Genomic DNA, 49,729 nt, shown 5'->3' on the forward strand with positions numbered 1-49,729 from the left:
CCAGAATGCTGCGGGTTCGAGGCTTGATCCACCCGACTTCGGCCGTTTGCGCGACGACAGACACCGCTCGGGGCGAAGAACGCTTGCCCAGCGAGCAAAATCAGGCGATCTTGAAGTCAAGCGGCAGGCCACTTGGGGAATGTCGGTGAAAGAGGGGCGAGATTTACCGGATGCAGCTGAAAGGGCTTTGACATGACCACCGCGCCACAGGCCGTCTTGCGTTGGCGGATACTGGCAATCATCTGCACCGGTGTTGTCGGCGTGCTTGCAACATGGTTTTCGGCAACCGCGATCATGCCCGCATTGATCGTAGAATGGAATCTGTCAGCGTCACAGGCGGCATGGATGACCAATGCTGTGCAGGTCGGTTTCGTCGTGGGGGCAATCGGCGCATCGCTTGTCAACCTGCCCGACATTATCTCCATGCACCGGCTGATGACTGCATCAGCGGTGCTGGCTGCACTGGCCAATGCAGCACTGCCCTTTTTGGGGCCAGAGGGTGCGATTGCCCTACGCTTTCTGACCGGCATGGCTCTGGCGGGGGTTTACCCGTTAACCTCAAATGGCTGGAACTGTTTCAGATCTGCGCGCAGAAGGGATCGCTTCAGGCCGCAGCAGAGGAGTCGGGCCTGACGATCAGCACTGTCTCGTATCATTTGCGCAGTCTGGAGGATCATCTGGGCGTCGAGCTGTTCAATCATGCCCGGCGTCCCATGGTGCTGACGCCAAAGGGCATGGCTTTTCTGCGCAACATAGAAGAGGCGCTTCATGCAATCCGCAGGGCCAAGGCCGAGGCCTCGGCCGGCAGCATATCCGAGGCAAGTTTCCTCAGGATCGGCACGATCGAGGATTTTGACAGCGATATCACGCCCGACCTGGCTGTATTCCTGTCGGCCAAAATGCCCGTCTGCGATTTTCTGTATCATACCGACTCCAGCCATTCGGTCATCCGCATGTTGCGCGACCGGCAACTTGACCTGGGCGTCACGACCACGCCAAGCGAAACCATACGCGACCTTGTGGACCGCCCCCTGCTACGCGATCCGTTTGTTCTGGTCCTTCCCCTGGTTGACGACCGATCCCTGACCGAGATCATGGAGGGGCGCACGAAGCTGCCGTTCCTGCGCTTTTCCAGTAACCTGATGATCGCGCAGCAGATCGAATCGCAACTGCGCCGCATCGGCGTGTCGGCGCCCCACAGGTTTGAATGCAGCAGCCACCAGACGCTGATGGCGATGGTCGCGGCCGGCGCCGGATGGACCATTACCACGCCCCTGCACTTCTCGCGGGCCAAGAGATTTCATGCAAAGCTGCGCATGCACCGTTTTCCCGGCAAGACGTTTTCCCGCACGCTGGCGATTGTCAGCACCCCGGACTGCTCGCGCTCGCTGGTTGATCTTGTCGACAGCAAGCTGCGCAGCCTGATCCTTGAACATGCCCTGGCGCCACTTCACAAAAGCAACCCCTGGCTGACGGACAGCTTCAGGCTGGTTTCCTGACAGCGCGACTTCCCGCGACAACGATAGTGGCAGGACGTGAGATCCGCGCAGGTCCGCGGAGGGGCGCAAACCATTCCACGTTCTTATCACTACATCACAAATCTGTTCCGATATTTTGATAAACCCCACACTGACCGTTGCGGCGCAGCTGAGTTGCCTTCCTTAGTTTGTGCAATTGCATCGGAGGCGTCTCATGAAATCCCGTACCAAAGTAGTTGTCATCGGCGGCGGCATCGCCGGTTGCTCGACGCTTTATCATCTCACCCAGGAGGGATGGACCGACGTCGTTCTGATCGAGAGGGATGAGCTGACCTCGGGCACGACATGGCATTCCGCCGCGCAGGTGACGAACTTTGGCGCGAACCAGACGATGGTGGGCCTGAAAAGCCACTCTATCGCGCTATACAAGAAATTGCGCGACGATCCGGAGTATCCGGTGGTAAACCGCTGCGCCTCGCTAAACCGCACCCGCGCCGTGATCTGCCGACACTGCCCAAGGTTCCGCCAGATCACCCGCCCCGCGTAGTTGCCCACAGGGCCAATCTGGCGCGTTTTCGGAGGCGTCCATGTCAAGCCGCCATCCCGGCTTATCTCAAGTTCCAGCGTGGCCGATTGAAAGCCCTGCCGGGGGAAGAGTTCGATCTGCCCCACGTTGAACCGCTGCCCGTCCTGATACAGCGTCTTGCTTGTCGCCTCTCGGATCAGGGGCTGGTTGTCATCCGTGCCGATCTTGGCAAACCGGAACAACTGCGCATCGGATCGCCCGCAATACCACTCCCCGCGAAACTTGGCCGAACACGTCGCGGACCAAGCCTCCAGCGTCACCCCTTCCGCCCGCTCGTGCCATTCGCCCGTCGCCAGATCATACACCCAGGCCGGGCAATCCCGGAACGTGATGACGCAGAAGGTATGCCCCTCGTCCTCATAGGTGAAACATGCCTGCGGCTGGCAGTCCTTGATGGCCGTCTCTACGGGGGGAATGCTGATCGGCTGCAATGCCCCGGCCACGATATGCGCGCGGTTGTCATCTCCGACGAAAAAAGCCGCCCCCGGCAGTCGGGTAATCAGGTTGTGTGACTTCAAGCCAACATCAACCACGCCGCCCGCTTGCCGCTCGAATGCAGCCGCCCCTGCCCCGCCCGTCAGATACCAAACCTCGTGCGATGTTTCCTTGAACAGATACAACACGCCATTGATCGCGAAAGGCCGGATCAGGTTGTCATCGCGCCCATCTGCCGTGGAGAAGTTCAGCCCCGGCAGATCGCTTGCGTCGGCAATGTCGCTCCACTGGAACCGCCGCCCGTTCAACTCGGTGAGAACCGTGTAATTCCCGATGTAATCATGGCTGCCGAAGTCGCTGAAAGCCCCCGGCGTCGGGTTTGTCAGGCTCACTCCATCCCACAGGTAATAGTCGCCGTTCGCCACCACGGTTACATCGCCGTTGTTCCCGGCAATCGTGGTGTTTTCGTCGTCCGCTATGGCCCCATGGCTGAGGTATCCGCCATCCGCTGCGATTTCCTGCAATACCTCGCCAGCCACGGCAAACAGCTTTCCGTCCACCTCTGACAGCGCCCGCGTAAACACGCCCGGAAGGGCGGAAAACGGCTGCAAGCCCAAGACAGACTTGATCGCGTATTGCGCCCTGCCCCCGGCAACAATTGGTTCGGGATAGCAATTCACCAGCCGCGACGGGTTGGCCGCGATGTTATCGCTATCACGCGCGGCAGGGGCGAAGAATTGCAGTTGCATCAGTAATACAGGCTCCGCGCCCCGGCGTCGGCTTCCTCGTCGGAAATCGCGCCGTCATCGTCCAGATCCCGCACGTCCTCGCGGTTGTCGCTGCGGATCGTCGCCATCAGCCTGCGCCAAGCCAGCCCGCGCGTTGTCGGGCGCGGAACGCTGTATTCCCCGGCCAGTTCCACCGCCAAGAGCATGCCAAGCGGCTGAAACGACATGGTGGGCGTCGTGTCCAGCGTCCACGAAATCGTGGCTTCATTGCCCAACTCGGCAAACAGGCTATCCAGCACGTCGCCGCCGTTGGCATATTGATCAGCCGTCAGCCCTTCATCCTCGGCTTTCACGCCAAGGATGCGAAAGGCCCGCTCGATCACTTCAAGCCGCGTCGCCATCTTGCACCTTGCGCGGACGGCCCCGCTTGGGCTTTTCCTCTGAAAGTTCTGCGGGCTTTTCTTCCGTCAGAACCTCGAAATTCGGGTTTGCCGCCACAACGGCGCGCAGGTGTTCCGGCACGTCAAACTCGCAGAACGGCGAGAGAGCAATGCCCTTCCAATCTCCGGCTGCGTTGTTGAGAAACTTGGCGCGCATGGCGTCCCTCCATGGTGGAAGGGGGCAAGGTTTCCCCTGCCCCCGTCGCTATCAGTCAACCGAATAGGCCAGCGTCAGGGTCAGCGTCCCGCCAGCGGCGGTAACGGCATCCTTCGTGGTGGCGATCAGATCGAAGAAACCGCCCGGATCGGACGTCTGGCCGGAAACGAATTCCCAAGCCATCTTGCCCGAGTTGGCGTGATCCTTGATCAGGCGCACATCGAAAGCAGATCCCGACAGGTCGATCCCGTCGTTCAGCGCGTCATCATCGGTGGTGATGTTCGAGGAAACCGCCTTGAACCCCAGATCAAGCGTCGGGGTGTTCGCGGTGGCGTCCAGGACGTCGCCAGCAATGCGCGACAGGCCGTGAATGCGCGCATTTGAGGGAATGCGAACAAACACGTATTCAGTCCCGGCGGCGACCGAAGTCCCCACCTCAACCGTGCTGTCGATGATCGTGGCCGCGCGCTCTGCCTTCACTTGCAGAGTGTCCAGCTTCACGATGGAACGGAGAGTTGCGTTAGGCATCTGATCCTCCTTAGACCGCAGCCGGGGCGCTATACCAGACGGACACCATGCCGTGCTGGACGCCGTTGTAGATCAGCTTGGAAACGCCACGGCACTCCTCGATGGCAACGCCATATTCGAAGTCGTAGTCGGTTTCCTTCTTGACCCGCGAAGTCGGTTCTTGGCCCCAAGCCACGCCCAAAGCCTGAGCGCCGCAGAGAGCCGCCATCGACACATCCGAAGTCGAAGCGCCGACACCCGTAACGACGGGAATTTCCGGCACTTCGCGGATGATCACGCCGTCCCAGATCAGGTCGCCGTCCTGGAAGATCGGGTTGGATCCGACTTCACGCGGGCGGGCTTCCCGGTTGGCTGCGAGGATGGACGAGTCCCGCTTGAGATCGCGGAACCCACGCGAACCGACGAACATCACGAACCATTCACGGCCTTCCGCGTCATCCGTCTTGAACGGGCGAATGTGCGGATCGGCTTCCTGCGCGCGCATCTTGGCAAGCGACACGATGCCAGCAGACATTTTGTCCGCCGAAGTGTCGATGTTCAGAAGCGAGTTGGCGTGGTTGTTCGAACTGTTGTTCGACACAGCCGCGCCGAACAGATAGCGGTCAGCGTTGGCAGCAAGGAACGAGTTCTTGTTGCCTTCCGTCTGCGCCAGATAGGCGGCAAGCGGCGTCAGCGTCGGCCCGCCCGCATCGGCAGATTTGCCTTGCAGGAACGACGTGCCGTCGACAGCCATGAAGCCGCAGATCAGGTCGTCGCGCAGGCTTTCGCCCGCCCAGGTTTTCAGCTGCATCCGTGCCGCGCGACGCAGGTCCATTTCGGTCCAATGCTCGTCGGGCTTCACGATCACCACGCCGTTACGGTTCCAGTTCACCGTGATCGACTTGTTGAAGTTGCCAAGGGCTTCCTCGTTGCCGGACAGGCGCGAGGTGCCTTGCACACCGCCCGACTTGAGCCGGGTGATGAGGGGGATGTTGATGGTCTTGCCGCCCGCCGAAAGCTCGTATTTCGTCACGATAGGCATCATGGCATTGCCATCGCTCCGGCCCATGTAGGGGCGGAAGCGGTTGTCGCGGACGTATTCCGCGAAGAACTGCGCATCCCACTTTGCGACGCGGGAGGCAGTATTGAGAGAGGTTTGTGCCATCTCTTACACTCCGTAGGGGTTGATGCGGTTACGAACCGAAGGCAGCGTCAAACGCTGAACCTTTGGCGCGCGGTTCACCTGCCTTGCCAGCCGCAGGCGCGGACGCCAGCGAACCGGGAAGGCGGGGTTTCGGCTGAGCGGTTCCGCCAAGTTCAGCCATGATCTCTGCGCGGAGTTGTTCCTTGATGGCTTCCATTTGAGAAGCCTTCCACGCCTCGGGATCAGCGCCGATTTCCTCGGCCACCCGTTGGCGCTTGTAGAACTCCACCGCCGCGTGGAACGGCGACGGATGCTCCAGAAGTTGCTGCGAAAGATGCGGATGCTGGTCAAAGTAGGCATAAGCCGCCTTCACCTCTTCCGCGCCGAAATCTCGTTCGGCGAGGAACCGCGACTGTTGCAGCTTCAAGGCGGTGAATTGCGCCTGAAACTGGTTTCGCTCGTATTGCAGCCGCTGATCGGGATCCGTGAAGAAATCCGGGGCGGGCTGCGCCTTCTGTTTCGCTTCGATCTGTGCGCGCCATTGACGGAGTTCTTCCGCCTCGCGCTCGGCCTTCTGGCGGCGTTCCCGCTCGTCCAGCAACGCACTGATGGGGATTGCGCCCGGCTTTTCCGCTTCGACAGCCGCAGGCGGCGCGGCCTCTGGTTCGCCCTGGCCTTCGCCTTCCGCCTCGATCTCTTCCGCTTCGACAGCTTCGGAAACTTCGGCCTCGGGTTCGGGTTGTTCGTCGTCAAGGAATGCGAGTTTATCGCTCATCGTGTCGTCTCCCATGTCGTGGTGAGTTACGCATCGCCCTTGCCCCGGCGGCGGGGTTTGGTTGTCCGTCCAAACTGCGGTGATCGCCCGTTAGAACCCGGCGGCGGTATTCATCGGACGCACGACTTCCATCCGCGCGTCAAATTGCATTTTGCCGATGGACGCCATGTCCTTGGCCGCAGCCGCTCTTGCGCGTTCTGCCTCGGCTTCCGTCTTGTCGATCTCGGCCACAGCCCCACGCTGCGCGATTTGTGCCTGCGCCTGCGCCATCTGCGCTTGCATGGCCTGCGCCTCGGGCGGCGGTTGCATCTTTTCCATGATCTTCCGCTTGTCGCGAATGTCGGCCACGTCGATCAGCACGTCAGGCGGGATTTGCACACCCTTCGCCGCCAGATCGGCCAGCTTGTCAAACTGTTCCGCCCGCAGAGAGGCATAATCCGGGGCCTGATCCACGAGGATATCCACGTCAATCTCGGCAATCGGGTTCATCATCTGCGGCCCATAAGGCCCCATCACCATCTGGTTGACGCCGACGAACTGCGCCGCCGCCTCGTCATCCGTGACGCGGATCCAGCGCGGTTCTTGCCAGAATTGCTTGATGCGGTGCCAGATGGCCCGATAGACCCGTTCCGTCCAGTCGCGCAGGCTGTCGTAAATCGGCGCAAGTTCGGCCAATCCGGCCTGTTGCTGCGCCATGATTGCCCGCCCGGATTGCTGCCCGGACAACTGGCCGAGAAGCGACGCATTCGGCCCCAACATGTCGATTTCCTGCTTGGCCTCTTGCAGCAGGTTGAACTGCCCCATCGTCATGTCAGTTGTGGGGATGATCTCGAAAGGCTTCATGCCCGTTTCTGGATCGAATGCAGCCGGATCGACTTCCACATGCCCGTCCGGCATCGCCAGTTGCCGCTTTACCTCAGCGACGTTCACCGCGCCTTTCATGCCCATAGTCTGACGATTGTTCAGCGCGTTCAACAGCTTGGAACGGCGCTTGTTGATCTCGTCCTGCATGGAGATCATATCGCGCACCACGCCATAGCGGCGGTTTTCACGATCCACATAGCCCGACATGAGGATAATCGGGCAGGCTGGCTTGCCGTCCTCGATATACGGCGACACGTCGTTGTAGAGTTCGCCCTTCCCGGTGAAGATCGCCAGATGCCATTGCCCGCCGCGCTTGTAATACATCTGCGCCACGCGGACACGGCGAAGCCGCTTGTCGGCCCATGCCATGCCTTCACGCTGCGGCCTGTCCTCGTATGTCTCGCCAGCCGTGCCATCGGCCCCGGTGTCAAGAATGGCTTCCAGATCGTCGCCCTGATAGAACTGGCTGGCGTATTCCATCGCCGCGTCCAAGCTCATCCATTTCAGGACGCCAAGATAGGCCGCATCCGAGAAATCCTTTTCCCGGCTGTGGGGATCGAAAAAGATTTCCTCCCACCGCAGGCGCTTCACGCAAACATCGAGTTGCCCGTTGTATTCCTCGGCGATGACTTCAACGCCGCCGTAGCCTTCCACAATCAGGTTCTCGAAGGCGTTGGATCGCTTCACGTCCACGCGCTGGGTTTCCTCGACAAACCGCAGCGCCTTGGTTGCCAGATCGGCGGCTTCTTCGTCCTGCGGATTGCGCGGATAGGCGACGGGATCGACACGGCCACGCTGCTCAATGCCGATCATCGCGTCGATCTTCCGCTTGATGCGGTTGACTGTGATGATGGGCTGTTTGCGCTTTTTCAGGATTGCCTCTTCCTCGGCAGTCCATTGGAACCCGTCGTAGTAATCCCGATCACGCTCCGAAGCCTCGCGCGCGTCGCTGGTCAGATCGGTTGCCCGTTCCGCCATGCTTTTGAGTTGGGCGAGTTCAAGCATCAAACAACCTTCCAGTCGTCAGGTTCTCGGGCTTCGGCGCGGTAATCCGGCGGGCGCTGCAAGAGGTCATCGTCCAGCACAACGTCCATCGGGATCAGCTTGCCCTTGCGGTGCAGGCGCTCCACGGCATAACGCAGGGCGTCGATCCCGTGGTTATTGGCGTCCTCGGGGACGGGCAGGATGGCCCCGGTGCGCTTGTCGATCTCATAGGCGTATGATCCGAGTTCCCGGATCAGGTTAATGCAGCGCGGGTTCACCACGATATCCAGGCCCTGCAAGAAGCTGATGCCGTCCTCTATCGAACCTTTGCCCTTGCGCGCGCCCCTCATGCGGGGGAAGCCGTGGCGTTGCAGATAGTCTATCGTCTCAGGCCGGGCGCTGTCAGCGTTGCACGGCCACTTGTGCAACTCAGGAATGCGGGCGAGGAACACAGGCAGGGCGTCGGTAGGAACACCCACCTCGAAAGCCTCGTGATCAACATACAGCGTCTTATTCTCGATCAGGCAGCACCGCAAAGCCGCTGTGGGATCGTTGGCAAAGCCGAAGTCAACGCCGCCATACCAGATCACGCGGGCGGGCGGCTCAACCTCGCCCACGCGCCAGTTGCGGAAGATGCGGGCTTCCGAAAGCGACTGATACTTGCCTTCCCAAACATGGGCATACTTGTCCGGGTTGCGTTCCCTGTCGCGGTTCATGTCCTCGCGCAGGGCTTCGGGAAAATACGGGTTGTCGCTCCAGTTCGCCAGCACCACAACGGCGTTGTCCCGTTCGTCGCCGCGCAGCATGGCGTCAATCGGATCCGTCTCGCTAACCGGGTTCCAGCTTGCCCAAATTTCGCTGCCGTCCTTGCGGATTGTCGGGGTGAGCAGATCCAGGCTCATCTGGCTGATCGTCTGCGCTTCCTCAATCCATGCCACATCAAAGCCCTCCAGAGACTTGATGCTTGCGGCTGTGTGGTTTTGCAGGCCACGAAAGATGCAGAGCGAACCGTTGCGGCCCCGGATTTCCTGATCGGTGATAGTGAAGAAGGCAGACAGCCCGAGTTGGGCAATCTTGTCCTCGATCAGTTGCTTGACGCTGTCCTTGATGCTGTTCTGGATTTCGCGGACGCAGACCACGCGGAAATTCGGCTTTGTCGCCATGAGTGCGACGGCATAGCCCGCGAAGAAATGCGACTTGCCAGAACCCCGGCCACCATATGCACCCTTGTATCGCGCAGGCTGTAGAAGGGGCGCGAATACAGCTGGTATATCAAGCTGCGCCATCCGGCTTTACGATGTTGAGCGTGATGACGCCGGGAAGCGGGTTGTCGGGATCGCTGCCGTGCATCGTCTGGATGGGCAGCACCTTGCCCAGCAGGGCCATGAACGGGCCGGGGTTGTCCTCTGCCTGCTGCGTCAGATAGGCCACCATGCCTCCCTCGCCGCCTGCCTTTTCCGCCGCTTGCAGGATTGCGTCCTTGAGAAGCGCGGTTGTCTTGTTCGGCATACCCTTGGGCCGTCCGGGGCCGGGGATACCAGCACAACCCCGCAGCATTTTTTTGGATTTTTTTTCCTCAGACATCAATCACGCGCAGGGTTTCGCCTGCGACCATGCCGATATAGGTGGGAATGCCAGCCGGGACGTAAAGGCCGGTTGCGGGGGTGACGGTTGCACCGCTGCGGACATAGACGGCTGAGGCGCAGAACACTTGCGCGACTTCGCCCTCGAATGCGGGGAGACCGCCAGCGGCAGAGGTGCCGGACGATGTGATAACCTCGCTGCGGGTTTGGCCGTAATAGGCGAGAGATTGCCCGTTTGCGGCGGGGCCTGTGCGGCCCAACGTGACATAGACAGATGCCATGACGGCCTCGCGATGTGTTTGGAAAAGCTTAGGACTTTGCGCCCGACGCTATTTCAGCCGGGGCCGCGCACCTGACCGCCGCCTAGGGCTGGTGCAGGCAATGGGCGCAGTATACCGATGGTTGCGGGATAATCAAGGGGCGGTGGGCAATTCAGACACCAAGTCCAATTCATGATCTTCGGTATCAGGCCAATGCCGCCACCTACCATCAGCACGGACAGCCAATCTCGTCTTCGAACACATGAACGGGTAGCGCTCCAAAACCCACGCATCAGCGCTTGCCACTTTCATCATGGGGCCAGCGTGAAACTTCCCGTCCCGCGTCACATAAACCTTGCCCTCTTCGATCTGCATCACGCCACCGCCTTTCTTGCCGCCAGCGGATCCAGCTTGATCGTCACCACCTGGCCCATGAGTTCCGTTTCCGCCACCACTTCGGGGAACATAGCACCTTCGGCAATGCGCTTGAAGCGGGCTAGCTGGCCCGCGAACGGCCCTAAGACAATTTCAAGCAATTCGCCGGGGCGATACTCGGAAAGCCTCTCGCCTGCGTCTATCTGCGCCATGCGCTTGTTGAATTCCGCCTCAACGCTTTCGATAAGCGCGCGGACCATCTTCGCCTCCTTTTCCCCTATGCCCATCATCGTCTTGATGTGCTTGCTGGCCTTGAAATAGTGCCATTCTTCGGAGCTTGCCTCAATGAACACATACCCCGGCCAGGCAGGCCCAATGACGGCCTCTGCCCGTCGTTTCTTTCCGCTGCGGCGCACGTCTACGCGCCTAGGTGCATAGCAGGTGATGCCCAAGGCTTCGCATTCCTCTTGGGCGTCGAATTCGCGGCGGGTGTATGCGGCCCAGAGTGTCATCAGAACCTCTTCTCCCACTTCACGCGGACTTTTGTTTTTCCCGGCCTGACTTTCAGGGTTGCGGGCGGTGCTGGCTTGCTGCCTTTGGATGCGCCTGTGGTGGGGCCTAGGCGGCGTTCCTGCTTGGCGAGATCGGCCTTCTGGCGATCAGTGAGTTTCATGGTTGCTGCTCCTTTTGCCTGTCGGAACGGATGCGGGCGATTTCTCGGTTGGCGATTTCAAGCTGATCGCGGAAATACGTGATCCACCCATATAAGGCCGCCGCATCGGAACGCCTTTGATCATCGGCCTGCATCACCCGCGAAATCGCCTCATCGCGCTGTGCGGCGATCTTTTCGGCCTCTGCGCGCAATCTGTCGGCTTTGGCCTCCGCTGCAAGCTGCGCCTCATATGCCTCTTGTGCCTGTCCAGATGCGGCAAGCACGTCTAGCGCCATTTCCCGCAACTGCACCCGCAGCGCTTCGTTTTCGGCGATCAGTTCTTCCTCGCGGTTCATATCGCTTCCCCTCTGCGCATTTCAGCCGCGCGTTGCAGCCTGTGTTGGATCAATTCGCGCTCGGCAGTCTCGCGGGCGCGGTATCCGTCGATTTCGTCTGCGGCGGCTTCCAGCAGCAGCGGAAGAAGCACCTGATCGTATGGCTGGCGCTCTCTGGCCGCGAACTGGCGCAGGAGTTGCGTGTCCACGGGGGTAAGCCGCTTGCGGGCTTCTGCGGTGATATCGCCCCAGTGTGTCATCATTTCACCCCTTGCATATCATACAAGTAAGTTGTATATTCGTGGAATAGCAAATGGAGACCGCCATGAACGCTCTTGATCTGATCGCCGCTGCTCAAGCCCGCCGTGCCGCCGCTGGCCTTGTGTCTGTTGATGGCATTGCCTGCCCAAACGCAGCATGGCTGGCTTACTACAACGCCCGTGCCGCTCTGCCCCGCGATGCCGAGGGGCGTATCCGCACCACTACGGAATTGCGCGCGCTGAAAGCTGCTGCTGTAGCGTCCACCACCGCATGACAGCCCAACGCTTCTGTCAATGGCTTGCCGATATGCAAGCCCAAGGCCGGGCGCGCTCTGATGCAGAGTGCGGGCGGCTTCTTGGCGTTTCGGCCAATTCCATCGTGCAAATGAAGCGGCGCGGTGCCGATGATCGCACGGCGCTCGCTTGTGCTGCGTTGCTTGCTGGCTTGCCTGCATACTAAGCGGCCTCCGTCAGAAGATCGGTGTAATTGCCCCACTGGCTTGCGATGGCTTGGGCGATGCCGGGGTATGTTCTGGAACGCTCTTTCCAGCGATCCGGGCCGGGGCTGGCGGTGTGAACCTCTGCAACGGCGGTTGAACCGTCCAGCGCCGATGTTGGCCGCAGCGCAGGAAGCCCGCGCGTCCAGAAGCATGTGCGCTTCTTCGCGTCGTCACCAAACTGCCAAGGCTGGACGCTGAAAGACGCAGGCCCAACCACGTCACGGGCATACTTGTGCATCACGGGGTTTTCCACGGCCACGCGCGGCGCGTTGGCGCGCTGGCAAGCCTGGAAGAATGCAATCGCCTGTTTCAGATCATCCCACAGGTTCCGCTCGTGCAGCCAGCGGACGCCCGAGTTGCAAAGCCTCGTGCATGGGGGGTGAGCGATGACACCAGCCCAGCGGCGTTGCAGTTGCTCCGTCACGTCGCCTTGAATATGCGGGCCGTCCACTTCGGTGGGCAGCAAGTCGCAGGATACCGCGTCGATCCCTATGGCAAGCATGGCATCCCGGACGCGGCCTGAATATTCGCAAGCTATGAGCCAGGTCATCACGCGCTCCTTGCGATGGCTTCGGAGCGGATGATCTGCTCGGCCTCTGCTTTGCCTGCGGGGGTGAGTTCCCATGTTGCCCTGTCGTATCGGTGGTTGGCCTTGTGTCCTGTTGCCCAGCCCTTGCGTGACAGGGTGCGCAGTTCGACATTCAGCCGCTCGAAGCAAAGCCCTGTCCGGCGTTCCAGTTCGGCGGTTGTCCAGGCGACGGCCATTCTGCGGCCACGATGCCAGAAAGCTTTCAGGACACGCTCAGTCATGCGCGGATCTACCAAGGGGCGGCGGGAAGGGTGACGGTGAACGCTTTCCCGTCTTCCCCGGCGATGCTGAACGGGCGGACAACAACGCGCTTCACAGGGATTGCATGGACGCGAACCGGGCGGGCCTCCAGAACGGCGTCCTTTTCTTTCGGGGCCGTTTCACCGATGTAATACCTGTTGGTGTTGCGGTTGTGCCTGGCCTTGCTGATGGCGTTCCGCTTGAACAGGCGTTGCAGCGAAGCGTTGATCAGGTTTTTCCTCACACCAGATGCGGCGATCAGATCGGCCATGATGCATGGGCTTTCGGAAATGCGGCCAAGGACTGCGGCGTCCAGTTCATCGCGCGTCATGCTGCCACCCGTTGCTTGCGGGCCGTCTTGGCATCCTCATGGCGCTGCTTTGCCTCGGCTTCCCAAGCCAATGCAGCTTCCTCGCCGTGAATGTCCTTGCGGCGAAAAAAAGCGGCGCTGCGATACTTCGTCATGGTTTCCTGATCAATCAGGCCACGCGCGATGATCTCGACAGCCTCGCGGCCATACAGATACCCCTCGCCCACAGCTTCCCCGGCCTTCATCCGGTTGGCGTTCAACTCGTGAACGTCCAGCACAAATGCGGCGGGCTTTTCGCTCGGCTTCATGGCCTTTCTGGCATTAGAACAGGCCGCGCCCAATTCCCCGACTGTCGGCCAAGCGCGGGTTTTCATCTGGTATGAGCATTGCTCAAGAACCGACGAAACCCATCCGTTGTAACCGTCCTGCGGCGCGAACTTGGTGAGGACGCTAAGAAGCCTTTCGCTCTCGCGCTGCAACGCCTCTGCATTGCCAGCCATGCTGCGGGGAGGCGTGTAGCTTTCCAGCCATTGGGCAAGCATCTTGGCGATTTCGGCTTGGCGAAGGTTCATTGGGTAACCCCGTATTTTGAAAAGTCAGGGACGAAACGCTGCGGCGGGATCAGGCGGGCCGTGATCCAAGGAATGGGATCAATCGCCCCGCTCTTGGCGCAGTCCATGAATGCGCTGATGATTTCAGCGTCCGGGTGATCCTTGCGCCACTTGCCGATGATGCTGCGGGCTTTCTGTTCTCCGATGCCGTGGCGGCTCAGAAACTTCACGCCACGTTCAAACAAATCCTTGGACAAATCCGCAGTCGCATCGAGGCAATCAGCCTCCGTAGCTTTAGCTACGGAATACTTATCTGTATCTGTATCTGTATGGTTGAACGCCTGTTGAACGGGCGTTGCGTCCTGCCGTTGATTTTGTTGCCTTTTTTCGGCGCTTGCTTTTCCCGCCTTGGATGCAATTTTCAAACCGTCCGCACGCTTTGCAATTTCACCCTCTGCGCGGCGGTTGGAAAGCATCCCGTCAACCAGTTGCAGCTTGTCCAGATCAACCAGCTTTTCTACCACCGACGCGAAGGTTGCTTCGCGCATTCCGCAGTATGTTGACAGGCGGCGCGGGTGATATTCGACAGGGCCGCTTTCTTCGTAGATGCGGCACAGGATCATGGTGTAGACGCCGACTTCCTGCGCCGTCAGGCCGCGCACACCGTTCATAAAATCGGCGGGGTAAAAGTTGAAATACGGAACGCGCGTCATGCGCCCCTCCGCTTCTTTTCAGCGCGGATGCCGTGCATGACGCTGGTATGATCACGGCCCAATGCGTCCCCGATCTGCATCAGGGAAAGCCCAGCTTGGCGGGCCTCATACATGACGATCTGGCGAGCGCGGCATGTGGCGGCATCGCGGCGCGGGCTGAGAATGCGCTTGGCGGGAATGCCCGTCTGTTCCGACACGGCATCCACGATCAGCAGAGCCGTGTTTTTGTGCTGCACGAATACAGACTGACACGCGGCGATGGCTTCGGGGCTGAGAACGTATGTCATGCCGCCCCCCGATTGAACCAGATGCCCCAATCGGCCAGGCGCTGCTTTACGTCATCCACAGAGCGGACGATGCCCACGCGATACCCCAGCCCGCGAAGCTGATCGTGAACGCGGCGCTGCGCGTCGGTGGGGTAATTGCCCTCGGCCTTCACCTCGAAGAAGATCGGCCCGACATGCGAAGGCGGCAGCACGATCAGATCCGGCCAGCCCGTTATTGCGCCGTTCTGCTTGGCCTCGGCCAGTTCGCGGGCAATGGCCTTGCCGCTCTTGTTGATTTCATTGCGGCAGTGGTGAACGATCCAAGCCGGATGCTGGGCGCGCAGCCATTGCACGATGGCGCGCTGGATGGGGGCCTCGCGTTTCATCCGGAGATCCTCCATGCGGCGAACCAAGCGCCAGCCGCGAAAGACACGCAGCAAAGCGCCAACATCGGCAAGCCGCCGAAAATTCCCGCCACTAACGCGCTTGCAAAGAAAGCCAAGAGAAACAGCCAAGCCATCACGCACCCCGCAGGATTTGCGCGACGATCTGGCGAAGCTGTTCGGCAACCTCTTTGGCCCCGGCCCGATCCCCGATCTTGACGAGGCGGAAATACCGCTTGGACAGATAATCCCGCTGTTGCTTGAGGGTCATCATGCGATGGCCTTCCCGCGCGGCCCCGCAGCCTTCAGGAGCGCATCCATGCGGCGTTGGAAATCCTTGGCCCTTTCACCGTGATCCTCAACCGCCCTGATGGCGGCATGCGCCTTTGTCAGAAGTTCACCGGAAGTTTCCTGCCACACCGAAATATCAGCGCGCAGGGCGTCCAGTTCTTCGTTCCGCCCGTCCGGGCCAAAAAGTTCCTCGCGGATCTCAGCAACCCACCCGAACATGCATCCGCCGCCGATGGCTTCCGCCACCGTCACATCGCTTTCAGCGCCCCGATACCGCTCAATGGTGGTGTCATAAACCTCACCGAGAAGTTCAATGATCTGGCGCTTCTGTTCCCGCGTCGGCTGGCGAAGCGGCGTCACATTCTCAGTCATTTCAGGTTTCTCCGCTTTGCGCTTTACGCTGCAAGCCATGCAGCGCAGCTTGCCCTTGATGTGCGTCCATCCGTTCTTGGTAAGCCGGTGGATCACCTGTCCCTCGTTCGGCTTCCAAGCGCCGCCTGATTGCCGCTCGTAATCGCAGTTTTGGTATTCGCTATGCCCGCAATCATCGCATCGACAGATGACGCGCGGCCTTTGCTCTGATCGGTCGGTTGGCTCGATCATCCGAAAGCCCTCCCAACGTATTCCTTGGCGGCTTCAACCGACTTGAACCCGATGGACACCAGTTCCTTGCCGGGGATACGCCACAGATCGACGCCGCGCGCCGGATGGCGGGTGATCAGGAACGTCTGGCCGCAGGTGGTGCCTACCCATGTGTCAGAGCCAGAAGCGTCTTTGCCGCGCTCTTGCCACATCATGATGCACCGAGAAGAAAAGCCCCCGGCATCGCTGCCATGGATGCCGGGGGAGTTGCCGCGCCACCAAGCAGGGAGGAGGCGATGCCATCGGGAGACGGCACGGGCGCGGGGGAAGGTGTGGAACGGAATGTTTGGCTCATGCGGCCACCCCATTCAAGGCGGCCTCGATTTCGCGCCCATCGCGCGGGGCAAAATCAGCATCCGTCAAGGTGATGCCCAAAGCGCCAACGTATGCGGTGATTTCGTCGCGCAGCGAGGCGTCAATGTGCTGAAACTGCTTTTCGTGCGTGATGCTGTAGCTAGGCCGATATCCGGGGAAGCTGTTACACCGTTTCTTGCGGAGTTCTTGCTGCACTTGCATCTTGATCGGCCACGCTACGCCGTCAGCAGGCAGGTTCCATGGAAGGAGTGTTTTGATTTCGTCGTCCGGGTCCGCGAACCACTCATTACGAATGCGGCGGTCCGCAAAGCGGTCCTTAAGCGCGCGCTCGTGCACCTCGTCCCCCCACCATGCCCAAAACGGGCGCATGTCACGCCATGTGTGGGTGCGGATCATCTGGAAGCGATTGACGATGCACTCCGACACGCCCAACTTGACGGGCTGGCCGGGGCCTTCGCCAAAACAGTATACGGCGGTTGAGTATGTCCAGCCGCTCATGCTGCCACCTCGCGCTTGTCTTTGTTGCGCAGGGAGTGCTTGCTTGCGTCGTAGCGTTCGCCAGTGGCGATGAACTCCATCACCCGCTTGATGGTCCGGCGGCGAGGCTCTCGGCCATCGCGCAACTGGTCCACAAAGCAAGGGTCGCCCATCGCTGCCATGCCAAACGAACTTTTTGACATACCAGATGAAGCGATGAACGCTTCCACGATAGCCAAAAGGTCAAGATGTTGTGGGTGTGTGTGCTGCATGAGGCCAAGTTAGGAAATTTCTTGACTACTTGCAACTGGAAATTTCCGCGTTGAAGGCTTAGGTTGGGAAAGGATAAATCCTATCCCATGGAGCGGACGCAGATCATGTCTATCGTGGCCCGGAACCTTAGCGCGCTGATGGAGGAGCGGGGGACTAACCCCTTCGAACTCGCCAAGCGCGCCGGGGTGAACCAAACGGCCATCTACGACATCATGAAGGGCAAGAGCCAAAACCCGCGCGTGGACACCCTCCACAAGATCGCCGTGGAAGGCTTGGGCGTTCCGCTTTCAGCCCTTGTTTCAGAACCAAGCGATATTGAACTTAATCGCCAGCTTGTTGAGGTTTTCGGGCTTTTGCCGGAAATTGATCGGGCGCGCATTCTGACAATGGCGCGCGCACTCTTGCCGAACTAAGCGCCGAAACGATCTCTGAAAACAAAGCCAACCTGTTCGCCCTGGACAGCCGTTGAATGATGGCTGCAAACTCATCCTTCTCAAATTTGATGTTCACGCTTCACCCCCTTCCAAGTTTGGAAGGTGACATAGGGCGCGCGGATCGTCACTAAAGAAGTTTCCAAAATTTCCGCTTGCGATTGGGAAATTTCCTAGTATTGTTCCTCTAACGAATGGAGGAACCGATGCCCCACCGCGACGACACCGACAGGTTCTGCACCGTCTGCAAAGGCAAGCGGCATCTGATCGACGCATCACGCGATGACTACGGATACAGCGCCCGCAGCTTCACGACGTGCTGGGCCTGCACCACGGCATCCGAGCCGGAAGCCACCCACAGCAAGGACGATCTGATTGACGCCGCTGTGGCTCGCATGGCCGCCGATGCTGGCATGACGATCCCCGCCTTTCGCCAACACCAATGGAACCTGATGCACGGAGAAGAAGCATGACGCCGGAAGATATCGCCGAAGGACTGCGCGATTTCCTGATGTTCGCCGTTGTGGCCGCTGTGGTGGTTTACGGCTTTCTCAGCATGTGGGGCATGTGATGACTGCCCGTGAATACCTTCGCAACACCGCGCTGGCCGACATGGTTTACGCGCGCGGCGAATACCATAGCTGCCGCCAGCGCGGCCTGCGGGTGATGACGGAGTATTACCGCCGCGAAATGGTGCGGGCATACATGGTTCTGCGGGGGCTGCGGAAATGAGCGACGCAATCAAAGCGCTGGTGAAGGCCCAGAAGGAAATGGGCGCTGTCATCAAGAACACGACGAACCCGCACCTGAAAAGCAAGTATGCCGATCTTGGCGCGGTTCTGGACGCTTGCCAATCGGCGCTGCATGGCAACGGCTTTGCCATCATGCAGCCGAGCGGCAAGGACGAGTTCGGCCAGTTCGTGGATACCATCTTGGCCCACGAAAGCGGCGAGAGGCTGTCCAGCCGCGTCTATCTGGTGATCGGCAAACAGGACATGCAGGGCGTTGGTTCTGCCATCACCTATGCGCGCCGCTACGGGCTGCTGGGCATGACTGGCCTTGCCCCTGAGGACGACGACGGGGAAGCGACAAAAGCGCCGAAGCGCCAGGCTGCCGCCGATCCCGAAGCCCTCGCCATCGCCTGCGAAAGCCTCGCCAACGCCGACAGCGTGGAAGCCCTCAACGCCATCTGGCTGGATCTTCCCCCGGCTGTGAAGGCCGACGCCTCAGCGCTGGAAACCGCCAAGAAACGCAAAACCCAACTGACTGCAAAGGAAGCGGCATGAAATCCCTGACAATCGCGGGCGGCATCGGGAAAGATGCTGTAACCCGCACCACGCAACAAGGCGACAAGGTTACGGGCTTCTCCGTGGGCGTTACCGAAGGCTTCGGAGACAGCAAGCGCACCCTTTGGTTCGATTGCAGCCTGTGGGGTTCGCGCGGCGAAAAGCTGGCGCAATACCTCACCAAGGGGGCGCGTGTCGTTGTCTCTGGCGACATGTCCACGCGCGAACATGATGGGAAAACATACCTCACCCTGCGCGCTGCCGAAGTCACCCTGATGGGCGGCAATGATCGCCGCGACGACGGGCAATCCAACACCGCCCGCGCTGCGGATCGCGCCCAACGGCCCACAGGCGGCGCACCTGCTGGTGCCTACATGGACGACGAGATCCCCTTCGCCCCGGAGTGGCGCTGATGGAATACCGCGCCCGCTATCAAGGTGGCGTCCTGCGCCTGCTGACAAACGCCAAGCCAGATCTGGACGATGGCGAGGTTGTGCTTGTCACCATTGAGCGCGGGCGCAGCACCAACAGCCACAAGCACCAATTCGCATGGATCAGTGACGCTTGGGCCAACCTGCCGGAAAGCCTCTGTGCCATGCCTTGGGCCGACACGCCTGAGACGATGCGCAAACACGCGCTGATCGCCACAGGCTTCCACCAGACATACACGCTCGATTGCGGGGCCATGGCAACCGCCCGCCGCGTCAAGGCTGCGCTGGTGGCCGCTGAGGCGGGGAAACACGGATACGCCATTGGCCGCGTTGTGGGGCCAGTGGTGACGATCTGGACGCCGGAAAGCCAATCCCTGCGGGCGATGGGCGGAAAGCGGTTTCAGGAGAGCAAGACAGCCATCCTGGACTGGATCGCGGCGCAGATTGGCGTTGAGCCGGAGAAGCTGGTGAGGGCCGCATGAACCTCGCTCAGAAACCACCGCTTGGCCTGAAAGAGCCGAAGCCAGTCAACGGCACCGCCGCCTGCAAGCGCCACATGGCGGCTGTAGCGGCCCTGCCCTGCCTTGTGTGCGGGGTTCATGGGGTGGAAGTTCACCACGAAGGCAATCCGCGTTCTGACATGCGCGTTCTGCCGCTCTGCCCGCGCCATCACCGCCGCGAATACGGCCCCGGCGCTTATCATTATTCTCCCCGCGCCTTCTACGAAGAACACGGCGACAGCAAGTTTTTGCTGGCGAAGGTGGCCGACATGCTGGCCGGGGAACTGACGAAATGGAGCCGCGCATGACCGTTGTCGAATACGACTTCACCGAGCCGCCCGCAGGCCGCAAGTGCTGCGATTTCTGCAATGAGTGGCACGTCGAGCTGCGGCTGATCGACCATCAGGGATGGACGGTTGACAGCATCACCTGCCGCGAATGCTTCGGCGTTCACGAGGCAGATTTCACCGATTTGGAACTTATTCAAGGAGCCATGAAATGATCAGCGCAAACATTCAGAACATCACCAAGGCCGAGGCGGAGGAACATGGCCCCGGCGAGTATCACGGCGCTTTCGGTGTCGTGACGGTCTTCTGCGAAAGCCGGAACGTCAACGAGACGGTGAATCTGTTCCTCCCCGCTGGCACCGCCGAAGCCGTCGCGGCCTGCATCAACGTGGCCGTGGCCGCTGGTGCGCAACAGGCCAAGGCCGACAAGATCGCCGCCCTCAAGCGCGAGTGGAACCGCGTCTGCGAGGCGATGAACGTCGGTAGCTGGCACGGTAGCGAAACCGATGCTCTGGCCGAGATCGAGCGCATCAAGGCGCGGATCGCAGAATTGGAGAGCGAAGATGCATGAACGCCATCTGATCCGCACCGCCGAGAGCATCGCCGACGAGTTGGACGCCAAGCTTGCGGCGATGCAGCCGCGCGGGCGGCTGTTGCTGGAGCCGTGGCAATTCGTGGCCGTGGGCTTTGTGTTCGGCGCGTGTTTCGTCGCGCTGATCGCGCTGGGGAGGATGGTGGGATGAGTGACAACCCCTTCGCCGCCCTGCTGGATGGGGTGCCGCGCCGTGTCATCGAGGACGGTGGCGATGCGCTGTATCACGGCAAGCGCACAACCTATCTGCCCGAAACCGACGTCCTCGCCGCCCTCGCCGCCGCCGTGCCTGCCGATCTGGCAGAAGCGTCGGGTGGCATTTTGCGCACACTCCGCGACGACCAGGACCTGTTGACCTCTGACGCAGCCGATCTGATCGCCACCTTGTTGGCCCGCATCGCCGCGCAGGAGGCGGTGAACAATGGGCTTAAGAGATACATCCAAGGATATCGTCAGGCGACGCGCGAAAGCGCGCGGCAATTTGAGGCAGAACTTGACCGCGCCGAAGCCACAGAAACCGCCCTCGCCGCAGAGCGGGCCAAGACGGCGCGGCTGGTGGAGGCGTTGAAGATCATCGCTGAGGCAAAAGACCTTGAGGCCCCCAGTGAATACAATCGTGGATGGAACAACTCTCGCAGTCGTTTGAGAGACGCCGCCCGCGCCGCCATCACGGAGGCAGGCCAATGAGCGATCCGTCTGAAAAATACTACGTCGTGGAATTTATGGCTTTTGCCTTTGAAACCAAAGAGCAAGCCGGAGAGTTCGCGGACAAGCTTACGGATGCATTCTGCTCCATGCCGGAAGCGGAAGGCTATGGGGCGTCATCTCGCGTCAAGGAGGTGCTTTCCGATGACTGACAGCGCATTTCCGTCACCCGAAACCGAACACATGCACTACGTCCCCGGCCTCACCAAGCGCGAATACGCGGCGATCCACATCGCGGCGGCGCTGGCTGGCCGTGGCGTGATGTTCGCGGGCGAAGACGTAGCAAAGCGCGCGGTGGAACTGGCCGACGCCGTGTTGAGGGAGGCGGGGGAATGAGTGAGCGCACAGCATATTACACACTGCACCAAGGCCGCTATAACCTGGGTAGCAATGAACAACAGTGGAGGCTTGGCCTCTATACTCCTTTTGGCAATGTCTCGGAAATCTTTGACGAAGAGCCGCGCTTCTGTGATAGCGTAGAGGACGTTCTTTGCGCCATTGAAGAGCGCGTTAAAAGCTGGTGGATTTCCACTAGCCGCGAAAAGAACCTTGCGACAATTGCAACCATAAGGGCGAATCTGCCTGAATGTGAGCTGCTTTATGCGCAGCGCAGGTTAGTAGTCCTTCGTGCACAAGCGGAACGCTTGGGGGCTGATATTGCGTTAGCCGAAAAACTGATTGCCGCGCTGCAATCAGAGATAGCCGACGCCATGCTGGAGGCCCGCGAATGACTGATCGCCGCCTCCCCCATGGCTGGGGGATAGCCACTGCCGCGATGCTTGGCGGGCTGATCATCGGCGGAACCGCCGCAGTAATGGCATTCGGCCAGGATACCCACCACTGGAACGCCGAAACCTACGTCACCATGCAGCCGTCATCGCGCCCCGGCGTGGAGGCCGAGGTGATGTTCGCCAATACCGGGATCCACCAACTCAGCATCTACAGCTTCACGCTGTCGATCGACGGGCTGGCCGTTGATGTGCGGGTGGAAATCAATGCATCCGGCGCGGACGATCTGATTACCGTCACGCCGCCTGCGGGGTTTATGTCCGTGCCGCCGTCGATTCTGGTGCCCGAAGATGGCGCGGGCCGGATTGATATCGTTGCTGAGGGGATGATGTGATGGACGCGCCGGAACGCATTTGGGCTTGCCGCGAACCTGATTGGCATAGCGGGGAAACAGGCAGCCCGCTTATCGGTGGCAATTGGGAAGATCATGATTTCACAGGCCACGGGGCAGAATACGTCCGCGCCGATCTGTGCGCCGATCCCGCGCTGCTGGCGGAGGCGGTGGAGGTGCTGCGGGAATGCCATGACGCTTTGCGCGACCACGGCAAGCAATACCCGCACATGGTCAAGGGCTACACCCTAGACGCTGAAAACCGCGCCCGCGCCTTCATCGCCAAGCTGGAGAACCGCCATGACCGCTAACCCCTTCGCCGCCATGCTGGATGGGGTGCAGCGCCGTGTCATCGAGGACGGTGGCGATGCGCTGTATCACGGCAAGCGCACAACCTACCTGCCAGAAACCGAAGTCCTCGCCTCCCTCGCCGCCGCCGTGCCTGCCGATCTGGCAGAGGCGGGGAAGGTGCTGGAAGGCGTGACGCCGGGGCGCGTGGTGCAGTTTCACCCGTCATTCTGCAAGGAGGCAGAAGGCGCTCCATTCAGTGAATGGGACTCAAGTCACGATCTTTCTGTCATCCAGCCAGACGGCAAGCGTTACCGAATTGGTTCGATGCGCCATGCCAATGATGCAACGTTCTTCCAATGGTGCCGCGAAGGCGTCCCGGCCCTCATCGCCCGCATCGCCGCGCAGGAGGCGCAGATCGATGATGCAAAAGACTACGCCGAGACATGCAACAGCCTTATGCGAAAAGCGCAAAGGGATCATGAAGCCGCAGAAACCGCCCTCGCCGCGTCTCAGGCCCGCGTGGCGAAGCTGGTGGCGGCGTTGAAGCGGTGGGAACACAGTGGATGCCCCGATTGCGGTGGAGACTGCGCCAGTGCAAATCCGCCCGTTTCTCTTTGCATCATGCGCGAAACCCGCGCCGCCATCACGGAGGCGACCCAATGACCCTGATCGACAAGGCCGAGGCGCTGGCAAAGTGCAAGGCAATTGCAGAAGAAGCACGGACCTACGGCATGCCGCAGATGGCAATGGGGGCATTTGCCTGCATGGAAGCCGTTGACGCCCTCGCCCCCACGTACGCCGCACATGTTAACGAAACGCCGAAAAGCGAACACGACGGCGCGGACGTGTTAACCGCCGCACAGGCGCGCTCACGCTGCCCCTATGGCGCGACAGGCGACGACTGCTGCGGCGGGTATTGCAGCATGGATGATGACCAGGAAGGAGGTGATGACCTTGACCGACGGTTACGGTCGCATGAGACAAGCCCCGGTGTAACAGCCGGGGCGGACGACGCACAGGCGCGGGAGGCGGCGGCCGAGGCCATGGCTGCACTGTCATGGGCCAAGGCGAACCTGCAAGCCCTGTCATGCCGCGCCGGGAACGAAGGCGCTGAATTCCCCATTGTTGACCGCGCGCTGGCGTCATTGCGCCTCGCCCTGATCGGGGAGACGAGCGAATGAATGACGTGTCCCTGCAAGCCGTGCTGAAACAAACCCGCGAAGATGCGCTGCGTGAGGCGGCTGCTGCTGTGCGCGCCAGATACATTGGCGACAACAACCGCGAGGATCAGGAAGTGTTGAGATGCGAAGCGGCAATCCTCGCCATGATCGGAGAACGCACATGAGCCACGATTGGGGATCCCTGCGCCGTGTTGCGGCCGATGAACGCAGCCCTGCCGCTCTCGGCCCCTTCACGCCCTGGCTATGCGAGTATCAGGGCCATGACGGCCTCTACTGCATCGTTCTGCACGGCACCGACCCGGAACAAGTTTGGCAGGCCAATGTGTGCAAGCTGCCGGGGCTGCGGATCATCGGTATTCATTGGGAGGCCCGCACATGAGCCTGAGCAAGCTGATAGAGGCGGTGGCGGTCCACAACAAGCGCGCGGGAACGGCCCCGGCTGGTGCGGTCTACATCGGTCGCGGATCGGCATGGGGCAACCCCTTCGTGATCGGCAAGGACGGAACGCGGGATGAAGTCTGCGACCGCTTCGAGCGGGAAGTTCTGCCGACGCTGGACCTTGAGCCGTTGCGCGGAAAGCATCTGGTCTGCTGGTGCAAGCCAGCCCGGTGCCATGGTGACGCCATCCTCCGCGCGCTGGAACAGGAGGGGCGGTGATGGGTGACGTGGCAATTATCGGCATCTTTGCGGCGGGCGTTGCATTTGGGGTCATTGCAACGCTGATTTACTGGCCGTGGGTGGAGCCGCGCATCCTGCCCGACAGCGAGGCCCGCGATGACTAGCCCCCTTGCCGTGAAGGCGCAGACAGCGGCGGCGATGCTTGACATGCCGCCGAAGGATTTCATGCGGCTGGTGGAATGTGGAGCCTTGCCGCCGCCTGTCAGGATCGGGAAGTTTGAACGGTGGCGGGTGGAACAACTTAACGCAATCATTCGCGGCGATGCTGCGAAGCCAGATGAGGGGTTTGAACTGTGAGTGACGGGAAAAGGCCACTTAACCTTGGCGACTTTGACCTACCAGGCCTTGATCTGCCCAAGGATGCTTTGCAGTTGATGTATATGATCCGCGACTATTTGCGGTCACAGGTTGATCATGGGTCAAGCATGGATACAGGCGGCGGCCTTGGATGTGCGGATCTTTGGGTAACGTTTGATGGAAAAGAATACACCGTCACCGTGAAAGGCGGCGGTTCCGAAAAGGCACATGCCGACCGCATGGAGGAACTGACGCTTATCCAAAACATTATGGCGCGCGGCGTAGAACAGGCCAAGTCAGAAACTGACAAGGCCCGCATCGCTGCTCTTCGAAATGTATTGAGAATGATATTGGAGGCGCAAAGCATTGAGGATGCCAAACGTTTCGCGGAAGAAGCTATTGAGGATATATGATGACCCCGCCCCGCCCCCGCATAACCAAGCCGCGCCTTGTCTGGCGGCTGCGCGGTGGCGTCTGGACACCGTGCCATCGCGTGGAGGACATATGACTAGCATCATTCGCCCCGATGCCTTGCGCCGTATGGTGGCCGAATGGGTCACGGCAGGCTGCACGGTTGAGATAGAGCCGGATGGCAAGATCCGCGTGACCCCGCCCGCCAATGTGCAGCGCGGGCCGGATCCTGACCTGATTGATTGGGGGCGCAAGTGAAGCGCAGTCTTCCGGCTTTCGTGTATCCCAAGGGCAAGCGGGGCTATCTATATTTCGTCAGGCCAGGAACGTGTCAGCGCATTCACGCCGCCCCCGGAACAGCAGAGTTTTACGCCGAATACACCCGACTGTTGCGGGGCCGCATCGTTACGCCAAAGCAGACTATTTCCAAGCTGATCGCCAGCTATCGCCAATCGCGCGGGTGGGCAAAGCTGGCATTCAACACTCGCAAATCATATGAGCGCAGCCTCGCCTATTTTGAGAAGTCAGCAGGCAATGTTGATCCGGCCACATTGCAGCGCGTCCACATCATTCAAATGCAGAAGGCACTTTCTGACAAGCCGACCGACGCTAACCGCAAGATCGGGGCGCTGTCTGTGCTACTGGAACACGCAATTGATATTGGCTGGATGAAGGATAACCCGGCAAAGGGCGTCAAGAGCCTGCCCGCGACGGGCAAGGTCCGCAAGCCGTGGCCTGCTGATCTGATCGCAGCCTTTCGCGCCACTGCAACGGGCCGCACGGCGCTTCTGTTCGAGTTGCTCCTAGGCACAGGGCAACGGATCAATGACGTGCTTGCGCTGCGCTGGTCCGACATGGACGGCGACGGCTTTACGATCAAGCAAGGCAAGACCAAGCGGGAATTGTTCATCCCCCTTACCGATCGGTTGCGCGCTGTGCTGGACGCCACGCCCAAGCGGTCGCTGTTCATCGTGTGCCAGGATAACGGCAGGCCCGTGGGCTATAACTTGGCGTGGAAAGACATTCGCGAGGTCAGGGAGAAGATCGGCGCGCAGGAATACGACATCCACGCGCTGCGCCATGCTGCGGCGTCAGAAATTGCCAGCATCCCCGGCCTAACCTCTGAGCATGTCATGGCGATAACCGGGCATAGCGCGGTGGAAATGGTGCGCCTGTATGCCGGGAAGGCGATGCAGAGGGCCAGAGCTAAAGAAGCACAGGAGAAACGGAAATGACTATGAAAGTTTTGTTGCGGTCAGAAATTTGCCAACAAGCGCCGGAACGTTGGGCGCAACAGTATCGGAACACTAGTGACGAACATAAGGCCCGAATAACTGAACGTCTCTTGGCGCTTTCTCCACAGGATCGGACGCCAGAGAAGATTGACCAAATTATCGGAAACACAAGTTGGACGAGGAACGTGTGCGACGAATGCGGAGAGAACCATGATCTTCTTATCATGATCGGCGAAGAGCCTGACTATGATGCCAGGTGGGTAGAACTGTGCGCGGGGTGCCTTCTGGCGGCTACAAAGGTTTTGGAACAAACGGCGGCTAAATAGAGAACTTTGAAACCGCGTTGAAACGGAAACATAGGCGCATTGATTTTGTTGGATTTTTTGCGCCTAGAAAGATGGTTCAGGAACATCTCCTTGGTCAGCGTCGTGCCCTTGCGCAGGCTGAGGAGTTCCAGGATCTGATACTCCTTGCCGGTCAGATGCACGCTCTTGCCATCCACATCGACGGATTTGGCATCAAGGTTCACATTCACCCGCCCCGTCCGGATCACCGATTGCGCATGCCCCTTGGACCGGCGGATGATCGCGTGGATCCGCGCGATCAGCTCTTCGCGGTGGAAGGGTTTGGTCAGGTAATCATCCGCGCCAAAGCCAAAGCCGCGGATCTTGTTGTCGGTATCGTCCGACCCTGACAGGATCAGGATCGGCGTCTCGATCCGGGCCAGCCGCAACTGGCGCAGAACCTCATGCCCGCTCATGTCGGGAAGGTTCAGGTCCAGCAGGATCAGGTCGTAATCGTAGAGTTTCGCCAGATCGATGCCGTCTTCGCCCAGATCGGTGCAATAGACGTTCAGATTGGCATGTGTCAGCATCAATTCGATGCTCCGCGACGTCGCGGGATCGTCTTCAACCAGAAGTACTCGCATTCTTTACACTCCGAAGGTCGCCTGTAACGACTTTGCAGATCACTCGTTAAACATTGATTACTATGCCAGCATTTGCACGAAACACAATTTAAAATTGACGATATCGCTGAATCTTCGTCACCCGCAGCGCAGCCTCTCCATGGCTGCGCACGGCGTTTTCCCAGTGGCTGAATTCCTCATCCGTCAGGGCATATCGCTCCAGCGCCTCGTCCCGCGCGATCAACCCGTGGGTAACGGCCTGCACCACCACCGCCTTGCGCCGCGCAACCCAGCGCCGCGTATCCAGGGGCGGCAGATCCGCCCGTGTCAGGATCGTTCCATCCGGCAGCGTCACATGGCGCGGGCCGGGTACACGCTTGATATACATGACCATGCTCCTTCCGATCTGTGCCGAGTATCGCCCCACAGTGTTAACTGATGCTGAATGCGCCCGGGGTCCGGGGTCTTGTGGTGGCAGGCGTTTTTCCTGTATGCCTGCGCCCTGCTCCGCCAAGGATCCGACCGATGCCGCTCGACCATCCGCTCAACTCGCTGGGCCTTGCCAAACCGCCGGCCGAAACCCGTGTCGTCGTCGCCATGTCGGGCGGCGTCGATTCCTCTGTCGTTGCGGCAATGCTGGCGGAAGAGGGCTATGATGTCGTGGGCGTCACCCTGCAACTCTACGATCACGGCGCGGCGCTGGCAAAGAAGGGCGCCTGCTGTGCGGGCCGCGATATCCACGATGCCCGCCGCGTGGCCGAAACCATGGGCTTTCCGCATTACGTCCTCGATTACGAAAACACCTTCCGCGAGGCGGTGATCGAGGAATTCGCAGATGCCTACCTGGCAGGCGCAACCCCTGTTCCCTGCATCCGCTGCAACGAAAGGGTCAAGTTCAAGGATCTGCTCGCCACCGCAAGGGATCTGGACGCCGATTGCATGGCCACGGGCCATTACATCCAGCGCAAGATGGGGGCGATGGGGCCAGAGCTGCACATGGCCACGGACCCGAACCGCGACCAGAGCTATTTTCTCTTCTCCACCACCGCGGAACAGCTGTCCTACCTGCGCTTCCCCTTGGGCCACCTTGCCTCCAAGGCGGAAACCCGCGCGCTCGCCGCGCGCTATGGCCTGCCTGTGGCCGACAAGCCCGATAGCCAGGATATCTGCTTCGTCCCGAACGGCAACTATGCCGCCGTGATCGAGAAACTCCGTCCCGGCGCCGCCGACCCGGGCGAGATCGTGGATATCTCCGGTACCGTCCTCGGCACCCACCGGGGCGTGATCCATTACACCATCGGCCAGCGCAAGGGTCTCGGCATCGGCGGCCTGGATGAGCCGCTTTATGTGGTGAAGCTCGACCCCGAGACCCGCCGCGTGATCGTCGGCCCCAAGGAGGCGCTGTCCACCCGCACCGTCCCGCTGCGCGAGATCAACTGGCTGGGTGACGCCCCCCTGACCAGCCGGCCTGAATGGCACCTGAACGTCAAGGTCCGCTCCACAAGGCCCCCGCGCCCCGCCGTGATCCGGCCCCTGTCCGAGACAGAGGCCGAGGTGGAACTGCTTTCGCCGGAAGACGGCGTCAGCCCGGGCCAGGCCTGCGTCTTCTACGCCCCCGAAGGCAGCCGCGTGCTGGGCGGCGGCTGGATCTGGAAGGGCCGCCCGGCCTGAGATTTTTCACTGAAAAATCTCAGGCAACCTCCACCAAAACTCTTCTGGAAGAGTTTTGGTGTCTCCCGCGCCAAGATTTTTGGTCAAAAATCTTGGCGCGTCGTGGCGAAATCACAGCACCGAAAGCACCGACTGTGCCGCCCGCAGGCCGGGCGGCGTGCCGCCTTTTCCCAGCCGCTCCATCACAAGGCTCATCGCACCTTCTTGTGGCGAAGGGTCCGCCAGCAACGCCTCCACCGCGGGCGCGATCAGGTCGGCCCGGCAGCGCTCTCCGATGAATTCCGGCACGACCCGCGTCTCCGACACGAGGTTCACCAAAGTTACCGTGTCGATCAGCGCCGCCCGCCGCATCAGCCACAGCGTCAGCGGGTGCATGTCGTAGGCGATCACCATCGGGCAGCCATTCGCCGCCAGTTCCAGCGACACGGTCCCCGACGCTGCCACCGCCACATCCGCCGCCGCGAAGGCCCCGCGCTTTGCGCCTGCCTCCTCCACGATCGTGGGCGTCACCGGCCAGCCCGCCGCCATCTCGCGCACCAGTCCCGCCACGCCCGGCACCGTGGGCAGCGCCACGCGCAGCCCCGGATACCGCGTGGCCAGCAATCCCACCACCTCGCCCAGCACCGGCATCAGCCGGGACACCTCGCCCCGCCGCGACCCCGGCAAGGCCAGCAGCAGCGGCCCCGTCCCCGCCCAGACCGCCCGCTCCTCCTCTGACGCCAAGGCCTCGGCCACCACCGGATGCCCCACGAAATCGCAACTCATCCCCGCCGCCTGCATATAGGGCGGCTCGAAGGGCAAGAGCGCCAGCACATGATCCACATGCCGCGCCATCTTTGCCGCCCGCCCCGGCCGCCAGGCCCAGACCGACGGCGCGACGTAATGGATCGTCCGCACCGCAGGCTTCATGGCCTTCACCAAGGCCGCCACCCGCAACCCGAAATCGGGCGAGTCGATCGTCACCAGCGCCACCGCATCGGATGCCACGACCGCCTCCGCCACCTCGCGGATACGCCGCTTCAGGTGGAAATACCTGGGCAGCACCTCGGCGATCCCCATCACCGAAAGCTCCTCCATCGGGAACAGCGACGCCATCCCCGCAGCCTGCATCAGCGGCCCCGCCACCCCCGCAAATTCCACATCCGGCCGCAGCACCCGCAGCCCCGCCATCAGCGCCGCCCCCAGACGGTCGCCCGACGGCTCGCCTGCCACAAGGAAGATCTTCACGGCTCCCGCGCCCAGAGGAAAAGCCCCGCCGCCTCGGCCTCGGCCACCATCGCGGGCAGGTCCAGACAGATTACCCCGCCCGCTTCCCACACGATCCCGCCAAGCCCCGCCGCCGCCACCCGCCGAACGGTTTCCACCCCCAGCGCGGGCAGGTCGATCCGCCGGTCCTGCGCGGGCTTCGGCGCCTTGTAGAAGACGCCCTTCGCCCCCGCAGGCCGCAGCCCCGCCGGGATCGCCGCGACGCCTGCCAGCATCGCATCCGTCCCCGGCAATGCCTCCACGGCAAGACACAGCCCCTGCTGCACCACCGCGCCCTGCCCCACATCCACGCGCCCCAGCGCCGCCACGATCACCGCAGCGCGGCCAGCATCCGCGCGGTCCCGCTCGCCCACGGTCCCGCACAGCACGCCCGCCCCCGGCACCAGCGCGGGCGCAAGCTCCGCCACGCCGGCAAGCGCAAATCCCGCCTCTTCGAAAATCGCCAACACCTCGCGCAGGGTCGCATCGTCGCCCTGCCCCATCGCGGCCAGCAGGCGTGGCACCATCGTCGCCGTATCCGGGTCGAACAGCGCCGGGTCCAGCCTCGGCCGCTGCACCGCACCCGCGAAACAGACGCGGCTCACCCCCGCCTCCTCCAGCGCGCGCAGGAAGGGCACCAGCCGTTCCACCCGGAACCGCAGGTCCGGCTCCACGCCCGCCGGATCGAACCCCTCCAGTGCCGCCACGAAGGGCCGCTCCACCGCCGCCGCCACTGCCGCAGGCAGGGCCCCCCGTCCCGCGATGATCGCCGTCCGCGTCATTTCGGCGTCAGGAAGGATCGGTCCGAGGCGGAAAGAATGAAATCCGTCACTTCCCGCACATGCGGGCTGTCCGTCTCTTCGCCCAAACGGCGCGCCCGGTCGAGGAAGGTCCCCTCCCCCTGCGCCAACATCTGATAGGCGGCCCGCAGCGCGGTGATCTCGCCCCGCTCCACCCCGCGCCGTTTCAGCCCGACAAGGTTCAGCCCGTCCAACTCGCCCCGCGGGGCCTGCACCAGGCCATAGGGGATCACGTCATTCGTCACCATGGTGACCGCCCCGATGATCGCGCCCTGCCCGATGCGCACGAACTGATGCACCCCCGACAGGCCACCCACGATCACGTCATCGCCCAGCACGCAATGGCCCGCGATGGCGACATGGTTCACCAGGATCACCCGGTTGCCGATCTGCGCGTCATGGCCCACATGCGCGCCCGTCATGATCAGCACGTCATCGCCCACCCGCGTGACCCCGCCGCCCCCCTCGGTGCCCAGGTTCAGCGTCGCCCCCTCGCGGATGCGGCAGCGGCGGCCCACCACAAGGCGCGACTTCTCGCCCTTGTATTTCAGGTCCTGCGGCACCTCGCCCACCGTGGCGAAGGGAAAGATCACCGTCTCGCAGCCGATCTCGGTCGCCCCGGTTACAACGGCATGGCTCTTCACCACCACCCGCTCGTGCAGCACGACATCCGGGCCGATCACGCAGAACGGCCCGACATCGCAGCCCGCCCCGATCACTGCCCCCGGTTCGACCACGGCAGAGGGATGGATGCGCGCCTCGGGATGAATGGCCATCGGATCAGGCCTTCGGAACGTCGAACATCGCCATGAAGGTGGCCTCGCAGGCAAGCTCCCCCTCCACCATGGCGCGGCCCTCGAACTTCCACACCCGGCCCCCGCCACGCAGCGCCTTCACATGCAATTCAAGCACATCACCCGGCACGACCTTCCGGCGGAACTTCACCCCATCGACCCCCATGAAGAAGACCTTCGCATTCTTGTCCACAAGGTCCATCGACAGCCCCACAAGGATGCCCGAAGTCTGCGCCATGGCCTCGATGATCAGCACGCCCGGAAAGACCGGCATCCCCGGGAAATGCCCGGTGAACTGCGGCTCGTTGATCGTCACGTTCTTGATCCCCACGCAGCTTTCGTTCACCACGATGTCGCGCACCTTGTCCACCAGCAGGAAAGGATAGCGATGCGGGATGATCCGCTGGATCAGGTCGAGATCCGCAAAGGTGACGGGGCTTTCGCTCATCTTCTTCTCCATCGGGCAATCAAGGCGGATGCCCCTTCGTGACTAGCAACTCGGGCAGGGTGAAACAAGCACCTGCCATCAGGGGGTGGCAGGGGCCTCGGGCATGGCGGGCGGCGCCGCCTCGCCGCCGGATCCCGGCGCCACGGCACCTTCCTCCGGCAGGGCGCTGCCATCCCCCAGCGCGGCGTCGATCCGCGCCACGGCTTCCTCGGTGATGTCCACCCCGCGCAGCGACAGGATCACCATCTCCTTGTCGAAGATCGCCACCGCCCCCGCATCGCGCATCAATTCGCCCAGAACCGGCACCGCCGCCTGCAGAAAACGCTGGCGGTCCTCTTCCCGCTTCAAGGTGATCGACCGCGACTTCGCATCCTGTGCCGCGCGGATCGCCTCGGTCTTGCTGTCGAACTCGGCGGCCAGCTTCTGAAAGGATTCGGCATCCAGCGTCGCGCGCTGGTCGGTCAATTGGCGCTCTTCCTCTTCCAGCGCCTGTTCCAGGCGCAGGTTCTCGGCAATCAGGACCTGGCTTTCCGCCTGAAAGCGTGCCTCGGCCGCCTTGCCGAAGGCGGAATCCGCAAACAGGCGGTTCCGGTCCAGCATCAGCACGGGTGCGCGCGGCAGAACCTCTTCCGCCTGCTCCTGCGCCAGCGCGCCCTGTCCGGCCCCCATCAGGGCCAGTGCCACCGCCAGCGCGGCGGCAAAGGGGGCTGACCGCAGCCGCGGCATCAGAACTTGGTCGAAACCGTCAGGTCGAAGGTCTGCTCGACGTCATAGGTTTCCTTGACCAACGGCTTGGCAAAGTTCAACCGCAGCGGCCCCACCGGCGTTTCCCAGAAGATCGAGAAGCCGATCGACGACCGCAGGTTCATCGAATCGTCCACGATATCCGCGCCCGCCAGACCGCCGTTCACGTTGTCCAGGCTCCAGACCGATCCCACATCGAAGAACAGCCCACCCGTGATCCCGTATTCCTCGGGCAGGCCCACCGGGAAATCCGCCTCAAACCGCGCCACGGCGAACATGTTGCCGCCCAGCGCCTCGGCCGTGGCCCCCGCGCCCAGTTCGCGCGGCCCGATCCCGCCCGGCTCGAAGCCGCGGATCTTGCCATTGCCGAAGAAGCGCTCGGTGATCCTGCTGTTCGTGCCGCCCAGGCTGTTGATCATGCCGCCCTCAAAGATGGCGCGCAGCGTCACCTCTTCCTGCCGCACCTTGGTTTCCGCAAGGGCCAGCGCGGTGGTCATCACATATTTGCTGTCTCCGCCCAGCCCGGCAAAATCCTGGCCAAAGCGCAACAGCACGCCGCCCTTCGGGTTCAACCCGCTGATCCGGCTGTCATAGCTGTAGGTATAGCCGATGGCGCTGGTCGTCACGGCCCCCTGCGCATCCTCCAGCCGCAGGATCTGCGACGAGGTGGCAGGCACATTGCTGATCTTGCTATCCTGATAGGAATAGCGCACTTCCAGCCGGCTCAACTCGCCCAGCGGAAACTCCAGCGCGGGCGAGATGCGGGCAATGCGCGAGTCATAGGTGGACGAATTCTCGTTGTCCGACTCCCGGTAGGACACCGCGAATTTCAGCGCCACGTCGCGCCCCAGGAAAGCAGGCTCGACGAACGAGAAACTGCCCTCGGCCGAATCCGTGCCCGAGGTCAGCGACAGGCCCACCGCCTGCCCCCGGCCAAGGAAGTTCTGCTCGCTCAGGCCCACGTTGAAGCCAACGCCGGTCGACACGCCATAGCTTGCCCCGAAGGTCAGCGAACCGGTCGGCTGCTCCTCGACATCGACATTCACCACCACCTGATCGGGGGTGCTGCCCGGCTCGGCATTCACGCTGGCATCGGCGAAATAGCCCAAGGCGCGGATGCGCTCGGCCGACTGGCGGATTTCCCGCGCATTCAGCGGGTCGCCTTCCACCGTGCGGAACTGGCGGCGCACCACCTGATCCAGGGTCGTCGTATTGCCCTCGATGTCGATCCGCTCGACAAAGATCCGCTCGCCCCGGACGATGGCGAATTCCACATCCAGCACCCCGCCCCGTTCGTCACGGGTGATGCGCGGATCGACGCGGACGAAGTTCAACCCCTTGCGCAGGGCCAGGTTTTCCATCCGCGCGATATTGTTGTCGATCAGCGCAGGCGACCAGACCTCGCCCTTGCGGATGCGCTGGACGGCCGCGAATTCCGCCGCATCCAGCCCCTCGATCTCGGAGACCGTCGACACCTCGCCGATGCGGAACTGCTGCCCCTCGCGGATCGTGATCGTCACGAAAAAGGCGTCCCGCTCGCGCGCCACATCCGATGTGGCGTCCAGCACCTGCACATCGGCATAGCCGCGCGCCAGATAGAAATCGCGCAAAAGCTGCTTGTCCAGCTCCAGCCGCTCCGCCACGAAGGTATCGCTCTGGATGATCTGGCGCAGCAGGCCCGCCTGCTTGGTCTCCAGCACCTGCCGCAGGCGGCGGTCGCTGAAGGCGCGGTTGCCGACGAAGGACAGCCGCTCGATCTCTGCCACCTTGCCTTCGGTGATCTCGAAGACCAGGTCCACACGGTTTCCGTCGCGGCGGATGATGCGCGGCTCCACCGTGGCCGCGATCCGGCCCCGCAGCCGATAGGCTTCGGCGATATTGGCCGCATCCTCTTCGGCCTGCGACGGCGAATAGACGAAACGCCCCTTGGATTTGGCGATCTCGGCCAGCTCCTCGTCCTTCAGGCGCGAATTGCCCTCGAAGTTGACGATGTTCACCATCGGATATTCGACGACCCGGATCAGCAGCGTGCTGCCCTGCGGCACCAGTTCGACGGATTCGAACAATCCGGAATTCACGATGCCCTGATAGGCGTCATTCAGACGTGCCGCCGAAACCGTCTCGCCCCGACCGATTCCTGCGTAAGAGATGATCGTCGCAGGCTCGATGGTCTGGTTGCCCTCGACCTTCACGGTCGAAAAGCTGTAGCTCTGCGCGATGGCGGGTGTCAGGAACGGCGTCGAAATGGCCGCGCTGGAAAGGAAAACCGCAATCAGGGCCGGGCGCAGCACCCCCGTCTTCGTCTCCGCCGACGCCCCAAATACGCCTGTCGGTTTCCGCATCGCCCTAGCCCCGCCATTAACAAATTCTTGTGTCCTGACTTAGCCGGAAGCGCAGGACTTGTCAAAAGGCAGAGGCGTTCTTAACCAAATTCAATGCGCCAGAAGCGAGGTGCCGAGGAATGCCCCGGCCAGCAGCCCGGCAATCATCGTCCCCACGGTGAAGATCCGGTCCGAATTCACCACCATGATCACGGAGAGGCCGCGATACCCGTTCGAGAAACCCTGCATCGTCATGCTCCTCATCTGTCGATGATGCGGAACTAGGCCCCGATTATGGCACCAGTTTGGCCCCGGTCCGGCGCTTTCGCGGCCTGCGGCATGGTGGCACGGCCCTTGCTGTCGCGCCGGTCGCGCTCAGCGGCGGGATATCTCAGGGGCAGAAGATGTCATTGGTCAGCGCGAAGACCATCAGCGTCAGAATCGCCGCCAGCCCCACCGCCATCAGCACCTGCAGCGCCCGCGCCGTCGGCGGGCGGCCGGTCACCGCCTCATAGGCGTAGAACACCAGATGCCCCCCATCCAGCACCGGCACCGGAAAGAGGTTCATCATCCCCACCGCCGTGGACAGCATGGCGATGAACCAGATGAAGCTGGTCAGCCCCGCACTCGCCGCCGCCCCGGATGTTTCGGCAATCCCGATGGGGCCGCGCAGGTTGCAGGATGAAATCGCCCCGGTCACCATATGCCACAGCCCCGAAAGCGAGGTCGTGGCGATGTCCCATGTCTGGCCCGCCCCAAGGGTGATGCTTTCCACCAGCCCGGGCTGGCGTGTCTCGGGTTCGAAATAAAGCGCGCCCGTCAACCCGATCAGCCAGCGCGTCTCGAACCCGCCTTCCGACAAGGGCAGATCCACCCGGCGCGGCTGCAACTCCAGCGTGATCTTCTGCCCGCCGCGCAACAGATCCAGCGTGATCGGCCCGCCGTCGGATGCCCCCACGATCTCGCGCAACTGGGCGAATGTCACCACCGGCGCGCCATCCACCGCCAGCACCACATCGCCCGGCTCCACCCCCGCCTCGCGCGCAGCGGAATCGGGATGCACCGATTCCACCAGCGGCGGCAAAGGATGCGAATCCGTCAGATCCAGCTCCGCCTCGCCCCGCGCCACGCGATAGGCCACCCGCGGTTCGGCAGGCAGCGTCGCGGCCGCCGCAAGGAAGCTTGGAAAATCTGGCGTCTCCTGCCCGCCCAGTTCCAGGATCCGGTCGCCCGGCTGCAATTCGGCCGTGATCCCCGGCATCCCCCGCACCGATCCCACGGCAGGCGCCTCGGTCGCCACGCCATTGGTCAGGAACACCCCGGCAAAGACCAGGATCGACAGCACGAAGTTGAACACCGGCCCCGCCGCCACCGTCGCCGTCCGCGCCCAAAGCGGCGCGCCATGCATCGTGGCCCGCCGCTGTTCCGGCGTCAGCCCGCCCAGATCATCCACATGCCCGGCCGAGGCCGCGTTGGAATCGCCGAAGAACTTCACATAACCGCCCAGCGGCAGCGCGGCGATCTGCCAGCGCGTGCCCTGCCCATCCATCCGCGACCAGATCACCGGCCCGAAGCCCAGCGAGAAGACCTCCGCATGGATGCCCGACCAACGCCCGACGATGTAATGCCCGAATTCATGCACGAAAACGATGATGAGCAGCGCCACCACGAAAGCCAGCACCGTATAGGCCAGCCCCCCGAAACTCGGGATCAGGTTGATCAGTTCCACGCCCTACCTGCCCTTTTTGCCATGCGCCGCGCATTCCGCGGCCCTTGTCCTTGCCAGATGGTCCATCGCCAGCACTTCGTCCAGACCCGCCGCCGGAATTCCCAGCGCCACCTCGCCCGAAAGCCGCTCCAGCGTGGCCTCGACCACCGCCGCCATGTCCAGAAACCCGATCTCACCCGCCATGAAATGATCCAGCGCGATCTCCTTGGCCGCGTTGAAGGCCGCCCCCGCCTTGCCGCGCAGCGCCATCACCTCGCGCGCCAGCCGCAGCGCGGGGAAACGCAGCTCATCGGGCGCCTCGAAGCTCAGCCGTGCCAGCCGCGCCAGATCCAGCCGCTCCACCGGCACATCGCCCCGCGCGGGCCAGTGCAGCGCATAGCCGATGGCATGGCGCATGTCCGCAGGCCCCAGATGGGCCATCACGCCGCCATCGCGGAACCCCACCAGCGCATGCACGATGCTTTGCGGATGCACCAGCACCTCGATCATCGCCGGCTCAAAACCGAAGAACTCCCGCGTCTCGATCAGTTCCAGCGCCTTGTTGAACATCGAGGCGGAATCGATGCTGATCCGGTTGCCCATCGACCAGTTCGGATGCGCCTTCGCCTCGGCCACCGTGGCCGCGGCCAGCCGCTCCAGCGGCCAGTCGCGAAACGGCCCGCCCGATGCGGTGATGATCACCCGCTCCACCGCAGCCCTGTCCTCGCCCGTCAGTGCCTGGAACACCGCCGAATGCTCGCTGTCCACCGGCAGGATCGTCGCGCCATGCGCCTCGGCCGTGGACATCAGCAAGGGCCCCGCCGTGACAAGGCTTTCCTTGTTGGCCAGTGCCAGCGTTCCCCCATGACGCAGCGCGCGCATCCCCGGCACCAGCCCCGCCGCGCCGACGATCGCGCTCATCACCCAATCGGCAGGCCGGTCCGCGGCCTCGGCAATCGCCGCCGCCCCCGCCGCCGCCTCCACGCCCGATCCGGCCAGCGCCGCCCGCAGCGCGGGCAGTTCCTCCTCATGCGCGACAACCGCCACCTCGGCCCGCAACTCCCGCGCCATCTCGGCCAGCCGCGCCACATTGCGCGCGCCCGTCAGCGCCACCGTGCGGAACGCCCCGGCCCCGCCCGCCCTGCGGATCAGGTCAAAGGTGCTTTCCCCGATGGACCCCGTGGCCCCGAATATGGAAATCGACCGCATGCAGGATCAGCCGATGGGAAGCGTCTTGAAGAACAGGCCCAGCACCATCACCAGAACCGTCGCCCCGATCAGCGCGTCGAACCGGTCCAGCAGCCCGCCATGGCCCGGGATCAGGGACGAGCTGTCCTTCACCCCCGCCCGCCGCTTCACCCAGCTTTCCGCGATGTCGCCCAATTGCCCGGCCAGGGCCACCAGCGCCGAAAGCGGCACCAGAACCCAGCCGCCAAGCCCCGCCAGCACAAAGCCCGCCCCCACCAGCGCCGCCCCGATCCAGCCCGCAACCGTGCCCGACCATGTCTTCTTCGGGCTGACGCGGGGCCAGAATTTCGGCCCGCCCACCATGCGCCCGACGAAATATCCCGCCACATCCGACGTCACCACGATGATCACCAGCCACAGCACCCCGGCCGTTCCCGCCTCGTCGCGGAATTCCACCAGCCCATAGCCCGCCACCATGATCGCCGCCGCATAGATCGCCGCGATCCGCCGGTCGCGCCGCGGCGTCAGCGCCAGCGCCAGCGAGGGGATCATCAGGAAGGCCGCCGCCAGATCCGACCGCAGCACCAGCGCCGCGCCCAGCGCCGCCGCCCCGATCCCCGCCATGACCAGCGGGCGGTTCTTCTGCACGGGCGCCGTGATCGAAGCCAGTTCCCAGATCATCCCCGCCGTCAGCAGCACCACCAGCACCGCAAAGGACGGGCCGCCCAACCAGATTTCCGCCGCCCCGACAGAGACCATGACGATGGCCGACACGAACCGCGTCCGCAGATCCGCCCAGCGCAGGCTGCCCGCCGGGGCCGGGGCGAAGGCCGCCGCCTCCTGCCCGGCCTGCCCGGGGGCTGTGCCACCCTCCTCGGGGGTGCCCCCTGTCGGCCCGGCCTCCTGCTGCCCGGTCGTCATGCGTTCACCACCCCGCCGAACCGGCGTTCGCGATGGCCGAACTGCCCCACGATCTGCGCCAGATGCTGCGCCCCGAAATCGGGCCACAGCGTTTCAGAGAATTCGTATTCCGCATAGGCCGCCTGCCAGGGCAGGAAATTCGATGTCCGCGTCTCGCCGCTGGTGCGGATGATCAGGTCCGGGTCGGGCAGATCGCCCGTATCCAGCCGCGACGAGATCAGCGCCTCGGTCACCGCCTCGGGTGCCAGCAGCCCCGCCGCCACGTCCCGCGCGATGGCGCGCACCGTGCGCGTGATCTCGTCCCGGCCGCCGTAATTGATCGCCACCGTCAGGTTCAGCCGCGTGCCCGCCGCCGTCCGCGCCTCGATCCCGGCCATCATCTTCTGCAGCTTGGGATCCAGCCGCGACCTGTCGCCGATGAAGCGCAGCCGCACCCCCTCCACCGACAGCCGGTCCGCCTCGCGCTCGATATAGCGCGCGAAGATCGCCATCAGGCCCAGCACCTCTTCGGTGGACCGCTTCCAGTTCTCGGTCGAAAAGGCATAGATGGTCAGCCAGCGGATCCCCAGATCCGGACAGGCGCGCACCACCTCGCGCACCCGCTCGGCCCCGCGCCGGTGGCCCACCAGCCGCGGCCAGCCGCGCGAGGTGGCCCAGCGGCCGTTTCCGTCCATGATGATGGCCACATGCTCCGCATTGCGGGGCGGGCGCTTCGGATCGGTTTTCTCGCCTGTGCCCAAGCCCAGCTCCCCGTCAGACGGCAGGCAGGCGGCCCCGGGGCCGCCCTGCGCCCCGTGTCAGACCTGCATGATTTCCGCTTGCTTCTGTTCAAGCTGCCTGTCGACCGCGGCAATCGCCTTGTCCGTCAGCTCCTGCACCTCGTCCGACCACATCTTCTGGTCGTCCTCGGACATGCCCGCCGCCTTGGCCTTCTTGATCTGGTCCATCCCGTCGCGCCGCACGTTGCGTATCGCGACCTTGGCGCTTTCGGCATATTGCGCCGCGACCTTGGCAAGCTCCTTGCGGCGCTGCTCGTTCAGTTCCGGGATGGGCAGCCGGATCAGCGGCCCGTCGGTCACCGGGTTGATCCCCAGCCCGCTTTCGCGGATCGCCTTTTCCACCTTGCCGATCATGCCCTTGTCCCAGACATTGATGACCACCATCCGCGGTTCGGGCACGTTCACCGTGCCCAGCTGGTTGATGGGTGTCATCTGGCCATAGGCTTCCACCTGAATGGGATCCAGGATCTGGGCCGAGGCCCGCCCCGTCCGCAGCGAGGCGAATTCCGTCTTCAGCGCGTTCATCGCGCCATCCATGCGGCGCTCGATGGCGTCAAGGTCGATGTCGAGGTCGTCAGCCGACATGTGGTCTTCCTTCATTCCCCGGTCCGCTGCGGGACCGTTTCCCGTTCTATAGCAGAGCCGCGCCAAAACGGAACAGCCCCGTAGGGCGGGGATTTCCCCGCCACCCGCCGCAGTTCACCCAGTAACGCGCGTATAGGTGCCCTCGCCGCGCAGGATGCCGCGGAACCCGCCCGGTTCATCCAGCGAGAAGACGATGATCGGCAGGTTGTTGTCGCGGGCCAGCGCAATGGCCGAGGCATCCATCACCCCCAGATGCCTGGCCAGGCATTCGTCATAGCTGACGGTCTCATAGCGCTTGGCATCGGCATGCTTCTTGGGGTCCTTGTCATAGACCCCGTCCACCTTGGTGCCCTTGAAGATCGCCTGGCAGGCCATCTCGTTGGCGCGCAGCGTGGCGGCCGTGTCGGTGGTGAAATAGGGATTGCCCGTTCCGGCGGCAAAGATGCAGACCCGCTTCTTCTCCAGATGCCGCACCGCGCGGCGGCGGATATAGGGCTCGCAGACCTGATCCATCGGGATCGCGCTGATCACCCGGGTGAAGACGCCCAGCTGCTCCAGCGCCGACTGCATCGCCAGCGCGTTCATCACCGTGGCCAGCATCCCCATGTAATCCGCCGTCGTCCGCTCCATCCCCTGCGCCGATCCGGCCAGTCCGCGGAAGATGTTGCCGCCGCCGATCACCATGCAGATCTCGACGCCCAGATCATGGACCGACTTCACCTCCTGCGCGATGCGCTGGACGGTGGGCGGATGCAGCCCGAAGCCCTGATCACCCATCAGGGCCTCACCGGAAATCTTGAGCATGACGCGGCTATAGGTGACCGATGCATCAAGAACCGGTTTGGACATGGAAACCCCGCTTTTCGTAATCTGGTTTGACTGCGGCGCAAAATGTATGAAAACGGCGTCGGGTTCAACCGGGGAACCGCGCGCCCTGCGGGCCGCGCGGGCGGGGAGGGCAACCTGCCCTCCCCGCACCCCTCCCGGCGCGGAGCGCGACCCCCGGCGCGGATGGAAAGGAGGCAGGCCCTGCGGTTCGACACCAAGACCCTCTCGCGCGAGGCGCCCATCCTGATCGCAGGCCCCACCGCCAGCGGCAAATCGGCCCTGGCGATGGAGCTTGCCGCCCGCGACGGGCGGGTGATCGTCAATGCCGATGCGCTGCAGGTCTATGCCAACTGGCGCATCCTGACCGCCCGCCCCTCTCGCCAGGATGAAGCGCAGGCCCCTCACGCCCTCTATGGCCATGTCCCGCGCGAGGCCGACTGGTCCGTCGGCCACTGGCTGCGCGCCGTCCTGCCGCTTCTGGATCGCCCCGTCGTCATCGTGGGGGGCACCGGGCTCTACTTCACCGCCCTGACCGAGGGCCTGGCCGAGATCCCCCCCACCCCCGCCGCCATCCGCGCCCGCGCCGACCTCATCCGCGAAACCGAAGGCCCCGCCGCCCTTCTGGCCGCGCTCGACCCTGCCACCGCCGCCCGGATCGACCGTCAGAACCCCGCCCGCATCCAGCGCGCCTGGGAGGTGCTGCAGACCACCGGCCGCGGCCTTGCCGCCTGGCAGGACGACACCGCCCCCCCGGCCCTGCCCCTTTCAAAGGCCGAAGCACTGGTGCTGACCCCCGATGTCGCCTGGCTGAACGCCCGCATCGACCGCCGCTTCGACGCCATGATCGCCGAAGGTGCGCTGGAGGAGGCGCGCGCCGAACTCCCCCATTGGCAACCGAACCGCCCCGCCTCGCGCGCCATCGGCGCGCCGGAACTCATCGCCCATCTGCAGGGCAGCCTGCCCCTGCTTGAGGCCATCGCCGCCGCCAAGACAGCCTCGCGCCAATATGCCAAGCGCCAGCGCACCTGGTTCCGCTCGCGCATGGGCGACTGGCGCGCCATCCCCCTGCCCTGAGCCAGAAGCGAACCGGACCCACACGCACAACCCAAAGGTTATCAACAGCATCCGAAAGGCTTGTGGATAACTGCCCGGCCTTGCCATCTTTTTGCTTGGGTTGGTTGCAATACCGGCGTTATGATTCGCTTCGAACCCATGGCGGAAGAGCCCCGGATGCAAGACCTCACTCAGGCAGCGGCCCTTACCGGCCCGGCTGGCGGCGAACCGCGACTTGTCGCGATCCCGCGGCTGGCGGCTGGCGGTCGCTGGCGGGTCGAGGCGATGCGCGCCATTTCCGAACCCATGCTGCTCTGGTTCACCAAGGGCCAGGGCCGCATCACCATCGCGGGCGTCACCCGCGGCTATACCGCCCATAACGCCGTCTTCATCCCCGCAGGAGTGATGCATGGCTTCGAGGTCGGCCCGCAGGTCTTTGGCAATGCCCTCTTCTTCGGCAAGGATTGCACCCTGCCCCTGCCGCAGGCCCCGCATCTGCTGCGCATCCGCGAGGTGCATGCCCAGCAGGAGGTGAATGTCATCTTCGACATGATCCTGCGCGAGATGAATTCCGACAGCCCGGCCCATGAACGCGCCACGCGCCATTACATGGGCCTGCTCGGCGTCTGGCTGGAACGCCAGGTCGCCAAGGCCGCGCCCGAACAGACCCGCCCCGATGCCGCGAAACGGCTTGTGGCGCGCTACACCGCCCTGATCGAACGCGATTTCCGCACCGGCGCAGGGGTCGGCGAATTCGCCGCCGCGCTGGGCGTCACGCCCACCCACCTGTCGCGCTGCTGCCGGCAGGCCTGCGGGCGCTCGGCCATCACCATCCTGCAGGATCGCCGCATCTTCGAAGCGCGCCGCCTGCTGGCCGAAACGCGCATGCCCGTGGGCGAAATCGGGGCCAGCCTCGGCTTCACCTCGGCGGCCTATTTCACCCGCGCCTTCCAACACCTTACGGGCAAGTCGCCCACCGAATTCCGGCGCTCGGTTTGACCTTGCGGGCAAATGCCCGTATACGTCCTGAACATGTCGTAAACAGACATTGAACCGCCGAAACCAAGCGTTGACGGATGGTCGAAAAAGATGCGCTATTGGCGGGGCGATCCGTGCGCATCGGTTCGGTTTTTCCGGTCTCCCCCTGCGGGATGACCGGACGCGAAAAGATCAACCGGGGCGCGAAAGCGACATAAAAACCAATAAAGCCACTGCCTGTCCAGGGAGACCGAAATGAAAGACACAACCCAGACCGCCATGATCCATCCGGCGGCAACCATGTATGCCGAGGAAGTGCGCCAGGGCGTCCTGTCCCGCCGTGAATTCCTCGCCCGCACCACCGCGCTCGGCGTTTCCGCCGCCGCTGCCTATGCCCTGATCGGCATGGACGCGCCCGCCATGGCGCAGGACACCCCCACCGAAGGCGGCACGCTGCGCATGTCGATGGAGATCAAGGCGCTGAAGGACCCGCGCACCGCCGACTGGTCGCAGATCGCCAACGTCACCCGTGGCTGGCTGGAATACCTCGTCGAATACAACAATGACGGCTCGATCCGCGGCATGCTGCTCGACTCGTGGGAAGCCAATGCCGACGCGACCGAATACACGCTCAAGGTCCGCGCGGGCGTGAAGTGGAACAACGGCGAGGATTTCACCGCCGATGACGTGGCGCACAACTTCGCCCGCTGGGCCGACGGCAATGTCGAAGGCAACTCGATGCCGGGCCGCATCTCGATGCTCGTCGATGCCGAGAAGAAGGCCCTGCGCGACGGCGCCGTCACCGTGGTCGATCCGCTGACCGTGAAGCTCGCGCTCTCCGCGCCCGACGTGTCGCTGCTCGCGGGCCTGGCCGATTATCCGGCTGCGGTCGTTCACAAATCCTATGAAAACGGCGACCCGACCCAGACCCCGGGCACCGGCCCCTATCTGCCCGAAACCGTCGAGGTTGGCGTCAAGGCGCATCTGGTCAAGAACACCAACCACACCTGGTGGGGCACCGCCGTCTATGGCGGCCCCTATCTGGACCGGATCGAATATACCGAACTCGGCACCGATCCCTCGGCCGAAGTGAACGCCGCCGCCGCCGGTGAAATCGACGCGACCTATCAGTCGACGGGCGAATTCATCGAACAGTTCGATGCGCTGGGCTGGACGAAATCCGAAGCCGTCACCGCCGCGACGCTGGCCGTCCGCTTCAACCAGCTGGCCGAGGAATACAAGGATGTGAACGTCCGTACCGGCCTCATTCAGTGCGTGGACAACAATGTCGTCCTCGAACTGGGCTATTCGAACCTCGGCACCGTGGCGGAAAACCACCATGTCTGCCCGATCCACCCCGAATACTACGCCCTGCCCCCGCTGACTGCCGATCCGGCCGCCGGCGCGCAGAAGGTCAAGGATGCGGGCAAGGGCGATTTCGAATTCGAGCTCATCTCGCTCGATGACAGCTGGCAGGCCGCAACCTGCGACGCCGTCGCAGCCCAGATCCGCGATGCGGGCCTGAACATCAAGCGCACCGTGCTTCCCGGCTCCACCTTCTGGAACGACTGGCTGAAATACCCCTTCTCGGCCACCGAATGGAACATGCGTCCGCTCGGCGTCCAGATCCTCGCGCTGGCCTATCGTTCGGGCGAAGCCTGGAACGAAGCCGCCTTCTCGAACGCCGAATTCGATGCCGAACTCGCCAAGGCGCTGTCGATTTCCGATGCCAAGGCGCGGTCCGAAGTGATGAAGCGTCTCGAAGAGATCATGCAGGAACAGGGCGTCATGGTGCAGCCCTACTGGCGCTCGATCTACCGCCACTTCGATCCCAAGGTGAAGGGGGCCGACATGCACGCGACCTTCGAACACCACCACTACAAGTGGTCGATCTCGGCCTGATCGCCTGATTGCCAATCGGATGCGCGGGGGGGCACCTCTCCCCCGCGCATCTTCCGCATCGCCACCAGAGCCGCAGCAAGGCCCCCGCGCCTCTGCCCGCCCTCATCCCCCATGATCGGGAAAGGATGATCCATGCTGTATTTCGTGCTGCGGCGCATCGGCGTGATGGTGCTGACCGCCATCGCCCTGACCTTCATCGTCTTCTACATGACGAACCTGCCCCCCAACCTCGAGAAGCTCGCCAAGTCCGAGGCCTCGGTCCGCATGGCCGACGATGCCGTGGCAAGCTGGCTCGAGAATAACGGCTATGGCGGGCCGGTGCTGGTGCGCTATGGCGAATGGCTGGGCGTCATGCCCGGCTGGACGCGCGAGGGGGAGGATGGCACCCTGCGCGGCCGCTGCATCGCAAATGGCACCGATCCCGCCACCGCCCCCCGCTTCTGCGGCATCCTGCAGGGCAACTGGGGCTTTTCCACCGTCTTCAAGCAGCCGGTGACAGAGGTTCTCGCCCGCTCGCTCGGCGCGACGGGCTGGCTCATGCTCTGGGTGATGATCGTGATGGTGCCCTCCTCGCTGCTCCTGGGCGTGCTGTCGGGCATGCGCGAAGGCTCGCGCACCGACCGCGTGCTGTCCACCTTCGCCATCACCACCACGGCAACCCCCGAATATGTCTCGGGCGTCATCCTGATCGCGCTTCTCGCCTCTGCCACGGCGGGCATCTCGCCCATCCTGGCCGAGGCGGGCTGGATCTCGGGCAAGACGCTCTTCCCCGGCACCGCGACATCGGCCATGGACGACATCACCTTCTGGAACTTCTTCCTCCCCGTGATGACCATCGCCCTTTACGGCATCGGCTACATCGCCCGCATGACCCGCGCCTCGATGACCGAGGTGATGACCCAGCAATATATCCGCACCGCCCGCCTGAAAGGCGTCTCCTTCCGCCAGGTCGTGATGAAGCACGCGCTCCGCAACGCCCTGATCGCCCCCTTCACGGTGATCATGCTGCAATTCCCCTGGCTGCTGAACGGCGTGGTGATCGTGGAAACGCTGTTCAACTACAAGGGCTTCGGCTGGACGCTCGTGCAGGCCGCCGGCAACAACGACATCGACACGCTGCTCGCCTGCTCGGTCGTCGCCGTCTTCGTCGTCCTGGTGACGCAGCTGATCTCGGATATCGGCTACGTCTTCCTCAATCCCCGCATCCGCCTCGCCTAAGGATCACGCATGGAAGACGCACTCTCCTGGGGTTCCATCCTCCTGCGCATCGCGGCGCAACTCCTGCCCGTCTGGGTGGCCCTGATCGTCACCTTCGCCCTTTCGATGCAGTTCAAGCGCCGCCTCGGCCTCTATGGCCGCATCTTCGACAGCCCGGTCGGCATGACGGGATTCGGCCTTGTCATGTTCTGGGTCTTCACCGCCCTCTTCGCCGACTGGATCATCACCCATGACCCGCTGGCACAGCTTTCGGGCATGAAGAACATCATCCCCGGCTCGCCGCTCAAGGATCCCGCCGAAGGGGCCTATCCCTGGTATCTGCTGGGCGGCGACCACCTCGCCCGCGATGTCTTCTCCCGCGTCGTCATGGGCGCGCGCGAGGTGCTGAAGATCGCCCCCGCCGCCACGGTCGTGGCTTTCATGGTGGGCATCACGCTGGGCCTGCCCGCAGGCTATCTCGGCGGCAGGCTCGATACCACGATCAGCTTCCTGTCGAACCTCGTCCTCGCCTTCCCGGTGATCCTGCTCTTCTACCTGCTCGTGACACCCGAAATCCGCGTCACCGGCATCCCCATCGCGCTGGCCGCCATCCTCTTCATCTTCCCGGTGATCTTCCTCACCATCCTCTTCAACTCGCGCTTCTTCACCACCCCTGCCAAGCGCAACCTCTATGTGGGCCTCACGCTGCTCTTCGGCCTCTGGGCCTATAGCGGCCTCGCCTTCAACGCCGATCCCTTGGGCATCTGGTCGATGGACCCGAACATGCTCAACGTCTTCGTCTCGGTGGTCTTCGTGAACTCGCCCGGCGTGTTCCGCATCGTGCGCGGCATGGTGATGGACATCAAGACCCGCGACTATGTGGCGGCAGGCCAGACCCGGGGCGAAGGGCCATGGTATATCATGCTCTGGGAAATCCTGCCCAATGCCCGCGGCCCCCTGATCGTCGATTTCTGCCTCCGCATCGGCTACACCACGATCCTTCTGGGCACGCTCGGCTTCTTCGGCCTCGGCGTCACGCCCGAATCCCCCGATTGGGGCAGCACCATCAACTATGGCCGCCGCCTTCTGGCCATCGCCCCCCACCCGGCGGTCGTCCCTGCCATCGCCCTCATGTCGCTCGTCCTCGGCCTGAACCTCCTCGCCGACGGCCTGCGCGAGGAAAGCATGAAGGACTGACGCCGCGATGCCCCTCTGCTGCTTCATCTGTTCAAAAATATCCCACGGGGGTCCGGGGGTGTGAAACCCCCGGTCCCGCACGATCAACCCGCGCGAGGTCGAAATGTCTGAACCCTGGGATCCCTCCAAACCCATCCTCGAAATCGAGAACCTCTCGATCTCCTTCTTCACCCGCCTGCGCGAAATCCCCGCCGTGATGGATTTCTCCTGCACCGTCATGGCGGGCGAGGCGATGGGGCTGGTGGGCGAATCCGGCTGCGGCAAATCCACCGTGGCCCTCGCCGTCATGCGCGATCTGGGCAAGAACGGCCGCATCACCGGCGGCTCGATCCGGTTCAAGGGCCGCGACCTGACGCTTATGAGTGAAGAGGAACTCCGCCACATCCGCGGCTCCGAGATCGCGATGATCTATCAGGAACCCATGGCCTCGCTGAACCCGGCCATGAAGATCGGCGCGCAGCTGGCCGAAGTGCCGATGATCCATCAGGGCATGTCCAGGGACGAGGCCTGGAAACTCGCCCGCCAGATCGTGGCCGATGTCCGCCTGCCCGACCCCGACCGCATCGTGAATGCCTACCCGCACCAGCTTTCGGGCGGCCAGCAGCAGCGCATCGTCATCGCCATGGCGCTGATGTCGAAACCCGCGCTCCTCATCCTCGACGAACCCACCACCGCACTCGACGTCACGGTCGAAGCCGGCATCGTCGACCTCGTCAAGGATCTGGGCGAGAAATACGGCACCTCGATGCTCTTCATCTCGCACAACCTCGGCCTCGTGCTGGATGTCTGCGACCGCCTCTGCGTGATGTATTCCGGCGAGGCGGTAGAGACCGGCAATGTCGAAGAGGTCTTCGACAAGATGCGCCACCCCTATACCCAGGCGCTCTTCCGCTCCATCCCGCTGCCCGGCGCCGACAAGAACGCCCGCCCCCTCGTGGCCATTCCCGGCAACTTCCCCCTGCCCCATGAACGGCCCCAGGGCTGCAATTTCGGCCCCCGCTGCAGCTATTTCGTCGAAGGCCGCTGCAATGCGCAGGACATCCCCATGGTCGCCGTCCCTGACGGCCACCGCCACGAAACCCGCTGCCTGCGCAGCACCGAAATCGACTGGTCCACGCCCCCCGCCGCCGGCAAGGTGACCGAAAAGGCCGAGATCGGCCGCGTCGTCCTGAAACTCGACGACCTGAAGAAATACTATTCCGTCGGCACCTCGGCCTTCGGCGGCGGCATGCAGAAGGTGGTGAAGGCCAACGAAACCCTCTCCTTCGAAGCGCGCGAAGGCGAGACGCTCGCCATCGTGGGCGAATCCGGCTGTGGCAAATCCACTTTCGCCAAGGTGCTGATGGGGCTGGAAACCGCCACCTCCGGCCAGATCATGCTGTTTGACGAAAACGTGCAGTCAACGCCGATCCAGATGCGCGGCACGGACACGATCTCGAAACTCCAGATGGTGTTCCAGAACCCCTTCGACACGCTCAACCCCTCCATGACCGTGGGCCGCCAGATCATCCGCGCGCTGGAAATCTTCGATTACGGCAATTCCGACGCCGAACGCCACGCGCGGATGCTGGAACTCCTCGACCTCGTCAAACTCCCCCGCGCCTTCGCCGACCGCATGCCGCGCCAGCTGTCGGGCGGCCAGAAACAGCGCGTCGGCATCGCCCGCGCCTTCGCGGGCGGCGCCAAGGTGGTGGTGGCCGACGAACCCGTCTCGGCGCTGGACGTGTCGGTCCAGGCCGCCGTCACCGACCTCCTGATGGACATCCAGAGGAAGAACAAGACCACCCTCCTCTTCATCAGCCATGACCTGTCGATCGTCCGTTACCTCTCGGACCGGGTGATGGTGATGTATCTGGGCCATGTGGTGGAAATGGGCACGACCGATCAGGTCTTCGCCCCCCCCTA

At 63.0% G+C, this 49,729-nt stretch carries 80 protein-coding genes and 1 pseudogene (1 of these 81 cut by a window edge); 39 read left to right on the forward strand and 42 right to left on the reverse strand.

The features are described 5' to 3' along the window. From G5V65_RS22100 to G5V65_RS11140, 5 genes and pseudogenes are all read left to right on the forward strand, one after another. On the forward strand, nt 1–196 hold a 196-nt coding region (locus G5V65_RS22100), incomplete at its 5' end, for a hypothetical protein (protein ID WP_206526775.1). Further along, entirely contained in the window at nt 193–633 is a 441-nt protein-coding gene (locus tag G5V65_RS22410) for a YbfB/YjiJ family MFS transporter (RefSeq protein ID WP_241250536.1), read from the forward strand. The genes G5V65_RS22100 and G5V65_RS22410, both read left to right, overlap by 4 nt. Continuing rightward, nucleotides 567–1,499 carry a LysR family transcriptional regulator gene (locus tag G5V65_RS11130; RefSeq protein ID WP_241250542.1) on the forward strand — a complete coding sequence of 311 codons (933 nt, stop codon included), beginning with the start codon at nt 567–569 and terminating at the stop codon, nt 1,497–1,499. Before G5V65_RS22410 ends, G5V65_RS11130 begins: the two co-directional genes overlap by 67 nt. 193 nt (nt 1,500–1,692) lie before the next feature. Then, nucleotides 1,693–1,938: pseudogene (locus G5V65_RS11135) on the forward strand (NAD(P)/FAD-dependent oxidoreductase); the annotation flags it as partial. Between the two features lie 902 nt (nt 1,939–2,840). Continuing rightward, the gene (locus tag G5V65_RS11140; RefSeq protein WP_165050015.1) at nt 2,841–3,065 is read left to right on the forward strand and encodes a hypothetical protein; all 225 of its coding nucleotides are present in this window, start codon (nt 2,841–2,843) and stop codon (nt 3,063–3,065) included. 182 nt (nt 3,066–3,247) lie between these two features. On the opposite strand, the gene G5V65_RS11145 is transcribed toward G5V65_RS11140, so the two are convergent. The 14 genes from G5V65_RS11145 to G5V65_RS11210 all read right to left on the reverse strand — a co-directional run bounded on the left by G5V65_RS11145 (nt 3,248) and on the right by G5V65_RS11210 (nt 11,563). Further along, entirely contained in the window at nt 3,248–3,628 is a 381-nt protein-coding gene (locus G5V65_RS11145; protein WP_165050017.1) for a hypothetical protein, read from the reverse strand. Beyond that, nucleotides 3,612–3,824, reverse strand: coding sequence for a hypothetical protein (locus tag G5V65_RS11150; RefSeq protein ID WP_165050019.1), 213 nt, complete (start codon nt 3,822–3,824; stop codon nt 3,612–3,614). The genes G5V65_RS11145 and G5V65_RS11150 overlap by 17 nt, the downstream gene beginning before the upstream one ends. Nucleotides 3,825–3,875: 51 nt before the next feature. Further along, complete coding sequence (locus G5V65_RS11155) at nt 3,876–4,352, reverse strand: hypothetical protein (RefSeq protein WP_165050021.1); 477 nt, start codon at nt 4,350–4,352, stop codon at nt 3,876–3,878. Nucleotides 4,353–4,362: 10 nt separating this feature from the next. Beyond that, entirely contained in the window at nt 4,363–5,496 is a 1,134-nt protein-coding gene (locus tag G5V65_RS11160) for a phage capsid family protein (RefSeq protein ID WP_165050023.1), read from the reverse strand. 28 nt (nt 5,497–5,524) lie between these two features. Next, nucleotides 5,525–6,265, reverse strand: a complete 741-nt coding sequence (locus tag G5V65_RS11165; RefSeq protein ID WP_165050025.1) for a hypothetical protein — start codon at nt 6,263–6,265, stop codon at nt 5,525–5,527. A gap of 75 nt (nt 6,266–6,340) precedes the next feature. Continuing rightward, nucleotides 6,341–8,119 carry a portal protein gene (locus tag G5V65_RS11170; protein WP_165050027.1) on the reverse strand — a complete coding sequence of 593 codons (1,779 nt, stop codon included), beginning with the start codon at nt 8,117–8,119 and terminating at the stop codon, nt 6,341–6,343. Next, a complete protein-coding gene (locus G5V65_RS11175; protein WP_165050030.1) occupies nt 8,119–9,384 on the reverse strand; it encodes a PBSX family phage terminase large subunit in 1,266 nt (421 codons plus the stop codon). Before G5V65_RS11175 ends, G5V65_RS11170 begins: the two co-directional genes overlap by 1 nt. Then, entirely contained in the window at nt 9,371–9,607 is a 237-nt protein-coding gene (locus tag G5V65_RS11180; RefSeq protein ID WP_206526776.1) for a hypothetical protein, read from the reverse strand. The genes G5V65_RS11175 and G5V65_RS11180 overlap by 14 nt, the downstream gene beginning before the upstream one ends. A gap of 67 nt (nt 9,608–9,674) precedes the next feature. Continuing rightward, nucleotides 9,675–9,962 carry a hypothetical protein gene (locus G5V65_RS11185; protein WP_165050032.1) on the reverse strand — a complete coding sequence of 96 codons (288 nt, stop codon included), beginning with the start codon at nt 9,960–9,962 and terminating at the stop codon, nt 9,675–9,677. Between the two features lie 132 nt (nt 9,963–10,094). After that, nucleotides 10,095–10,316, reverse strand: a complete 222-nt coding sequence (locus tag G5V65_RS11190) for a hypothetical protein (protein ID WP_165050034.1) — start codon at nt 10,314–10,316, stop codon at nt 10,095–10,097. Beyond that, the gene (gene nusG / locus G5V65_RS11195; RefSeq protein ID WP_165050036.1) at nt 10,316–10,828 is read right to left on the reverse strand and encodes a transcription termination/antitermination protein NusG; all 513 of its coding nucleotides are present in this window, start codon (nt 10,826–10,828) and stop codon (nt 10,316–10,318) included. The genes G5V65_RS11190 and nusG overlap by 1 nt, the downstream gene beginning before the upstream one ends. Further along, nucleotides 10,828–10,989 (reverse strand): hypothetical protein, encoded by a 162-nt coding sequence (locus tag G5V65_RS11200; RefSeq protein WP_165050038.1) that lies wholly within the window; start codon nt 10,987–10,989, stop codon nt 10,828–10,830. Before G5V65_RS11200 ends, nusG begins: the two co-directional genes overlap by 1 nt. Beyond that, nucleotides 10,986–11,324: a hypothetical protein gene (locus G5V65_RS11205; RefSeq protein ID WP_165050040.1), complete on the reverse strand. Its 339-nt coding sequence runs from the start codon at nt 11,322–11,324 to the stop codon at nt 10,986–10,988. Before G5V65_RS11205 ends, G5V65_RS11200 begins: the two co-directional genes overlap by 4 nt. Further along, nucleotides 11,321–11,563, reverse strand: coding sequence for a hypothetical protein (locus tag G5V65_RS11210; RefSeq protein ID WP_165050042.1), 243 nt, complete (start codon nt 11,561–11,563; stop codon nt 11,321–11,323). Before G5V65_RS11210 ends, G5V65_RS11205 begins: the two co-directional genes overlap by 4 nt. A gap of 53 nt (nt 11,564–11,616) precedes the next feature. On the opposite strand from G5V65_RS11210, the gene G5V65_RS11215 reads away from it, so the two are divergent. Beyond that, nucleotides 11,617–11,838 (forward strand): hypothetical protein, encoded by a 222-nt coding sequence (locus G5V65_RS11215; protein WP_165050044.1) that lies wholly within the window; start codon nt 11,617–11,619, stop codon nt 11,836–11,838. 181 nt (nt 11,839–12,019) lie between these two features. Here the strand turns inward: G5V65_RS11215 and G5V65_RS11220 are convergent, their stop codons facing one another. The 12 genes from G5V65_RS11220 to G5V65_RS11275 form a co-directional block, all read right to left on the reverse strand. Next, entirely contained in the window at nt 12,020–12,613 is a 594-nt protein-coding gene (locus tag G5V65_RS11220; protein WP_165050046.1) for a hypothetical protein, read from the reverse strand. Further along, the gene (locus tag G5V65_RS11225) at nt 12,613–12,828 is read right to left on the reverse strand and encodes a hypothetical protein (protein ID WP_165050048.1); all 216 of its coding nucleotides are present in this window, start codon (nt 12,826–12,828) and stop codon (nt 12,613–12,615) included. Before G5V65_RS11225 ends, G5V65_RS11220 begins: the two co-directional genes overlap by 1 nt. A 53-nt stretch (nt 12,829–12,881) precedes the next feature. Continuing rightward, the gene (locus G5V65_RS11230) at nt 12,882–13,223 is read right to left on the reverse strand and encodes a hypothetical protein (protein ID WP_165050050.1); all 342 of its coding nucleotides are present in this window, start codon (nt 13,221–13,223) and stop codon (nt 12,882–12,884) included. Further along, nucleotides 13,220–13,774 (reverse strand): hypothetical protein, encoded by a 555-nt coding sequence (locus tag G5V65_RS11235; RefSeq protein WP_165050052.1) that lies wholly within the window; start codon nt 13,772–13,774, stop codon nt 13,220–13,222. The genes G5V65_RS11230 and G5V65_RS11235 overlap by 4 nt, the downstream gene beginning before the upstream one ends. Further along, the gene (locus tag G5V65_RS11240) at nt 13,771–14,466 is read right to left on the reverse strand and encodes a DUF1376 domain-containing protein (protein ID WP_165050054.1); all 696 of its coding nucleotides are present in this window, start codon (nt 14,464–14,466) and stop codon (nt 13,771–13,773) included. Before G5V65_RS11240 ends, G5V65_RS11235 begins: the two co-directional genes overlap by 4 nt. Then, entirely contained in the window at nt 14,463–14,753 is a 291-nt protein-coding gene (locus G5V65_RS11245) for a helix-turn-helix domain-containing protein (protein ID WP_165050057.1), read from the reverse strand. The genes G5V65_RS11240 and G5V65_RS11245 overlap by 4 nt, the downstream gene beginning before the upstream one ends. After that, nucleotides 14,750–15,118 (reverse strand): VRR-NUC domain-containing protein, encoded by a 369-nt coding sequence (locus tag G5V65_RS11250; protein ID WP_241250537.1) that lies wholly within the window; start codon nt 15,116–15,118, stop codon nt 14,750–14,752. The genes G5V65_RS11245 and G5V65_RS11250 overlap by 4 nt, the downstream gene beginning before the upstream one ends. A gap of 133 nt (nt 15,119–15,251) precedes the next feature. After that, nucleotides 15,252–15,389: a hypothetical protein gene (locus G5V65_RS11255; RefSeq protein ID WP_165050061.1), complete on the reverse strand. Its 138-nt coding sequence runs from the start codon at nt 15,387–15,389 to the stop codon at nt 15,252–15,254. Further along, nucleotides 15,386–16,009, reverse strand: a complete 624-nt coding sequence (locus G5V65_RS11260; RefSeq protein WP_165050063.1) for a hypothetical protein — start codon at nt 16,007–16,009, stop codon at nt 15,386–15,388. The genes G5V65_RS11255 and G5V65_RS11260 overlap by 4 nt, the downstream gene beginning before the upstream one ends. Continuing rightward, complete coding sequence (locus G5V65_RS11265; RefSeq protein ID WP_165050065.1) at nt 16,006–16,203, reverse strand: hypothetical protein; 198 nt, start codon at nt 16,201–16,203, stop codon at nt 16,006–16,008. The genes G5V65_RS11260 and G5V65_RS11265 overlap by 4 nt, the downstream gene beginning before the upstream one ends. A gap of 136 nt (nt 16,204–16,339) precedes the next feature. Further along, a complete protein-coding gene (locus tag G5V65_RS11270; RefSeq protein WP_165050068.1) occupies nt 16,340–16,861 on the reverse strand; it encodes a hypothetical protein in 522 nt (173 codons plus the stop codon). Then, nucleotides 16,858–17,112, reverse strand: coding sequence for a hypothetical protein (locus G5V65_RS11275; RefSeq protein WP_165050009.1), 255 nt, complete (start codon nt 17,110–17,112; stop codon nt 16,858–16,860). The genes G5V65_RS11270 and G5V65_RS11275 overlap by 4 nt, the downstream gene beginning before the upstream one ends. Nucleotides 17,113–17,217: 105 nt before the next feature. On the opposite strand from G5V65_RS11275, the gene G5V65_RS11280 reads away from it, so the two are divergent. From G5V65_RS11280 to G5V65_RS11400, 26 genes are all read left to right on the forward strand, one after another. Beyond that, entirely contained in the window at nt 17,218–17,526 is a 309-nt protein-coding gene (locus tag G5V65_RS11280; protein WP_165050070.1) for a helix-turn-helix domain-containing protein, read from the forward strand. Nucleotides 17,527–17,750: 224 nt separating this feature from the next. Then, nucleotides 17,751–18,017, forward strand: coding sequence for a hypothetical protein (locus tag G5V65_RS11285; RefSeq protein WP_165050072.1), 267 nt, complete (start codon nt 17,751–17,753; stop codon nt 18,015–18,017). A gap of 97 nt (nt 18,018–18,114) precedes the next feature. Beyond that, on the forward strand, nt 18,115–18,276 hold the full coding sequence (locus G5V65_RS11290; RefSeq protein WP_165050074.1) for a hypothetical protein: 162 nt from the start codon (nt 18,115–18,117) through the stop codon (nt 18,274–18,276). Then, nucleotides 18,273–18,830, forward strand: a complete 558-nt coding sequence (locus G5V65_RS11295; protein WP_165050077.1) for an ERF family protein — start codon at nt 18,273–18,275, stop codon at nt 18,828–18,830. The genes G5V65_RS11290 and G5V65_RS11295 overlap by 4 nt, the downstream gene beginning before the upstream one ends. Then, on the forward strand, nt 18,827–19,243 hold the full coding sequence (locus G5V65_RS11300; protein ID WP_165050079.1) for a single-stranded DNA-binding protein: 417 nt from the start codon (nt 18,827–18,829) through the stop codon (nt 19,241–19,243). Before G5V65_RS11295 ends, G5V65_RS11300 begins: the two co-directional genes overlap by 4 nt. Then, nucleotides 19,243–19,743 carry an antitoxin family protein gene (locus tag G5V65_RS11305; protein WP_165050081.1) on the forward strand — a complete coding sequence of 167 codons (501 nt, stop codon included), beginning with the start codon at nt 19,243–19,245 and terminating at the stop codon, nt 19,741–19,743. The genes G5V65_RS11300 and G5V65_RS11305 overlap by 1 nt, the downstream gene beginning before the upstream one ends. Beyond that, nucleotides 19,740–20,069 (forward strand): hypothetical protein, encoded by a 330-nt coding sequence (locus G5V65_RS11310; protein ID WP_165050083.1) that lies wholly within the window; start codon nt 19,740–19,742, stop codon nt 20,067–20,069. The genes G5V65_RS11305 and G5V65_RS11310 overlap by 4 nt, the downstream gene beginning before the upstream one ends. Beyond that, entirely contained in the window at nt 20,066–20,263 is a 198-nt protein-coding gene (locus G5V65_RS11315) for a hypothetical protein (protein ID WP_165050086.1), read from the forward strand. Before G5V65_RS11310 ends, G5V65_RS11315 begins: the two co-directional genes overlap by 4 nt. Then, entirely contained in the window at nt 20,260–20,619 is a 360-nt protein-coding gene (locus G5V65_RS11320; protein ID WP_165050088.1) for a hypothetical protein, read from the forward strand. Before G5V65_RS11315 ends, G5V65_RS11320 begins: the two co-directional genes overlap by 4 nt. Beyond that, the gene (locus G5V65_RS11325) at nt 20,612–20,791 is read left to right on the forward strand and encodes a hypothetical protein (protein ID WP_165050091.1); all 180 of its coding nucleotides are present in this window, start codon (nt 20,612–20,614) and stop codon (nt 20,789–20,791) included. Before G5V65_RS11320 ends, G5V65_RS11325 begins: the two co-directional genes overlap by 8 nt. Further along, complete coding sequence (locus G5V65_RS11330; protein ID WP_165050093.1) at nt 20,788–21,327, forward strand: hypothetical protein; 540 nt, start codon at nt 20,788–20,790, stop codon at nt 21,325–21,327. Before G5V65_RS11325 ends, G5V65_RS11330 begins: the two co-directional genes overlap by 4 nt. Beyond that, a complete protein-coding gene (locus tag G5V65_RS11335; RefSeq protein ID WP_165050095.1) occupies nt 21,324–21,497 on the forward strand; it encodes a hypothetical protein in 174 nt (57 codons plus the stop codon). Before G5V65_RS11330 ends, G5V65_RS11335 begins: the two co-directional genes overlap by 4 nt. Then, entirely contained in the window at nt 21,490–21,681 is a 192-nt protein-coding gene (locus G5V65_RS11340; protein WP_165050097.1) for a hypothetical protein, read from the forward strand. Before G5V65_RS11335 ends, G5V65_RS11340 begins: the two co-directional genes overlap by 8 nt. After that, nucleotides 21,678–22,076, forward strand: a complete 399-nt coding sequence (locus G5V65_RS11345; RefSeq protein ID WP_165050099.1) for a hypothetical protein — start codon at nt 21,678–21,680, stop codon at nt 22,074–22,076. Before G5V65_RS11340 ends, G5V65_RS11345 begins: the two co-directional genes overlap by 4 nt. Next, on the forward strand, nt 22,073–22,468 hold the full coding sequence (locus tag G5V65_RS11350; protein WP_165050101.1) for a hypothetical protein: 396 nt from the start codon (nt 22,073–22,075) through the stop codon (nt 22,466–22,468). The genes G5V65_RS11345 and G5V65_RS11350 overlap by 4 nt, the downstream gene beginning before the upstream one ends. Beyond that, entirely contained in the window at nt 22,468–22,776 is a 309-nt protein-coding gene (locus G5V65_RS11355) for a hypothetical protein (protein ID WP_165050103.1), read from the forward strand. Before G5V65_RS11350 ends, G5V65_RS11355 begins: the two co-directional genes overlap by 1 nt. After that, complete coding sequence (locus tag G5V65_RS11360) at nt 22,766–23,419, forward strand: hypothetical protein (RefSeq protein WP_165050105.1); 654 nt, start codon at nt 22,766–22,768, stop codon at nt 23,417–23,419. The genes G5V65_RS11355 and G5V65_RS11360 overlap by 11 nt, the downstream gene beginning before the upstream one ends. Then, nucleotides 23,416–23,937: a hypothetical protein gene (locus tag G5V65_RS11365; protein WP_165050107.1), complete on the forward strand. Its 522-nt coding sequence runs from the start codon at nt 23,416–23,418 to the stop codon at nt 23,935–23,937. Before G5V65_RS11360 ends, G5V65_RS11365 begins: the two co-directional genes overlap by 4 nt. Continuing rightward, nucleotides 23,934–24,101, forward strand: a complete 168-nt coding sequence (locus G5V65_RS11370) for a hypothetical protein (RefSeq protein ID WP_165050109.1) — start codon at nt 23,934–23,936, stop codon at nt 24,099–24,101. The genes G5V65_RS11365 and G5V65_RS11370 overlap by 4 nt, the downstream gene beginning before the upstream one ends. Then, on the forward strand, nt 24,098–24,316 hold the full coding sequence (locus tag G5V65_RS11375; RefSeq protein ID WP_165050110.1) for a hypothetical protein: 219 nt from the start codon (nt 24,098–24,100) through the stop codon (nt 24,314–24,316). The genes G5V65_RS11370 and G5V65_RS11375 overlap by 4 nt, the downstream gene beginning before the upstream one ends. Then, entirely contained in the window at nt 24,313–24,594 is a 282-nt protein-coding gene (locus G5V65_RS11380) for a DUF4326 domain-containing protein (protein ID WP_165050112.1), read from the forward strand. The genes G5V65_RS11375 and G5V65_RS11380 overlap by 4 nt, the downstream gene beginning before the upstream one ends. Further along, a complete protein-coding gene (locus G5V65_RS22670; protein ID WP_277602927.1) occupies nt 24,594–24,719 on the forward strand; it encodes a hypothetical protein in 126 nt (41 codons plus the stop codon). The genes G5V65_RS11380 and G5V65_RS22670 overlap by 1 nt, the downstream gene beginning before the upstream one ends. Continuing rightward, a complete protein-coding gene (locus G5V65_RS11385; protein WP_165050011.1) occupies nt 24,712–24,912 on the forward strand; it encodes a hypothetical protein in 201 nt (66 codons plus the stop codon). The genes G5V65_RS22670 and G5V65_RS11385 overlap by 8 nt, the downstream gene beginning before the upstream one ends. 83 nt (nt 24,913–24,995) lie before the next feature. Next, nucleotides 24,996–25,325, forward strand: a complete 330-nt coding sequence (locus G5V65_RS11390; RefSeq protein WP_165050114.1) for a hypothetical protein — start codon at nt 24,996–24,998, stop codon at nt 25,323–25,325. A gap of 91 nt (nt 25,326–25,416) precedes the next feature. Continuing rightward, nucleotides 25,417–25,581 carry a hypothetical protein gene (locus G5V65_RS11395; protein WP_165050116.1) on the forward strand — a complete coding sequence of 55 codons (165 nt, stop codon included), beginning with the start codon at nt 25,417–25,419 and terminating at the stop codon, nt 25,579–25,581. Beyond that, nucleotides 25,578–26,558, forward strand: coding sequence for a tyrosine-type recombinase/integrase (locus G5V65_RS11400; RefSeq protein WP_165050118.1), 981 nt, complete (start codon nt 25,578–25,580; stop codon nt 26,556–26,558). Before G5V65_RS11395 ends, G5V65_RS11400 begins: the two co-directional genes overlap by 4 nt. A 244-nt stretch (nt 26,559–26,802) precedes the next feature. On the opposite strand, the gene G5V65_RS11405 is transcribed toward G5V65_RS11400, so the two are convergent. Then, nucleotides 26,803–27,486 carry a response regulator transcription factor gene (locus tag G5V65_RS11405; protein ID WP_343162843.1) on the reverse strand — a complete coding sequence of 228 codons (684 nt, stop codon included), beginning with the start codon at nt 27,484–27,486 and terminating at the stop codon, nt 26,803–26,805. Nucleotides 27,487–27,574: 88 nt separating this feature from the next. Beyond that, nucleotides 27,575–27,853 carry a CtrA inhibitor SciP gene (sciP, locus tag G5V65_RS11410; protein WP_165050121.1) on the reverse strand — a complete coding sequence of 93 codons (279 nt, stop codon included), beginning with the start codon at nt 27,851–27,853 and terminating at the stop codon, nt 27,575–27,577. Nucleotides 27,854–27,990: 137 nt separating this feature from the next. On the opposite strand from sciP, the gene mnmA reads away from it, so the two are divergent. Continuing rightward, nucleotides 27,991–29,136 (forward strand): tRNA 2-thiouridine(34) synthase MnmA, encoded by a 1,146-nt coding sequence (gene mnmA, locus G5V65_RS11415; protein WP_165050123.1) that lies wholly within the window; start codon nt 27,991–27,993, stop codon nt 29,134–29,136. A gap of 111 nt (nt 29,137–29,247) precedes the next feature. Here mnmA and lpxB read toward each other — a convergent pair whose 3' ends face one another. The 13 genes from lpxB to pyrH all read right to left on the reverse strand — a co-directional run bounded on the left by lpxB (nt 29,248) and on the right by pyrH (nt 41,518). Then, nucleotides 29,248–30,363: a lipid-A-disaccharide synthase gene (gene lpxB, locus G5V65_RS11420; RefSeq protein WP_165050125.1), complete on the reverse strand. Its 1,116-nt coding sequence runs from the start codon at nt 30,361–30,363 to the stop codon at nt 29,248–29,250. Continuing rightward, a complete protein-coding gene (locus tag G5V65_RS11425; RefSeq protein WP_165050127.1) occupies nt 30,360–31,163 on the reverse strand; it encodes an LpxI family protein in 804 nt (267 codons plus the stop codon). Before G5V65_RS11425 ends, lpxB begins: the two co-directional genes overlap by 4 nt. Further along, nucleotides 31,160–31,957, reverse strand: coding sequence for an acyl-ACP--UDP-N-acetylglucosamine O-acyltransferase (gene lpxA, locus G5V65_RS11430; protein WP_165050129.1), 798 nt, complete (start codon nt 31,955–31,957; stop codon nt 31,160–31,162). The genes G5V65_RS11425 and lpxA overlap by 4 nt, the downstream gene beginning before the upstream one ends. 4 nt (nt 31,958–31,961) lie before the next feature. Next, on the reverse strand, nt 31,962–32,423 hold the full coding sequence (gene fabZ / locus G5V65_RS11435) for a 3-hydroxyacyl-ACP dehydratase FabZ (RefSeq protein WP_165050131.1): 462 nt from the start codon (nt 32,421–32,423) through the stop codon (nt 31,962–31,964). Nucleotides 32,424–32,501: 78 nt separating this feature from the next. Beyond that, a complete protein-coding gene (locus G5V65_RS11440; protein ID WP_165050132.1) occupies nt 32,502–33,149 on the reverse strand; it encodes an OmpH family outer membrane protein in 648 nt (215 codons plus the stop codon). After that, nucleotides 33,149–35,509 (reverse strand): outer membrane protein assembly factor BamA, encoded by a 2,361-nt coding sequence (bamA, locus tag G5V65_RS11445; RefSeq protein ID WP_206526778.1) that lies wholly within the window; start codon nt 35,507–35,509, stop codon nt 33,149–33,151. The genes G5V65_RS11440 and bamA overlap by 1 nt, the downstream gene beginning before the upstream one ends. Nucleotides 35,510–35,599: 90 nt before the next feature. Beyond that, a complete protein-coding gene (locus G5V65_RS11450; RefSeq protein WP_165050134.1) occupies nt 35,600–35,737 on the reverse strand; it encodes a hypothetical protein in 138 nt (45 codons plus the stop codon). 142 nt (nt 35,738–35,879) lie between these two features. After that, the gene (gene rseP, locus G5V65_RS11455; protein WP_165050136.1) at nt 35,880–37,217 is read right to left on the reverse strand and encodes an RIP metalloprotease RseP; all 1,338 of its coding nucleotides are present in this window, start codon (nt 37,215–37,217) and stop codon (nt 35,880–35,882) included. Between the two features lie 3 nt (nt 37,218–37,220). After that, on the reverse strand, nt 37,221–38,405 hold the full coding sequence (gene dxr, locus G5V65_RS11460) for a 1-deoxy-D-xylulose-5-phosphate reductoisomerase (protein ID WP_165050138.1): 1,185 nt from the start codon (nt 38,403–38,405) through the stop codon (nt 37,221–37,223). Nucleotides 38,406–38,411: 6 nt separating this feature from the next. Continuing rightward, on the reverse strand, nt 38,412–39,305 hold the full coding sequence (locus G5V65_RS11465; protein WP_165050140.1) for a phosphatidate cytidylyltransferase: 894 nt from the start codon (nt 39,303–39,305) through the stop codon (nt 38,412–38,414). Continuing rightward, the gene (gene uppS, locus G5V65_RS11470) at nt 39,302–39,979 is read right to left on the reverse strand and encodes a polyprenyl diphosphate synthase (protein ID WP_165050383.1); all 678 of its coding nucleotides are present in this window, start codon (nt 39,977–39,979) and stop codon (nt 39,302–39,304) included. The genes G5V65_RS11465 and uppS overlap by 4 nt, the downstream gene beginning before the upstream one ends. Before the next feature lie 123 nt (nt 39,980–40,102). Beyond that, entirely contained in the window at nt 40,103–40,669 is a 567-nt protein-coding gene (gene frr / locus G5V65_RS11475; protein WP_165050142.1) for a ribosome recycling factor, read from the reverse strand. A 114-nt stretch (nt 40,670–40,783) separates the two neighbouring features. Next, nucleotides 40,784–41,518, reverse strand: coding sequence for a UMP kinase (gene pyrH / locus G5V65_RS11480; RefSeq protein WP_165050144.1), 735 nt, complete (start codon nt 41,516–41,518; stop codon nt 40,784–40,786). A 162-nt stretch (nt 41,519–41,680) separates the two neighbouring features. Between pyrH and miaA the strand changes: the two genes are divergently transcribed. The 3 genes from miaA to G5V65_RS11495 all read left to right on the forward strand — a co-directional run bounded on the left by miaA (nt 41,681) and on the right by G5V65_RS11495 (nt 45,430). Then, on the forward strand, nt 41,681–42,571 hold the full coding sequence (gene miaA, locus G5V65_RS11485) for a tRNA (adenosine(37)-N6)-dimethylallyltransferase MiaA (RefSeq protein ID WP_165050146.1): 891 nt from the start codon (nt 41,681–41,683) through the stop codon (nt 42,569–42,571). A 156-nt stretch (nt 42,572–42,727) separates the two neighbouring features. Beyond that, nucleotides 42,728–43,549 carry a helix-turn-helix domain-containing protein gene (locus G5V65_RS11490; RefSeq protein ID WP_165050148.1) on the forward strand — a complete coding sequence of 274 codons (822 nt, stop codon included), beginning with the start codon at nt 42,728–42,730 and terminating at the stop codon, nt 43,547–43,549. A 234-nt stretch (nt 43,550–43,783) separates the two neighbouring features. Further along, complete coding sequence (locus tag G5V65_RS11495) at nt 43,784–45,430, forward strand: ABC transporter substrate-binding protein (RefSeq protein ID WP_241250538.1); 1,647 nt, start codon at nt 43,784–43,786, stop codon at nt 45,428–45,430. Here the strand turns inward: G5V65_RS11495 and G5V65_RS11500 are convergent. Beyond that, a complete protein-coding gene (locus G5V65_RS11500; RefSeq protein WP_165050150.1) occupies nt 45,406–45,564 on the reverse strand; it encodes a hypothetical protein in 159 nt (52 codons plus the stop codon). The genes G5V65_RS11495 and G5V65_RS11500 overlap by 25 nt on opposite strands. On the opposite strand from G5V65_RS11500, the gene G5V65_RS11505 reads away from it, so the two are divergent. The 3 genes from G5V65_RS11505 to G5V65_RS11515 all read left to right on the forward strand — a co-directional run. After that, the gene (locus G5V65_RS11505) at nt 45,563–46,648 is read left to right on the forward strand and encodes an ABC transporter permease (RefSeq protein ID WP_165050153.1); all 1,086 of its coding nucleotides are present in this window, start codon (nt 45,563–45,565) and stop codon (nt 46,646–46,648) included. The two genes, G5V65_RS11500 and G5V65_RS11505, sit on opposite strands and share 2 nt — an antisense overlap. 9 nt (nt 46,649–46,657) lie before the next feature. After that, entirely contained in the window at nt 46,658–47,824 is a 1,167-nt protein-coding gene (locus G5V65_RS11510) for an ABC transporter permease (protein WP_165050156.1), read from the forward strand. Nucleotides 47,825–47,927: 103 nt separating this feature from the next. Beyond that, a protein-coding gene (locus G5V65_RS11515; protein WP_165050159.1) for a dipeptide ABC transporter ATP-binding protein crosses the window boundary here: on the forward strand, nt 47,928–49,729 show its 5' portion. The gene runs 283 nt beyond the window's last position; the window shows 1,802 of its 2,085 coding nt (coding positions 1–1,802); its start codon is at nt 47,928–47,930; its stop codon lies beyond the right edge, outside the window.

Source organism: Paragemmobacter kunshanensis (assembly GCF_011059185.1).
Classification (GTDB): Bacteria; Pseudomonadota; Alphaproteobacteria; order Rhodobacterales; family Rhodobacteraceae; genus Paragemmobacter; species Paragemmobacter kunshanensis.

Bases quoted from the DNA above. Each gene is read 5' to 3' on its own strand.
- G5V65_RS22410 (WP_241250536.1), top strand. From the start codon at position 193: ATGACCACCGCGCCACAGGCCGTCTTGCGTTGGCGGATACTGGCAATC.
- G5V65_RS11140 (WP_165050015.1), top strand. From the start codon at position 2,841: ATGGCTGCCGAAGTCGCTGAAAGCCCCCGGCGTCGGGTTTGTCAGGCT.
- G5V65_RS11145 (WP_165050017.1), bottom strand. From the start codon at position 3,628: ATGGCGACGCGGCTTGAAGTGATCGAGCGGGCCTTTCGCATCCTTGGC.
- G5V65_RS11150 (WP_165050019.1), bottom strand. From the start codon at position 3,824: ATGCGCGCCAAGTTTCTCAACAACGCAGCCGGAGATTGGAAGGGCATT.
- G5V65_RS11155 (WP_165050021.1), bottom strand. From the start codon at position 4,352: ATGCCTAACGCAACTCTCCGTTCCATCGTGAAGCTGGACACTCTGCAA.
- G5V65_RS11160 (WP_165050023.1), bottom strand. From the start codon at position 5,496: ATGGCACAAACCTCTCTCAATACTGCCTCCCGCGTCGCAAAGTGGGAT.
- G5V65_RS11165 (WP_165050025.1), bottom strand. From the start codon at position 6,265: ATGGGAGACGACACGATGAGCGATAAACTCGCATTCCTTGACGACGAA.
- G5V65_RS11170 (WP_165050027.1), bottom strand. From the start codon at position 8,119: ATGCTTGAACTCGCCCAACTCAAAAGCATGGCGGAACGGGCAACCGAT.
- G5V65_RS11175 (WP_165050030.1), bottom strand. From the start codon at position 9,384: ATGGCGCAGCTTGATATACCAGCTGTATTCGCGCCCCTTCTACAGCCT.
- G5V65_RS11180 (WP_206526776.1), bottom strand. From the start codon at position 9,607: ATGCCGAACAAGACAACCGCGCTTCTCAAGGACGCAATCCTGCAAGCG.
- G5V65_RS11185 (WP_165050032.1), bottom strand. From the start codon at position 9,962: ATGGCATCTGTCTATGTCACGTTGGGCCGCACAGGCCCCGCCGCAAAC.
- G5V65_RS11190 (WP_165050034.1), bottom strand. From the start codon at position 10,316: ATGCAGATCGAAGAGGGCAAGGTTTATGTGACGCGGGACGGGAAGTTT.
- nusG (WP_165050036.1), bottom strand. From the start codon at position 10,828: ATGACACTCTGGGCCGCATACACCCGCCGCGAATTCGACGCCCAAGAG.
- G5V65_RS11200 (WP_165050038.1), bottom strand. From the start codon at position 10,989: ATGAAACTCACTGATCGCCAGAAGGCCGATCTCGCCAAGCAGGAACGC.
- G5V65_RS11205 (WP_165050040.1), bottom strand. From the start codon at position 11,324: ATGAACCGCGAGGAAGAACTGATCGCCGAAAACGAAGCGCTGCGGGTG.
- G5V65_RS11210 (WP_165050042.1), bottom strand. From the start codon at position 11,563: ATGACACACTGGGGCGATATCACCGCAGAAGCCCGCAAGCGGCTTACC.
- G5V65_RS11215 (WP_165050044.1), top strand. From the start codon at position 11,617: ATGGAGACCGCCATGAACGCTCTTGATCTGATCGCCGCTGCTCAAGCC.
- G5V65_RS11220 (WP_165050046.1), bottom strand. From the start codon at position 12,613: ATGACCTGGCTCATAGCTTGCGAATATTCAGGCCGCGTCCGGGATGCC.
- G5V65_RS11225 (WP_165050048.1), bottom strand. From the start codon at position 12,828: ATGGCCGTCGCCTGGACAACCGCCGAACTGGAACGCCGGACAGGGCTT.
- G5V65_RS11230 (WP_165050050.1), bottom strand. From the start codon at position 13,223: ATGACGCGCGATGAACTGGACGCCGCAGTCCTTGGCCGCATTTCCGAA.
- G5V65_RS11235 (WP_165050052.1), bottom strand. From the start codon at position 13,774: ATGAACCTTCGCCAAGCCGAAATCGCCAAGATGCTTGCCCAATGGCTG.
- G5V65_RS11240 (WP_165050054.1), bottom strand. From the start codon at position 14,466: ATGACGCGCGTTCCGTATTTCAACTTTTACCCCGCCGATTTTATGAAC.
- G5V65_RS11245 (WP_165050057.1), bottom strand. From the start codon at position 14,753: ATGACATACGTTCTCAGCCCCGAAGCCATCGCCGCGTGTCAGTCTGTA.
- G5V65_RS11250 (WP_241250537.1), bottom strand. From the start codon at position 15,118: ATGAAACGCGAGGCCCCCATCCAGCGCGCCATCGTGCAATGGCTGCGC.
- G5V65_RS11255 (WP_165050061.1), bottom strand. From the start codon at position 15,389: ATGATGACCCTCAAGCAACAGCGGGATTATCTGTCCAAGCGGTATTTC.
- G5V65_RS11260 (WP_165050063.1), bottom strand. From the start codon at position 16,009: ATGATCGAGCCAACCGACCGATCAGAGCAAAGGCCGCGCGTCATCTGT.
- G5V65_RS11265 (WP_165050065.1), bottom strand. From the start codon at position 16,203: ATGATGTGGCAAGAGCGCGGCAAAGACGCTTCTGGCTCTGACACATGG.
- G5V65_RS11270 (WP_165050068.1), bottom strand. From the start codon at position 16,861: ATGAGCGGCTGGACATACTCAACCGCCGTATACTGTTTTGGCGAAGGC.
- G5V65_RS11275 (WP_165050009.1), bottom strand. From the start codon at position 17,112: ATGCAGCACACACACCCACAACATCTTGACCTTTTGGCTATCGTGGAA.
- G5V65_RS11280 (WP_165050070.1), top strand. From the start codon at position 17,218: ATGTCTATCGTGGCCCGGAACCTTAGCGCGCTGATGGAGGAGCGGGGG.
- G5V65_RS11285 (WP_165050072.1), top strand. From the start codon at position 17,751: ATGCCCCACCGCGACGACACCGACAGGTTCTGCACCGTCTGCAAAGGC.
- G5V65_RS11290 (WP_165050074.1), top strand. From the start codon at position 18,115: ATGACTGCCCGTGAATACCTTCGCAACACCGCGCTGGCCGACATGGTT.
- G5V65_RS11295 (WP_165050077.1), top strand. From the start codon at position 18,273: ATGAGCGACGCAATCAAAGCGCTGGTGAAGGCCCAGAAGGAAATGGGC.
- G5V65_RS11300 (WP_165050079.1), top strand. From the start codon at position 18,827: ATGAAATCCCTGACAATCGCGGGCGGCATCGGGAAAGATGCTGTAACC.
- G5V65_RS11305 (WP_165050081.1), top strand. From the start codon at position 19,243: ATGGAATACCGCGCCCGCTATCAAGGTGGCGTCCTGCGCCTGCTGACA.
- G5V65_RS11310 (WP_165050083.1), top strand. From the start codon at position 19,740: ATGAACCTCGCTCAGAAACCACCGCTTGGCCTGAAAGAGCCGAAGCCA.
- G5V65_RS11315 (WP_165050086.1), top strand. From the start codon at position 20,066: ATGACCGTTGTCGAATACGACTTCACCGAGCCGCCCGCAGGCCGCAAG.
- G5V65_RS11320 (WP_165050088.1), top strand. From the start codon at position 20,260: ATGATCAGCGCAAACATTCAGAACATCACCAAGGCCGAGGCGGAGGAA.
- G5V65_RS11325 (WP_165050091.1), top strand. From the start codon at position 20,612: ATGCATGAACGCCATCTGATCCGCACCGCCGAGAGCATCGCCGACGAG.
- G5V65_RS11330 (WP_165050093.1), top strand. From the start codon at position 20,788: ATGAGTGACAACCCCTTCGCCGCCCTGCTGGATGGGGTGCCGCGCCGT.
- G5V65_RS11335 (WP_165050095.1), top strand. From the start codon at position 21,324: ATGAGCGATCCGTCTGAAAAATACTACGTCGTGGAATTTATGGCTTTT.
- G5V65_RS11340 (WP_165050097.1), top strand. From the start codon at position 21,490: ATGACTGACAGCGCATTTCCGTCACCCGAAACCGAACACATGCACTAC.
- G5V65_RS11345 (WP_165050099.1), top strand. From the start codon at position 21,678: ATGAGTGAGCGCACAGCATATTACACACTGCACCAAGGCCGCTATAAC.
- G5V65_RS11350 (WP_165050101.1), top strand. From the start codon at position 22,073: ATGACTGATCGCCGCCTCCCCCATGGCTGGGGGATAGCCACTGCCGCG.
- G5V65_RS11355 (WP_165050103.1), top strand. From the start codon at position 22,468: ATGGACGCGCCGGAACGCATTTGGGCTTGCCGCGAACCTGATTGGCAT.
- G5V65_RS11360 (WP_165050105.1), top strand. From the start codon at position 22,766: ATGACCGCTAACCCCTTCGCCGCCATGCTGGATGGGGTGCAGCGCCGT.
- G5V65_RS11365 (WP_165050107.1), top strand. From the start codon at position 23,416: ATGACCCTGATCGACAAGGCCGAGGCGCTGGCAAAGTGCAAGGCAATT.
- G5V65_RS11370 (WP_165050109.1), top strand. From the start codon at position 23,934: ATGAATGACGTGTCCCTGCAAGCCGTGCTGAAACAAACCCGCGAAGAT.
- G5V65_RS11375 (WP_165050110.1), top strand. From the start codon at position 24,098: ATGAGCCACGATTGGGGATCCCTGCGCCGTGTTGCGGCCGATGAACGC.
- G5V65_RS11380 (WP_165050112.1), top strand. From the start codon at position 24,313: ATGAGCCTGAGCAAGCTGATAGAGGCGGTGGCGGTCCACAACAAGCGC.
- G5V65_RS22670 (WP_277602927.1), top strand. From the start codon at position 24,594: ATGGGTGACGTGGCAATTATCGGCATCTTTGCGGCGGGCGTTGCATTT.
- G5V65_RS11385 (WP_165050011.1), top strand. From the start codon at position 24,712: ATGACTAGCCCCCTTGCCGTGAAGGCGCAGACAGCGGCGGCGATGCTT.
- G5V65_RS11390 (WP_165050114.1), top strand. From the start codon at position 24,996: ATGATCCGCGACTATTTGCGGTCACAGGTTGATCATGGGTCAAGCATG.
- G5V65_RS11395 (WP_165050116.1), top strand. From the start codon at position 25,417: ATGACTAGCATCATTCGCCCCGATGCCTTGCGCCGTATGGTGGCCGAA.
- G5V65_RS11405 (WP_343162843.1), bottom strand. From the start codon at position 27,486: ATGCGAGTACTTCTGGTTGAAGACGATCCCGCGACGTCGCGGAGCATC.
- sciP (WP_165050121.1), bottom strand. From the start codon at position 27,853: ATGTATATCAAGCGTGTACCCGGCCCGCGCCATGTGACGCTGCCGGAT.
- mnmA (WP_165050123.1), top strand. From the start codon at position 27,991: ATGCCGCTCGACCATCCGCTCAACTCGCTGGGCCTTGCCAAACCGCCG.
- G5V65_RS11425 (WP_165050127.1), bottom strand. From the start codon at position 31,163: ATGACGCGGACGGCGATCATCGCGGGACGGGGGGCCCTGCCTGCGGCA.
- lpxA (WP_165050129.1), bottom strand. From the start codon at position 31,957: ATGGCCATTCATCCCGAGGCGCGCATCCATCCCTCTGCCGTGGTCGAA.
- fabZ (WP_165050131.1), bottom strand. From the start codon at position 32,423: ATGAGCGAAAGCCCCGTCACCTTTGCGGATCTCGACCTGATCCAGCGG.
- G5V65_RS11440 (WP_165050132.1), bottom strand. From the start codon at position 33,149: ATGCCGCGGCTGCGGTCAGCCCCCTTTGCCGCCGCGCTGGCGGTGGCA.
- bamA (WP_206526778.1), bottom strand. From the start codon at position 35,509: ATGCGGAAACCGACAGGCGTATTTGGGGCGTCGGCGGAGACGAAGACG.
- G5V65_RS11450 (WP_165050134.1), bottom strand. From the start codon at position 35,737: ATGCAGGGTTTCTCGAACGGGTATCGCGGCCTCTCCGTGATCATGGTG.
- dxr (WP_165050138.1), bottom strand. From the start codon at position 38,405: ATGCGGTCGATTTCCATATTCGGGGCCACGGGGTCCATCGGGGAAAGC.
- G5V65_RS11465 (WP_165050140.1), bottom strand. From the start codon at position 39,305: ATGACGACCGGGCAGCAGGAGGCCGGGCCGACAGGGGGCACCCCCGAG.
- uppS (WP_165050383.1), bottom strand. From the start codon at position 39,979: ATGGACGGAAACGGCCGCTGGGCCACCTCGCGCGGCTGGCCGCGGCTG.
- frr (WP_165050142.1), bottom strand. From the start codon at position 40,669: ATGTCGGCTGACGACCTCGACATCGACCTTGACGCCATCGAGCGCCGC.
- pyrH (WP_165050144.1), bottom strand. From the start codon at position 41,518: ATGTCCAAACCGGTTCTTGATGCATCGGTCACCTATAGCCGCGTCATG.
- miaA (WP_165050146.1), top strand. From the start codon at position 41,681: ATGGAAAGGAGGCAGGCCCTGCGGTTCGACACCAAGACCCTCTCGCGC.
- G5V65_RS11490 (WP_165050148.1), top strand. From the start codon at position 42,728: ATGCAAGACCTCACTCAGGCAGCGGCCCTTACCGGCCCGGCTGGCGGC.
- G5V65_RS11495 (WP_241250538.1), top strand. From the start codon at position 43,784: ATGAAAGACACAACCCAGACCGCCATGATCCATCCGGCGGCAACCATG.
- G5V65_RS11505 (WP_165050153.1), top strand. From the start codon at position 45,563: ATGCTGTATTTCGTGCTGCGGCGCATCGGCGTGATGGTGCTGACCGCC.
- G5V65_RS11500 (WP_165050150.1), bottom strand. From the start codon at position 45,564: ATGGATCATCCTTTCCCGATCATGGGGGATGAGGGCGGGCAGAGGCGC.
- G5V65_RS11510 (WP_165050156.1), top strand. From the start codon at position 46,658: ATGGAAGACGCACTCTCCTGGGGTTCCATCCTCCTGCGCATCGCGGCG.